General features: G+C 64.8%; 56 protein-coding genes and 2 pseudogenes (1 of these 58 only partly in view). 19 read left to right on the top strand and 39 right to left on the bottom strand.

Annotated elements, in window-relative coordinates; all coding sequences use genetic code 11:
• Positions 1 to 194, bottom strand: partial view of an ArsR/SmtB family transcription factor gene (locus tag ABIB56_RS12890; protein WP_354569620.1) — the 5' portion only. It extends 115 nt beyond the left edge of the window; 194 of the gene's 309 nt are visible here — the first part of the coding sequence; its start codon is at positions 192 to 194; its stop codon lies beyond the left edge, outside the window.
• 360 nt (positions 195 to 554) lie between these two features.
• Positions 555 to 1718: a cysteine desulfurase family protein gene (locus ABIB56_RS12885; RefSeq protein WP_354569619.1), complete on the bottom strand. Its 1164-nt coding sequence runs from the start codon at positions 1716 to 1718 to the stop codon at positions 555 to 557.
• A gap of 55 nt (positions 1719 to 1773) precedes the next feature.
• On the opposite strand from ABIB56_RS12885, the gene glgX reads away from it, so the two are divergent.
• On the top strand, positions 1774 to 3813 hold the full coding sequence (gene glgX, locus ABIB56_RS12880; RefSeq protein WP_354569618.1) for a glycogen debranching protein GlgX: 2040 nt from the start codon (positions 1774 to 1776) through the stop codon (positions 3811 to 3813).
• A gap of 49 nt (positions 3814 to 3862) precedes the next feature.
• On the opposite strand, the gene ABIB56_RS12875 is transcribed toward glgX, so the two are convergent.
• The 6 genes from ABIB56_RS12875 to glgP all read right to left on the bottom strand — a co-directional run bounded on the left by ABIB56_RS12875 (position 3863) and on the right by glgP (position 10859).
• A complete protein-coding gene (locus tag ABIB56_RS12875; protein WP_354569617.1) occupies positions 3863 to 4453 on the bottom strand; it encodes a signal peptidase I in 591 nt (196 codons plus the stop codon).
• Positions 4440 to 5141: an LAVTG motif-containing sortase-dependent surface protein gene (locus ABIB56_RS12870; protein WP_354569616.1), complete on the bottom strand. Its 702-nt coding sequence runs from the start codon at positions 5139 to 5141 to the stop codon at positions 4440 to 4442. Before ABIB56_RS12870 ends, ABIB56_RS12875 begins: the two co-directional genes overlap by 14 nt.
• On the bottom strand, positions 5138 to 6448 hold the full coding sequence (locus tag ABIB56_RS12865; protein ID WP_354569615.1) for an RICIN domain-containing protein: 1311 nt from the start codon (positions 6446 to 6448) through the stop codon (positions 5138 to 5140). The genes ABIB56_RS12870 and ABIB56_RS12865 overlap by 4 nt, the downstream gene beginning before the upstream one ends.
• Positions 6445 to 7041 carry a hypothetical protein gene (locus ABIB56_RS12860; protein ID WP_354569614.1) on the bottom strand — a complete coding sequence of 199 codons (597 nt, stop codon included), beginning with the start codon at positions 7039 to 7041 and terminating at the stop codon, positions 6445 to 6447. Before ABIB56_RS12860 ends, ABIB56_RS12865 begins: the two co-directional genes overlap by 4 nt.
• Positions 7042 to 7170: 129 nt before the next feature.
• Positions 7171 to 7743 (bottom strand): alternate-type signal peptide domain-containing protein, encoded by a 573-nt coding sequence (locus tag ABIB56_RS12855; protein WP_354569613.1) that lies wholly within the window; start codon positions 7741 to 7743, stop codon positions 7171 to 7173.
• 548 nt (positions 7744 to 8291) lie between these two features.
• Positions 8292 to 10859 (bottom strand): alpha-glucan family phosphorylase, encoded by a 2568-nt coding sequence (gene glgP, locus ABIB56_RS12850; protein ID WP_354569612.1) that lies wholly within the window; start codon positions 10857 to 10859, stop codon positions 8292 to 8294.
• A 138-nt stretch (positions 10860 to 10997) separates the two neighbouring features.
• Between glgP and ABIB56_RS12845 the strand changes: the two genes are divergently transcribed.
• Together ABIB56_RS12845 and glgB are read left to right on the top strand one after the other, a co-directional pair.
• Entirely contained in the window at positions 10998 to 12992 is a 1995-nt protein-coding gene (locus ABIB56_RS12845; RefSeq protein ID WP_354569611.1) for an alpha-1,4-glucan--maltose-1-phosphate maltosyltransferase, read from the top strand.
• A complete protein-coding gene (gene glgB, locus ABIB56_RS12840; RefSeq protein ID WP_354569610.1) occupies positions 12992 to 15196 on the top strand; it encodes a 1,4-alpha-glucan branching protein GlgB in 2205 nt (734 codons plus the stop codon). The genes ABIB56_RS12845 and glgB overlap by 1 nt, the downstream gene beginning before the upstream one ends.
• 12 nt (positions 15197 to 15208) lie before the next feature.
• On the opposite strand, the gene ABIB56_RS12835 is transcribed toward glgB, so the two are convergent.
• Both ABIB56_RS12835 and ABIB56_RS12830 read right to left on the bottom strand, forming a co-directional pair.
• Entirely contained in the window at positions 15209 to 16126 is a 918-nt protein-coding gene (locus ABIB56_RS12835) for a co-chaperone YbbN (protein ID WP_354569609.1), read from the bottom strand.
• On the bottom strand, positions 16123 to 17889 hold the full coding sequence (locus ABIB56_RS12830) for a DUF8094 domain-containing protein (protein WP_354569608.1): 1767 nt from the start codon (positions 17887 to 17889) through the stop codon (positions 16123 to 16125). The genes ABIB56_RS12835 and ABIB56_RS12830 overlap by 4 nt, the downstream gene beginning before the upstream one ends.
• Positions 17890 to 18210: 321 nt before the next feature.
• On the opposite strand from ABIB56_RS12830, the gene ABIB56_RS12825 reads away from it, so the two are divergent.
• Positions 18211 to 19932: a DivIVA domain-containing protein gene (locus ABIB56_RS12825; RefSeq protein WP_354569607.1), complete on the top strand. Its 1722-nt coding sequence runs from the start codon at positions 18211 to 18213 to the stop codon at positions 19930 to 19932.
• Positions 19933 to 19953: 21 nt separating this feature from the next.
• Positions 19954 to 21006, top strand: a complete 1053-nt coding sequence (locus ABIB56_RS12820) for an AI-2E family transporter (protein ID WP_354569606.1) — start codon at positions 19954 to 19956, stop codon at positions 21004 to 21006.
• Here ABIB56_RS12820 and ABIB56_RS12815 read toward each other — a convergent pair.
• The 9 genes from ABIB56_RS12815 to rpsB all read right to left on the bottom strand — a co-directional run bounded on the left by ABIB56_RS12815 (position 21003) and on the right by rpsB (position 27787).
• On the bottom strand, positions 21003 to 21713 hold the full coding sequence (locus tag ABIB56_RS12815) for an alpha/beta hydrolase (RefSeq protein WP_354569654.1): 711 nt from the start codon (positions 21711 to 21713) through the stop codon (positions 21003 to 21005). The two genes, ABIB56_RS12820 and ABIB56_RS12815, sit on opposite strands and share 4 nt — an antisense overlap.
• Positions 21714 to 21754: 41 nt before the next feature.
• A complete protein-coding gene (locus tag ABIB56_RS12810) occupies positions 21755 to 22054 on the bottom strand; it encodes an Rv1322 family protein (protein ID WP_354569605.1) in 300 nt (99 codons plus the stop codon).
• Positions 22055 to 22156: 102 nt separating this feature from the next.
• Positions 22157 to 22672, bottom strand: coding sequence for an aggregation-promoting factor C-terminal-like domain-containing protein (locus tag ABIB56_RS18510; protein ID WP_502917597.1), 516 nt, complete (start codon positions 22670 to 22672; stop codon positions 22157 to 22159).
• A 167-nt stretch (positions 22673 to 22839) separates the two neighbouring features.
• On the bottom strand, positions 22840 to 23391 hold the full coding sequence (locus ABIB56_RS12800) for a DivIVA domain-containing protein (protein WP_354569604.1): 552 nt from the start codon (positions 23389 to 23391) through the stop codon (positions 22840 to 22842).
• A 64-nt stretch (positions 23392 to 23455) separates the two neighbouring features.
• Positions 23456 to 24451, bottom strand: coding sequence for a phosphatidate cytidylyltransferase (locus ABIB56_RS12795; protein WP_354569603.1), 996 nt, complete (start codon positions 24449 to 24451; stop codon positions 23456 to 23458).
• Entirely contained in the window at positions 24452 to 25003 is a 552-nt protein-coding gene (gene frr, locus ABIB56_RS12790; RefSeq protein WP_354569602.1) for a ribosome recycling factor, read from the bottom strand.
• 42 nt (positions 25004 to 25045) lie between these two features.
• A complete protein-coding gene (gene pyrH / locus ABIB56_RS12785; protein WP_354569601.1) occupies positions 25046 to 25759 on the bottom strand; it encodes a UMP kinase in 714 nt (237 codons plus the stop codon).
• A 118-nt stretch (positions 25760 to 25877) separates the two neighbouring features.
• Positions 25878 to 26705 carry a translation elongation factor Ts gene (tsf, locus tag ABIB56_RS12780; protein ID WP_354569600.1) on the bottom strand — a complete coding sequence of 276 codons (828 nt, stop codon included), beginning with the start codon at positions 26703 to 26705 and terminating at the stop codon, positions 25878 to 25880.
• Between the two features lie 11 nt (positions 26706 to 26716).
• Positions 26717 to 27787: a 30S ribosomal protein S2 gene (gene rpsB, locus ABIB56_RS12775; RefSeq protein ID WP_354569599.1), complete on the bottom strand. Its 1071-nt coding sequence runs from the start codon at positions 27785 to 27787 to the stop codon at positions 26717 to 26719.
• 347 nt (positions 27788 to 28134) lie between these two features.
• Here rpsB and ABIB56_RS12770 point away from each other — a divergent pair, with 347 nt between their 5' ends.
• Positions 28135 to 28692 carry a M23 family metallopeptidase gene (locus ABIB56_RS12770; RefSeq protein ID WP_354569598.1) on the top strand — a complete coding sequence of 186 codons (558 nt, stop codon included), beginning with the start codon at positions 28135 to 28137 and terminating at the stop codon, positions 28690 to 28692.
• Here the strand turns inward: ABIB56_RS12770 and ABIB56_RS12765 are convergent, their stop codons facing one another.
• From ABIB56_RS12765 to ABIB56_RS12720, 10 genes are all read right to left on the bottom strand, one after another.
• Positions 28693 to 29604, bottom strand: a complete 912-nt coding sequence (locus ABIB56_RS12765; protein ID WP_354569597.1) for a tyrosine recombinase XerC — start codon at positions 29602 to 29604, stop codon at positions 28693 to 28695.
• A 175-nt stretch (positions 29605 to 29779) separates the two neighbouring features.
• Positions 29780 to 30718: a phosphodiesterase gene (locus ABIB56_RS12760; protein WP_354569596.1), complete on the bottom strand. Its 939-nt coding sequence runs from the start codon at positions 30716 to 30718 to the stop codon at positions 29780 to 29782.
• A gap of 34 nt (positions 30719 to 30752) precedes the next feature.
• The gene (gene dprA / locus ABIB56_RS12755) at positions 30753 to 31973 is read right to left on the bottom strand and encodes a DNA-processing protein DprA (RefSeq protein ID WP_354569595.1); all 1221 of its coding nucleotides are present in this window, start codon (positions 31971 to 31973) and stop codon (positions 30753 to 30755) included.
• A complete protein-coding gene (locus ABIB56_RS12750; protein WP_354569594.1) occupies positions 31970 to 33502 on the bottom strand; it encodes a YifB family Mg chelatase-like AAA ATPase in 1533 nt (510 codons plus the stop codon). The genes dprA and ABIB56_RS12750 overlap by 4 nt, the downstream gene beginning before the upstream one ends.
• Positions 33502 to 33858, bottom strand: a complete 357-nt coding sequence (locus ABIB56_RS12745; RefSeq protein WP_354569593.1) for a YraN family protein — start codon at positions 33856 to 33858, stop codon at positions 33502 to 33504. Before ABIB56_RS12745 ends, ABIB56_RS12750 begins: the two co-directional genes overlap by 1 nt.
• Positions 33859 to 33997: 139 nt before the next feature.
• Entirely contained in the window at positions 33998 to 34321 is a 324-nt protein-coding gene (locus ABIB56_RS12740) for a DUF2469 family protein (protein ID WP_147783863.1), read from the bottom strand.
• A 45-nt stretch (positions 34322 to 34366) separates the two neighbouring features.
• The gene (gene rnhB, locus ABIB56_RS12735) at positions 34367 to 35023 is read right to left on the bottom strand and encodes a ribonuclease HII (RefSeq protein WP_354569592.1); all 657 of its coding nucleotides are present in this window, start codon (positions 35021 to 35023) and stop codon (positions 34367 to 34369) included.
• A complete protein-coding gene (gene lepB / locus ABIB56_RS12730; protein ID WP_354569591.1) occupies positions 35024 to 35770 on the bottom strand; it encodes a signal peptidase I in 747 nt (248 codons plus the stop codon).
• A 70-nt stretch (positions 35771 to 35840) separates the two neighbouring features.
• The gene (rplS, locus tag ABIB56_RS12725; protein ID WP_354569590.1) at positions 35841 to 36191 is read right to left on the bottom strand and encodes a 50S ribosomal protein L19; all 351 of its coding nucleotides are present in this window, start codon (positions 36189 to 36191) and stop codon (positions 35841 to 35843) included.
• Positions 36192 to 36350: 159 nt separating this feature from the next.
• On the bottom strand, positions 36351 to 36908 hold the full coding sequence (locus tag ABIB56_RS12720) for a hypothetical protein (protein WP_354569589.1): 558 nt from the start codon (positions 36906 to 36908) through the stop codon (positions 36351 to 36353).
• Positions 36909 to 36964: 56 nt separating this feature from the next.
• On the opposite strand from ABIB56_RS12720, the gene map reads away from it, so the two are divergent.
• On the top strand, positions 36965 to 37732 hold the full coding sequence (map, locus tag ABIB56_RS12715) for a type I methionyl aminopeptidase (RefSeq protein ID WP_354569588.1): 768 nt from the start codon (positions 36965 to 36967) through the stop codon (positions 37730 to 37732).
• Positions 37733 to 37983: 251 nt separating this feature from the next.
• On the opposite strand, the gene trmD is transcribed toward map, so the two are convergent.
• The 7 genes from trmD to ffh form a co-directional block, all read right to left on the bottom strand.
• Positions 37984 to 38685, bottom strand: coding sequence for a tRNA (guanosine(37)-N1)-methyltransferase TrmD (gene trmD / locus ABIB56_RS12710; RefSeq protein WP_354569587.1), 702 nt, complete (start codon positions 38683 to 38685; stop codon positions 37984 to 37986).
• Positions 38686 to 38743: 58 nt separating this feature from the next.
• A complete protein-coding gene (rimM, locus tag ABIB56_RS12705; protein WP_354569586.1) occupies positions 38744 to 39391 on the bottom strand; it encodes a ribosome maturation factor RimM in 648 nt (215 codons plus the stop codon).
• Positions 39348 to 39584 (bottom strand): RNA-binding protein, encoded by a 237-nt coding sequence (locus ABIB56_RS12700; RefSeq protein ID WP_354569585.1) that lies wholly within the window; start codon positions 39582 to 39584, stop codon positions 39348 to 39350. The genes rimM and ABIB56_RS12700 overlap by 44 nt, the downstream gene beginning before the upstream one ends.
• Positions 39585 to 39587: 3 nt before the next feature.
• Positions 39588 to 40157, bottom strand: coding sequence for a 30S ribosomal protein S16 (gene rpsP, locus ABIB56_RS12695; RefSeq protein ID WP_354569584.1), 570 nt, complete (start codon positions 40155 to 40157; stop codon positions 39588 to 39590).
• 151 nt (positions 40158 to 40308) lie between these two features.
• Positions 40309 to 41232, bottom strand: coding sequence for a DMT family transporter (locus ABIB56_RS12690; protein WP_354569583.1), 924 nt, complete (start codon positions 41230 to 41232; stop codon positions 40309 to 40311).
• 88 nt (positions 41233 to 41320) lie between these two features.
• The gene (locus ABIB56_RS12685) at positions 41321 to 42109 is read right to left on the bottom strand and encodes an LLM class F420-dependent oxidoreductase (protein WP_354569582.1); all 789 of its coding nucleotides are present in this window, start codon (positions 42107 to 42109) and stop codon (positions 41321 to 41323) included.
• Between the two features lie 84 nt (positions 42110 to 42193).
• Positions 42194 to 43792 carry a signal recognition particle protein gene (ffh, locus tag ABIB56_RS12680; protein ID WP_354569581.1) on the bottom strand — a complete coding sequence of 533 codons (1599 nt, stop codon included), beginning with the start codon at positions 43790 to 43792 and terminating at the stop codon, positions 42194 to 42196.
• Positions 43793 to 43894: 102 nt separating this feature from the next.
• Here ffh and ABIB56_RS12675 point away from each other — a divergent pair, with 102 nt between their 5' ends.
• The 4 genes from ABIB56_RS12675 to ABIB56_RS12660 all read left to right on the top strand — a co-directional run bounded on the left by ABIB56_RS12675 (position 43895) and on the right by ABIB56_RS12660 (position 46100).
• Entirely contained in the window at positions 43895 to 44857 is a 963-nt protein-coding gene (locus tag ABIB56_RS12675; protein ID WP_354569580.1) for an aldo/keto reductase, read from the top strand.
• A gap of 95 nt (positions 44858 to 44952) precedes the next feature.
• A complete protein-coding gene (locus ABIB56_RS12670; RefSeq protein WP_354569579.1) occupies positions 44953 to 45192 on the top strand; it encodes a type II toxin-antitoxin system Phd/YefM family antitoxin in 240 nt (79 codons plus the stop codon).
• On the top strand, positions 45189 to 45569 hold the full coding sequence (locus tag ABIB56_RS12665; protein WP_354569578.1) for a type II toxin-antitoxin system VapC family toxin: 381 nt from the start codon (positions 45189 to 45191) through the stop codon (positions 45567 to 45569). Before ABIB56_RS12670 ends, ABIB56_RS12665 begins: the two co-directional genes overlap by 4 nt.
• 9 nt (positions 45570 to 45578) lie before the next feature.
• Positions 45579 to 46100 carry a gamma carbonic anhydrase family protein gene (locus ABIB56_RS12660; protein WP_354569577.1) on the top strand — a complete coding sequence of 174 codons (522 nt, stop codon included), beginning with the start codon at positions 45579 to 45581 and terminating at the stop codon, positions 46098 to 46100.
• On the opposite strand, the gene ABIB56_RS12655 is transcribed toward ABIB56_RS12660, so the two are convergent.
• Both ABIB56_RS12655 and ftsY read right to left on the bottom strand, forming a co-directional pair.
• The gene (locus tag ABIB56_RS12655; protein WP_354569576.1) at positions 46087 to 46404 is read right to left on the bottom strand and encodes a hypothetical protein; all 318 of its coding nucleotides are present in this window, start codon (positions 46402 to 46404) and stop codon (positions 46087 to 46089) included. The genes ABIB56_RS12660 and ABIB56_RS12655 overlap by 14 nt on opposite strands.
• Positions 46405 to 46424: 20 nt before the next feature.
• Positions 46425 to 47294 (bottom strand): signal recognition particle-docking protein FtsY, encoded by an 870-nt coding sequence (gene ftsY / locus ABIB56_RS12650; RefSeq protein WP_354569575.1) that lies wholly within the window; start codon positions 47292 to 47294, stop codon positions 46425 to 46427.
• A 152-nt stretch (positions 47295 to 47446) separates the two neighbouring features.
• Here ftsY and ABIB56_RS12645 point away from each other — a divergent pair, with 152 nt between their 5' ends.
• Both ABIB56_RS12645 and ABIB56_RS12640 read left to right on the top strand, forming a co-directional pair.
• Positions 47447 to 47863 (top strand): EVE domain-containing protein, encoded by a 417-nt coding sequence (locus tag ABIB56_RS12645; RefSeq protein WP_354569574.1) that lies wholly within the window; start codon positions 47447 to 47449, stop codon positions 47861 to 47863.
• Positions 47860 to 48315: a MarR family winged helix-turn-helix transcriptional regulator gene (locus ABIB56_RS12640; protein WP_354569573.1), complete on the top strand. Its 456-nt coding sequence runs from the start codon at positions 47860 to 47862 to the stop codon at positions 48313 to 48315. The genes ABIB56_RS12645 and ABIB56_RS12640 overlap by 4 nt, the downstream gene beginning before the upstream one ends.
• Here ABIB56_RS12640 and smc read toward each other — a convergent pair.
• Positions 48293 to 51880, bottom strand: a complete 3588-nt coding sequence (gene smc / locus ABIB56_RS12635; RefSeq protein WP_354569572.1) for a chromosome segregation protein SMC — start codon at positions 51878 to 51880, stop codon at positions 48293 to 48295. The genes ABIB56_RS12640 and smc overlap by 23 nt on opposite strands.
• A 301-nt stretch (positions 51881 to 52181) precedes the next feature.
• On the opposite strand from smc, the pseudogene ABIB56_RS18505 reads away from it, so the two are divergent.
• The 6 genes and pseudogenes from ABIB56_RS18505 to ABIB56_RS12610 form a co-directional block, all read left to right on the top strand.
• Positions 52182 to 52643, top strand: a pseudogene (locus ABIB56_RS18505) (ATP-binding cassette domain-containing protein); the annotation flags it as partial.
• An 84-nt stretch (positions 52644 to 52727) separates the two neighbouring features.
• Positions 52728 to 52835 (top strand): annotated as a pseudogene (locus ABIB56_RS18500) (ABC transporter ATP-binding protein); the annotation flags it as partial.
• Positions 52836 to 53116: 281 nt separating this feature from the next.
• The gene (locus ABIB56_RS12625) at positions 53117 to 53917 is read left to right on the top strand and encodes an ABC transporter permease (RefSeq protein ID WP_354569570.1); all 801 of its coding nucleotides are present in this window, start codon (positions 53117 to 53119) and stop codon (positions 53915 to 53917) included.
• A gap of 28 nt (positions 53918 to 53945) precedes the next feature.
• Positions 53946 to 55091: a sensor histidine kinase gene (locus ABIB56_RS12620; protein WP_354569569.1), complete on the top strand. Its 1146-nt coding sequence runs from the start codon at positions 53946 to 53948 to the stop codon at positions 55089 to 55091.
• Complete coding sequence (locus ABIB56_RS12615) at positions 55088 to 55708, top strand: response regulator (RefSeq protein WP_354569568.1); 621 nt, start codon at positions 55088 to 55090, stop codon at positions 55706 to 55708. The genes ABIB56_RS12620 and ABIB56_RS12615 overlap by 4 nt, the downstream gene beginning before the upstream one ends.
• A 97-nt stretch (positions 55709 to 55805) precedes the next feature.
• Positions 55806 to 56231, top strand: a complete 426-nt coding sequence (locus ABIB56_RS12610) for a GNAT family N-acetyltransferase (protein WP_354569567.1) — start codon at positions 55806 to 55808, stop codon at positions 56229 to 56231.
• Positions 56232 to 56313: the final 82 nt, after the last annotated feature.

Here is a 56313-nt window from a genome sequence, read left to right as displayed (position 1 = left end):
AGCTCGAGATGCCCCGCGACGAAGCCGGCCTCCTCGAGCTTCGTGAGATGCATGTAGAGCAGGGCGCGCGACATCTCCATGCGCCTGGCGAGTTCGCTCACGTGGAGCGTCTCGCCTGTAAGCAGGGCGATGATCCGCATGCGCTGCGGGCTCGCGATGGCGGCGAGTTTGCCGCTGAGTTCCGAAGCATCCATGTTCACCATCCCTTGCACCTGTCAGCAGAATATTACAGGTGCGGCGGCGGCGCAAGAGCGTCGAATATCACGGGTCCACGGCATCCCTCACCCCTCACCCCTCGTTGGAAATTCAGGACTTCCGTCATCGCACACCGGCAGATCGCCGTTTTCGCCCACCACGCTCGACCAAAGTCCTGAATTTCCACAAGAAGAACCGAAACCGGCGGCGACCACAGCTCGCCCATCTCGCCACCACCACCCTTGTCTGGCGCACCATTTGCCAGTTTGTGTGGTCTCAGCGCCCTCAGACCACGGAAAGTGGCAAGTGCTGGGATTCCGGGCACCTGGAGATACCGAAGGCAGTACGCCAGAGAGCGGTCAGCGGCCGATCGACACCGTGCGATCAGAGAGCCCTGCACGGCTGGCGCGAGCGACCGCATCCGGTAACGCGGCCAGAAAAGCGCCGACGTCGGCCTCCGTCGTCGTGTGTCCCACGGTGATCCGCAGTGCCCCGCGCGCCTCGCTATCGCTGAGTCCCATGGCGAGCAGCACGTGCGAGGCCTCGGGAATGCCGGCCTGGCAGGCCGATCCCGTCGAGACCGAAACGCCGGCGGCATCCAGCAAGAACAGCAGGGAGTCGCCCTCGCAGCCAGGAAAGGTGAAATGCGCGTTGTTGTCCAGCCGGTCGACGGGGTCGCCGCGCAGGATCGCGGACGGCACAGCCTCCTGTACCCCGGCGATCACCCGGTCGCGCAGGGCCGACAGCCGCGGGGCCGGATGCCGCGCCGCAACCCCGAACGAGATGGCGGCAGGCGCATCCTGGGTGCCTGACCGCACGTCGCGCTGTTGGCCTCCCCCGTGGATCAGCGGGACGATGGTCGCGCCGCGGGACAGCACGAGCGCACCGATGCCGAGCGGTCCACCGATCTTGTGGGCGGAGACGGAGAGCGCGGAGAGGCCGGAGGCGGCGAAATCGATGGGCAGGTGGCGGTAAGCCGAAACAGCGTCCGCGTGTACCGGGATACCGTGGGCCGCCGCCAGTTCGACAACCGAAGCGACCGGCTGGATGCTGCCCACCTCGTTGTTCGCCCAGAGAAGCGTGATCAGGGCGATGTCGTCGTGGGCCTGAATGAGCTCGGCCAGCGAGTCCGGGCGGATCCTGCCGAGGGAGTCGAGGGGAACCCATTCGAGGATCGCGCCCTCGTAGCGCTCCAGCCACTCGACGGTGTCGATGGTGGCGTGGTGTTCGCCCCGGGGGACCAGGATGCGGCGGCGCGGGGCATCCGTGTTCCGGGCCCAGTAGAGGCCCTTCACCGCGAGGTTCACCGATTCGGTTCCCCCGGAGGTGAACACGACCTCGATCGGATCGCAGCCGAGCGACAGCGCGACCTGTTCGCGGGCCTCCTCCAGCATCCGCTTGGCGTTCTGCCCCTGGCTGTGGATCGAAGACGGATTGCCGACGATCCCGAGGGCGGAGGTGTAGGCCTCGATCGCCTCGGGCAGCATCGGCGTGGTCGCCGCATGATCGAGGTAGATGGCCACCGTGCTCCTGACGCGTGTAACAAGCGTGACTCACGCACTGATTACTCTAGAACGCGTGCCTACGATCGACCCACTGACCAACCTCGGCGTCCGCGTCACAGCAACCGGCGGCGAGCTTCGAGTCTGGTCGGCGAATGCGACGGCAATCGAGCTCTGCATCTTCGGCGAGAAGGATCCGAACTGGGTGGCCGACAGCATCCAGCTGGTGAAGGATGCCGGCGGCGTCTGGTCGGGAAAATCCTCAGCCCTCGTCGCGGGAACCCGGTATTCACTGCGCGCAACCGGGCCGACAGGCCCCACGCACAGATTCGACTCGACGCTGCACCTGATCGACCCCTACTCGCGAGGCCTGGCCAGAACGGCATCCGGCGAGTGGCGCTCCTATGTTCAGGATGACGCTTTCGACTGGTCAGGCGTGACGAAACCGAACACGCCGCTCGATCACACAGTGCTCTACGAGGCGCACGCGAAAGGCATCTCCAAGCTCAACACCGCCGTTCCAGAGGAACTGCGCGGCACCTACGCCGGCCTCGCCAATGAGAGGGCGATCGACTACCTGAAGGATCTCGGCGTCACCGCGATCCAGCTGCTTCCGGTGCACCAGTTCGTCAGCGAGCAGCGCCTGGTGAAGCAGGGCCTGATGAACTACTGGGGCTACAACACCCTCAACTTCTTCACGCCGCACGCCGCTTACGCCTCGCGTCAGGCGCAGTTCGGGGGCGCCGGTGCCGTGCTGCGCGAGTTCAAGGGCATGGTGAAACTGCTGCACGAGGCCGGACTCGAGGTGATCCTCGACGTCGTCTTCAACCACACAGCCGAGGAGGGCGTCGATGGTCCGACCACCTCGCTGCGCGGCCTCGACAATGCCTCCTATTACCGGCAGGATGCCAAAGGCAACTACATCGATGTGACCGGATGCGGCAACACCGTCGATTTCTCCCAGCCCGCCGCCCAGCGCCTCGCGCTCGACTCCCTGCGTTACTGGGCCAACGAGGTGCAGGTCGACGGCTTCCGCTTCGATCTGGCCGCCACCCTCGGACGTGACGACCGGGTCGAGTTCGACCGGCATCATCCGCTCCTCGAGGCGATCGTCGGCGATCCCGCCCTCGCCGATGTCAAGATGATCGCCGAGCCGTGGGATGTCGGCATGGGCGGCTGGCAGGTCGGCAATTTTCCCGACGGCTGGTCAGAATGGAATGACGACTACCGCGACCGGGCTCGCGACTTCTGGCTCACCGACATCGGTTCCGCGCGGGCAAGCGGCGAGACACCTATTGGGATCGGGCAGCTGGCCGCGAAGCTCTCCGGCTCGGCGGGCGTGTTCTCACAGCAACGTGGGCCACTCGCGTCCGTCAACTTCGTCACCGCCCATGACGGATTCACCCTCGCCGACCTCACTGCCTACAACCAGAAGCACAATCTCGGCAACGGCGAGAACAACCGTGATGGCACCGACAACAACCACTCGTTCAACTATGGCGTCGAAGGTCCGAGCCATGACGCGACCATCCTGCGAGCGCGCGAGAAGGCGACCCGCAACCTGCTCGGGACGCTACTGCTCTCGGCCGGCCTGCCGATGATCACTGCCGGCGACGAGTTCGGACGCAGCCAGCGCGGCAACAACAACGCCTACTGTCACGACAGCGAGCTGACCTGGCTGCCGTGGGAACACGGGGACTGGCAGGACGACCTGCTGCTGGTCTCGCAGAAGCTACTGCGCCTGCGCCGCGAGAACCCGGCCCTGAGACCCGTGCGCTTCGGGATCTTCGGCGAGACGGTGCCCTCCGCCACCCAGATGGACTGGTTCAACAAGGAGGGCCTGTCGATGTCCATCACCGACTGGGACTCCCCCGCCGAGCGCACGCTGCAGTACCTCGCGGCCTCGACCCCCGAATTCGAGGAGTTCAACCGCATCCTGCTGATCGTGCATGGCCTCGAGGTCGAGGAGACCGTCTGCCTGCCGGAGCACGAGGGGGTTATCTCCTACGAGCTGCTGTGGAACAGCGCCGACGACCACGCGCCGAAGGAGATCCATGCGCCGACCACCGAGTTGAAGCTCGCGCCAGCGTCGATGCAGCTGTTCCGGGCGAACTGAGCGTGGCAGCACTCCCGCGACCGGCACACTGACGGCCTCGGCATCCGGTTCACCGCTCGTCGATCGTGCCAGGCTTCGCACGGCGTTTCCGACGTGACCCGACGATCGCACTCGCGACGGTGAATCCGGCGTAGACGAAAAGCAGTCCGGCCAGCACAGGCACGATCCAGTTGCGGCTCTCACCGTTGACGGCGTTATTGACGTAGCCGATAAACGGAAGCGAATACCAAACGGTGCCCTGGATCTGTTTCTCGATAACGTTGTCGACATCCGGCTGGCTGTTGTTGTCGCCCTTGAACTGGAAGGTACGCGACCCGTCGGAGGAGGAATGGATGGCGACGATTCGATGGGTGATGACGCCCGGCCTGCCCGACTCGATCTGGTAGGTCGCCACGTCACCGACCCTGAGATCCTTCGGGTCGACCGGCCGATCGACTAGGAGGGTTCCCGGCGGATAGTGCGGGATCATCGAACTGGTCAACACGGTGAGCGGGATGCCGCCGGCAACCTTGGGAATCACGATCACCAGTAGCGCCATAGCGATCACGAGCAGCAGCAGCGCGCCGCTGAGAGCCAGGCCGATGTAGTGCCACAGACCCTTCTCACGATCGCGTCGCGCCTGCGCCCTAGTGATGTCCATCGTCCGCCCGGCGACGTCGACGTCCGACGAGGAAGATCCCGACACCGAGCATCGGGCCTGCGGCGATGATCAGCGGCACTGGGAGCTCAGTACCGGTGTAGGCGATGGTTCCGAGCTGTTTGCTGTTCGAGGCGACGACCACCCCGTCATCATCGCACGCGGATGCGGCGAAGGGCCCGGCCTGGGCGTCGCGGAGCGCGACGAGCAGGTCGAGTCCCACACTGTCAGTCTGAGCGACGGTGCCCACCATGTCATCCATGGTGAAAGTGAGGGCAATCTGCATTACCGCCCCTGGTGCGAGCCGCGGAACTGACGTCAGCACATCACATCGCCGTACGTCAACGAGCGGCTCGGCGGACGCCTTCGCCGCGACCAGTGAACTCGCTGTGCTCAATGCGACCCCTGTCGCGAACGCCGGAGATGAGGCGTTCACCCCCTGCACACTGACTCGCACCGAAGCCGGCGCGGCCGTGGGATTCTTGATCCACAGTTCGGTGCTCACCGAATGACCGGGAATGAGCGCCGCTGCGCCGTCGAAGAGGCCGCCGCTCAGCGAAGTCGAATAGTGGATGCCGTCGCGACTGAGCAGCACGCTGTCGGTCGCCGCTGATGCCGGCGCAATACCCGCACCGAGCATCACGATCACGGCGAGCGTCACTGCGGCGATAGCCGCTCGACGCCGCCTCACGGCAGCTGCGTCATGAGGAAGGTCTGCGCGACTGTGCTGTTGCAGTCATACTGCTGCAACTGGGCGCCCGACGTGATGTTGGCGTTCGGAATGTCGAGACATTTGCCGCTGTTCAGGCTCAGGAAGTGCACTTTGCCGGTGCCGACGCCCTCGGAGACGGCCTGCCACTGCTGGTTGGCCCCTCCGCCGTAAGACCAGAGCTGGGCCTTCTGGTAATTGTTCTGGCCGAGACCGCCGCTGTTGTCCACCTCCCAGGCAAGCGTCGTCGAGGGGTTGGCCTGCACCTGGTAGTAGTTGGCCGTGGCAGCGGTGGCGAACTGCCAGGTCTGCACTCGACCGGTTGCACAGGCGACGATCGCGAGCGGCGTACCATCGCCGGCGGCACCGGCGGGTCCCGCGTCGATGCACAGGCCGCTGTTCGGCACGCTGATCTGGTAGCGGCCGCCGGCGGTCATTGTCGGCGTCGTGGTGGTCGCGGTGGTGGACGCAGCGGAGGAGTTGCCGGCCGCGTCGCGAGCGATCACGGTATAGCTGTAGGCCGTGTCGCGCGCGAGCCCCGTGTCCGTGTAGGTGGTGCCCGTGGTGGAGCCGATCTTGATCCCGTACCGGTAGACGTCGTAACCGGTGACCCCGACGTTATCGGTAGAGGCCGTCCAGCTGAGAGTGGTCTGCGAAGCGGTGGTGCCGGATGCCGCGACATTCGTCGGCGCACTGGGCGCGGTCGTATCGGCGGCCTGCACCTGCTGGCTGGCCGTCGTAGTCGAGTTCGAGTTCCAGTTTCCGACCGCGGAGGTGAGGATCACGGTGACAATGGCCGGGGCGACACTGTCGCTCTTGGCGGACTGCACAGAGGTTGTGATGCAGTAGAAAACTGAGGAACCGGCCGTGAGTTGCGCCCCGGAGAACGTGATCCCCGTGGTGAGGCTCGGTCCGGTGAGCACCGTCGCGCCGTTGGGTGGGGTCGGCGTGCAGGCGGCGGTGGAGACGACCGACCAGCCGGAGAGGGTGATCGCATTGGTCAGATTGTTGCCGTTGGATCCGGCGATGCGCAGGGTGAAAGTGTTGGCGATGGTCCCGCCGTTCTTCACGGTGATCGGCGCGACAGCGACAAGATCCGAGGGCGTGTAGGTCTTCGCGAGCGCCGAAGTTCCCGCCTGCGTGAAGGTCAACTTTCCCGCTGTGGCAGAACCCGTCACCGCTGTCGCGCTCGCGTTCCAGAGTGCTGACGCAACGCTCGTGCCGGCCAGCGTGAGGAATACGGCGAGGCCGATCGCGAGGGCTGCGCGCGGCATGCGACGGCGTGTCATGACTGAACCCCGGAGAGCGTGATGCGGAAGGTCGAGGCGGTCTGGCCCTGCGCGCCGGTCGCGACTGTCGAAGCGAGAGTGACCGACACACAAACGTAGAGCGGCGAGCCGCTGGTGGCGGTGAGAGGGAGAGTGCCGAATGCCGCGGTCGAGGCAGAGGCGAAGGTCGCCGTCGAACTGGGCGTGAAGCTGGCACAGGCTGCCGCCGTAGCGGCGGTGCCGAAGCCCAGGGTGAGCGCCTGCGAGAACGTGGTCGACGACGTTGGGCCGGAGAGCGTCGCGCTGAGCGCGAGCGGTACAGTGCCGGTGTTCGCGACCGCGGTGGAACCGTAGATAGTTCGACCGGGGGCGAGGGCGGATGTCGGCAGGGTGAGGGAGGAGACCGTGAGGTTCGCGGTCCCGGCCGTGATGGTGGCGGCGGGCGCGGCCTGCGCCGACTTGTTCCACAGCGCGTAGGTACCGCCGGTGGCTATCACGGCGATGCTGATCGCTGCGATGAGGGTGACAGCGGTGATGATCATCGAGCGAAGGGAGAAGAAGCGGAGGAAGCCGCGATTGGCAGCGTGCCGTCCGTGGCTAGCGTGTATCGACATCCGGGTCACCGCCTCTCGCGTCTGTGATCTGGTGGGTTGGGATCTGCTGGGTTGGGATCTGCTGGGGTTCATTGGGGCCGTGCCACACGGATGCCCGCCTTCGGGTAGCGGGCATCCGTGCGACGGTGACTAGTTTTGGGTAAGTGTCACCGTCAGGCCTGCGAGGCTCACTGAGCCTGACTTTGCAGCGTTCTCCGCACCGGCCGTCACACTCTTCGGGAAGGTGATGGTGGCGGTCACGACTACCGGCTGCGCGACGATGCCCGACGCACCGGCGGTCACCGTGTACGGGCCGGTACCCGTGATGGATGCACCGGATGCCGCGAGCACGGCGTTGGCGTTGAGGTAGTTGGCGAGCGCGACATCCGCCGCGTTGCCCGCAGCGGTCGGCGTGATCGACGCGGTGCCGAGGCCGAGAGTGGCGACCAGGCTGTCGCCGCTTGCCGTCACATTGACGGTCTTGGTGAACTTGAGCACGTCACCGGGGACGACCCTGTAGCTGCTGAGCGTGACGGGGGTGGTGCCGCCGTTGACGGTCCAGACGCCGGCCGGACCGGGATCGGCAACGACCAGGTTGCCGGCGACGATGGTTCCGCCGGCGACGCTTGCCGACGAGTTCCACAGTGCGAAGGTGCCCGCACCGCCGAGGAGAAGAGCGATACCGGCAGCGCCTGCGATTGCGCCTTTGACGAGCTTGTTCATGTTCTGTCCTTTCGCGACACCGCGATGTCGCTTGCAATGAGTCGCCGCACATGCGGCAGGAACGTCGCGATGGCGCGTCGTTCCGAGTTTGTGAGAGTGCCCCGCCGGATTTCCGGACGGGCAATCGTGCTCGCGTGGACCTCGCCTCTCGGCGGCGATCAGGCGACGAGCACCTTCCCCGATAAGAACTGTATGCGGGACAGACGACATTGTCTATCCTCCATGAACCCCCAGAAGAGGGCACAAGAAAATGGGCGTGAAAGTGATGATTTCCGCTGGTATATCGGTCTGAACTGCGAAATTCGTTGCTATCGCGCAGATTTTCTCATAAATCAGTGTTTTTTTACCTAAAACTGTCCCCCAGCGGGGTACAAGGATGCGTCGACGCCTGTCCCTCGAATGCGTCACACCCCCGCGCCCGAAAGCCCCGACGTACCCCACACGGAGTGACAGGTCACGTCAGCATCCGCGCGGTGTTCTGTTATCCGCGCGCACGTTGCAACCGCAGCGCGGATAACAGAACACCGCGCTGATGACCAGCAGCCTGCTCAGCTCGCGACGGCGATGAGCCCCAGTTCAGCGGGACTCGCCAGCAGCGGATGCCGCGGCACCACCCGCACGTTGTAGCCAAAGCTGCCCGCCCGAGAGAGCGTGACCGTCCCGGTGAACTGCACGGTGCCGGTCGCGTCGGTGGAGCCTGGCACTGCGGTGAGCTCCCGCCGCTCCACGTTCTCCAGTCGATCACCCTCGCGGGCACGACCGAAGACGACCTCGACAGCCACGTCATCGGGCGTCAGGCCGGCGAGGTTCACGTGGGCGCGAACGTGGAGTTCGTCACCGACCTGCGGAACGGCATCCACTCCCCCGGATTCGACGTGGGTCACCGAGACATGGGGCCACGCGGCCGTGACAGTGGTCTTCCAGGCGGCGAGCGTTCGCGCTGGCCCGTAGGAATCGGCGGCGATCGCCCGGGCTGCGGAGGCTGCGGGCAGGTAGAGACGCTCCACGTATTCGCGCACCATCCTGTCGGCGGAGAGTTCCGGCGACAGCGTCGAGAGCGTGTGACGAATCGACTCGACCCACCGCGCGGGAACCCCGTCGGAGTTCCGGTCGTAGAAACGGGGTGCGATCTGGTGCTCGATGAGATCGTACATCGAGTTAGCTTCGAGCTTGTCGCGCTCGGCAGAGTCGCCGGCGGAATCGGCGGAGGGGATCGCCCAGCCGTTCTCCTCGTCGTAGAACTCCGCCCACCATCCGTCGAGAATCGACAGGTTGAGCGATCCGTTGAGGGCAGCCTTCATGCCGGATGTGCCGCAGGCTTCGAGCGGACGCAGCGGGTTGTTCAGCCAGACATCCGTACCCGGATAAAGCAGCTGGGCCATGCCGATGTCGTAATTCGGCAGGAACACCATGCGCTTGCGGATGTCGGGCTCCTGCGAAAACTCCACCAGTTTCTGGATGAGGCGCTTGCCCTCATCGTCGGCGGGATGCGACTTGCCTGCGATCACGATCTGCACCGGGTGCTCCTCGGAGAGCAGGATCGCGCGCAGGCGTTCAGGGTCGTGCAGCATCAGCGTGAGTCGCTTGTAGGTCGGTACCCGTCGTGCGAAACCGATGGTGAGCACGTTGGGGTCGAGCATCTGGGAGAGCCAGACAGGGTCCCCGACGCCTGGGCTCTGCGCGGCCCACGCTGCGGAGACACGCTTGCGGGCATCCTCCACCAGCTGGGCGCGCATGCCGTTGCGCACGTTCCAGATGTCGCCATCGCTCACCGCCGGCGACTTCCAATCGGCCGTCGTCGTGTCGGAGTTGCCCAGGCGGTCGGAGGCCAGCGCGACGAGGGACGAATCGGTCCAGGTCGGAGCATGCACGCCATTCGTGACCGACGTGATCGGCACATCCGCGGTGTCGAAGCCGGGCCACAGTTCGCCGAACATGCCGCGACTGACCTCGCCGTGCAACTTCGAGACGCCGTTGGCACGCTGGCCGAGACGCAGCCCCATGACCGCCATATTGAAGGTGTTCGCGGTGCCGCCGACATAGTTCTCCGCGCCAAGGCTCAGCACATCGTCGACCTCCACACCGGGGAGAAGATCGGTGGAGAAGTATCGCTCGATGAGGCTGGCGTCGAAACGGTCGATGCCTGCAGGCACCGGCGTGTGGGTGGTGAAGACGGTTCCCGCACGCACCACCTGCAGCGCTTCGGTGAAGGAGAGTCCGTCGCCGATGAGATCGCTGATGCGTTCGAGGCCGAGGAACCCGGCGTGACCCTCGTTGGTGTGGAAGACCTCCGGTGTGTCGGCATCCGTCAGTTCGGTGAGTACCTTGATGGCGCGCACCCCGCCGATTCCGAGAAGCAGTTCCTGCAGCAGACGATGCTCTCCCCCACCGCCATAGAGCCGGTCGGTCACCGAATGCAGCGCCTCCTCGTTTTCCGGAATGTCGGTGTCGAGCAGCAGTAGGCGGATGCGGCCGACCGCGACCTGCCAGATGCGGGCGTAGAGGGCACGACCGTCAGGCAGCGCGAGAGCGACCTGGGCCGCGGTGCCGTCCGGGTGCCGCAGCACCGACAGCGGAAGGCCGTCCGGGTCGAGCACAGGGTACGACTCCTGCTGCCAGCCGTCGGGCGAGATCGACTGGGCGAAGTAACCGGAACGGTAGAACAGGCCGACACCGATGATCGGCACGCCCAGGTCGGAGGCACTCTTCAGGTGGTCGCCGGCCAGGATGCCGAGGCCGCCGGAATACTGCGGAAGGGCGGCGGCGATACCGAACTCGGGCGAGAAGTAGCCGATCGCCTGTGGCGCGGCATCCGTGCAGTTCTGCTGGTACCAGCGCGGCTCGGTCAGATAGTTGTGCAGGTCGTCGACGAGCGCTCTGGCACGGGCGACAAAGTCCGTGTCCGACGCGAGTTCACCCAGTCGCGGCGGCTCGATCTCGCCGAGAAGGCCGATCGGATCGTGCCCACTCGCCTCCCACAGCTCCGGCGAGATGTCCTCGAAGAGGCGCCTGGTCGGCAGGTGCCACGACCATCGGAGGTTCGTGGCGAGCTCCTCGAGAGGGCTCAGCGCTTCCGGTAGAACGGTGCGAACGGTAAATCGTCGAATAGCCTTCACTGTTCCAGCCTAGGCGAGCATGGTTACCCAACCATTACCTTCAGGCGTCCGAGGCGATCACCGACAGTTACGGACACACACGCCGCGAGTCAAGGGGAAGAGATTTCACGACCGAGAGGCTACGGTCGGAGGGTGGCTATGGCATACGAAACGAAGGTGGGACGCATCCCGATCAGGGACCTCTCGCCCCAACAACCCGAAAATATCTGGCCGGCGAAGGCCTATGTCGGCGAGGTGGTGCCCTTCCAGGCGACCGTCTTCAAGGAGGGCCACGAGGTTCTCGGCGTCGACCTGCTGCTCACCGATCCGAGCGGTCAGCAGACCAAGCACCGCATGCACGAGATCGGCGTCGGAATCGACCGCTGGGAGGTCCAACTCCTACTGGATGACTCGGGCACCTGGCTCTACAGCGTGCAGGCCTGGAACGACGACTGGGCCACCTGGCTGCACAATGCCGAGATCAAGATCCCGGCCGGCGTGGACGTGAAGCTCATGCTCCTCATGGGCACGCAACTGCTGGCGAAAGCAGCGAAAGCCGACCCCAACAACAGGGTGTTGAAGGATGCCGCCAAGGCCATCGCCAGCAAAACTCTTGCACCGGAGGCCAGGCTGCAGGTCGCGACAGATTCACGAGTCACCGCGGAGATCGAGAAGCAGCCGATCGCCAGCCTCGTCACCCTCAGCCTGCCGCTCGAGGTGCGGGTAGAGCGCTCCCGCGCCGGGGTCGGCAGCTGGTACGAGTTCTTCCCGCGGTCCGAGGGTGCGAAGAAGAACAAGAGCGGCAACTGGACCAGCGGCACCTTCCGCACCGCAGCCCGCCGCATACCTGCGGTGGCCGCCATGGGCTTCGACGTGCTCTACCTTCCGCCGATTCATCCGATCGGCACCAGCTTTCGCAAAGGGCCGAACAACACGCTCAACCCCGGCCCCAAGGATCCCGGCTCGCCGTGGGCCATCGGCGCGCCAGAGGGCGGCCACGACTACATTCATCCGGACCTCGGCACCGTCTCCGACTTCACCGCCTTCCTCGACACGGCGAAGAAGAGCGGACTCGAAGTCGCGATCGACCTGGCACTGCAGTGTTCACCCGACCATCCATGGGTAAAAGAGCACCCTGAGTGGTTCACGACGCTGCCCGACGGCTCGATCGCCTATGCCGAAAACCCGCCGAAGAAGTACCAGGACATCTACCCGATCAACTTCGACAACGATCCGGTCGGCATCCGCAACGAGGTGCTACGCGTCGTCAGGTACTGGATCGGGTTGGGGGTCATGATCTTCCGGGTCGACAACCCGCATACCAAGCCTTTGCAGTTCTGGGAGTGGCTGCTGCACCAGGTGAACACCGAATTCCCTGATGTCGTCTTCCTCGCCGAAGCCTTTACCCAGCCCGCGATGCTCTACTCGCTCGGCCAGGTCGGGTTCCAGCAGTCGTATACCTACTTCACCTGGCGCAACACCAAGGTGGAGCTCGAGGAGTTTCTCACCGAGATCTCCCACGAGCATGCGGCCTACCTGCGCCCGAATCTGTTCGTGAACACCCCGGACATCCTCACCGAGTACCTACAGTTCGGCGGACCGGCGGCCTACAAGGTCCGTGCGGCGATCGCCGCCACGGCGTCGCCGAGCTGGGGCGTCTACGCAGGCTACGAACTCTACGAGAATGTCGCGCGGCCGGGTTCCGAAGAGAACATCGAGAACGAGAAGTACGAGTACAAGTCTCGCGACTTCGCCGGAGCCGAGGCGGCAGGGCACTCGCTGGCGCCCTACCTCACGCTGCTCAACAAGATCCGGGCGGAGCATCCGTCCCTCCGACAGCTGCGCAATCTCGACGTGCACTGGAGCGACGACGACTCGATGCTCGTCTACAGCAAATACCTCGACGGAAAGTTCACCCGTTCCGGTCGAGGTGACGCGATCATCGTGGTCGCCAACGTCGATCCGCACTCGGTCAGGGAGACCACCGTCTACCTCGATCCGACCAGGTTCGGCATCGACGATGGAGAACCCTTCGAGGTCACCGACCTCATCACCAAGCAGAAATACATCTGGGGCCTGCAGAATTTCGTACGGCTCGATGCCTTCACCGAGCCGGTGCACATCCTGCGTGTCGAACTCCCGAGAGGCAAATGATGGCCAAGTCGAATTCGAAGAAGCCCACCGCAGCAGCGACCGAGGCACTGCTTCCGTTGCTGCATCCCGATCATGTTGCCGCGCTGGTCGAGGGCAGGCACCCGCAGCCACACGCCACGCTGGGGCAGCACGCCGTCGACGGCGGCTTCGTCATCCGTGTGGTGCGTCCGCTCGCCGAATCGGTGACCGCCATTCAGCCGAACGACACCCGGGTGCCGCTCACACATCTGGCAGACGGTCTGTGGCAGGGCTTCGCTCCCGGAGATGGGCAGTCCTACACGGTCGAGACGACCTACTCCAACGGCCCGGACTGGATCACGGATGACCCCTACCGCTTCGTGCCCTCAGTGGGCGACGTCGACCTCTACCTCTGGGGCCAGGGGCGTCATGAGCAGCTCTGGCAGGTGTTCGGATCACACTTTCGCCCGCACGAGGGAGTCGAGGGAACGAGTTTCTCGGTCTGGGCACCGCACGCCACCGCCGCGCGCGTGGTCGGCGACTTCAACGGCTGGTACGGCGTCGGTCACGCGATGCGTCGCCTCGACGACAACGGCGTCTGGGAGCTCTTCGTGCCACGCCTCATGCCAGGCACCACCTACAAGTTCGAGTTGCTTACGCCCGACGGCAACTGGGTCACGCGAGCGGATCCGATGGCCCGCTACACCGAGATCCCTCCGGCCACCGGCTCCAAGGTCGGCACAACCGCCTACGAGTGGGGCGACAAGGCCTGGTTGACAGCGCGATCCGAGCGAGACCCGCACAACTCCGCAATGAGCGTCTACGAGATGCACGTCGGCTCATGGCGCCCAGGACTCTCCTACCGAGAGCTCGCCGCGCAACTCATCGATTACGTGCACGAGACCGGGTTCACCCACGTCGAGTTCATGCCTCTCGCCGAGCATCCGTTCGGCGGGTCGTGGGGCTACCAGGTGACCGGATATTACGCGCCGACCAGCCGCTTCGGGCATCCCGACGACCTCCGCTATCTCATCGACCAGCTGCATCAGGCTGGCATCGGCGTGATTATGGACTGGGTCCCCGCACACTTTCCCAAGGACGAGTGGGCTCTCGCCAACTTCGACGGTCGGCCGCTTTACGAGCACTCCGATCCGCGCCGCGGCGAGCAGCCGGACTGGGGCACTCTCGTTTTCAACTTCGGCGACTCCCAGGTGCGCAACTTCCTGGTGGCCAACGCCCTCTACTGGCTCGAAGACTTTCACATCGACGGCCTGCGAGTGGATGCCGTCGCCTCGATGCTCTACCTCGACTACTCCCGCGAAGAGGGCCAGTGGTTGCCGAACGCGAATGGCGGGCGGGAGAACCTGGAGGCGATCAGCTTCTTGCAGGAGGTGAACGCCACCGCCTATAAGCGCAATCCAGGCATCGTGATGATCGCCGAAGAGTCGACAGCCTGGCCGGGCGTCACCAAGCCGACGGATGCGCCAGGCCTGGGTTTCGGTCTGAAATGGAACATGGGGTGGATGCACGACAGCCTGTCGTACTTCCAGGAAGACCCGATGTACCGCTCCCACCACCACAACGAGATCACCTTCAGCCTCGTCTACGCCTTCACTGAGAGTTTCCTGCTGCCAATCAGCCACGACGAGGTCGTGCACGGTAAAGGATCGCTGCTGCACAAGATGCCGGGCGACCAGTGGCAGAAACTCGCGAACCTACGTGCCTATCTCGCTTTCATGTGGGCGCATCCTGGTAAGCAGTTGCTCTTCATGGGCCAGGAATTCGGCCAGCCCTCAGAGTGGTCTGAGGAGCGCGGACTCGACTGGTGGATCCTCGACCAGCCCGTGCATCGCGGGCTTCTCACACTCGTCGGCCAGCTCAATCGCGTCTATCGCGACCAGCCCTCGCTGTGGTTGCGTGACAACGAGGACGGCGGATTCGAGTGGCTCGACGCGGGCGACGCTGAGCACAACGTCGTCTCGTTCCTGCGCTGGGACAACCACGGTAACCCGATCGCGGTGCTGATGAACTTCTCCGGCAACACGGTCGGCCCCTACCGGGTCGGCCTGCCCTTCGTCGGCACCTGGGAGGAGATCCTCAACACGGATGCCGCAGAATACGGTGGCTCCGGGGTGGGCAACTTCGGCGCCGTCACCGCCACCGACGACTCATGGGCCGGGCGTCCGGCATCCGCGGAGCTCACGCTCCCGCCGCTGGCAGGACTGTGGCTCCGGCCGCAGAAGTAGCCGGCCCGTCGGTCAGTACAGTAGGCCGGTGAGCCTGCGACGTGCGGCGGTGACCAGGGGTTCGTCGGCGCCGGCGATCTCGAAGTAGTCGAGAAGGCGAGTGCGTACCCGGTCCTTGGATGGCTGGTCGAGGGTCGGGAAGAGGTCGAGCAACCGCCCGAAAGCATCGTCCAGGTGACCGCCGGAGACATCGAGGTCGGCGACCGCGAGTTGTGCGTCTACGTCATCGGGAGCATCGGCGGCCGCCGAGCGGATGTCCGCGGCGGGCGTCGAACCGATACGAGCGAGCAGGGAGACCTGCGCGAGCCCTGCGACCGCGAGGTTGTCACGCGGATCCTGCGCGATCGCCGTCCTGTACTCGGCGATGGCCGTGTCGTAGTCGCCCACGGCGATGGCGTCGTAGGCCTCCTGATGATGCGGCGGCAGCGGCGCCTCAACCGGTTCGGCCGGAGTCTCCTCCGTCTCAGCCGGGGTGACAGTCCCTGTCACGTTGTTCTGCTTGGCCAGGGTAAGCACCTGCTCGAGCACCTGCTTCGCATCGGCTTCCGGTAGTTCACCCTCGTAGAGCGCAACGGGGCGCCCGCCGATGACGGCGGCGACGGTCGGCGCGGCAGTGGCCTGGAAGGCCTGCTGCAGCTGGGGGTTGGCCGTGGCATCCACCGTCGCCAGCACGAACTTGCCGGCATATTCGGTGATCAGGCGCACCAGCGTGCCGGATGGCGACCCGGCGTAGAGCTCGACAATCACCGGCACGGTCTGCGAGAGGTCGAGGATGCTGGTGAACGTGGCATCCGTACTCTCCACGACCAGTGCCTGCACCGAGGCTGCCGCAGGCTCGGGCGCGCCACCAACCGGAGCGGGCGGGCGCACCAGGGACGAGAGATCGACGGCTCCCCTGAGATTGGCTGATGACGGCGGGACGTTGGTCACGGAAGCTCCTTCGCAGATATGAGTCCTGTGGCGAAGCCGAGCAGAACGACTTTCTTGTTGCCTTTGCTACTGATCGGCGGTACGTAGAAGAGCAGCTGGTCGCCGTAGACGGCGGTAGTACCTTTCGTGGTGCCGGTGAGACCGGAGAGCGATTTGACCGCTCCCTCCGGATTGACTGCCGAACCAGCCTCAAGGGGTTTGGCGGTGATCGTCTCGTTGAGATACGTCGCCACAATGGCTCCGGAGTCGACGCTGCCGAGGGACAGGGTTTCGCCCGTTCCGACGGTGTTGGCGAAAGTCAATGTCGCCTTGGGATTCGCCTGCAGTTTCTTCCTCACCTCGAGGCCAATCAGGCCGATGAGGGCGTCTTTCGAGGTGTCGAATTCCTTGGAATGCGGGCTATCTGCCCCCTTCTCCAGGATGTCGCCGTAAGAGAGCGCCAGAGCGGACGGTGCCATCACCAGGAACGGGTTGTCCGGTGGCAGCTTGGTCGCCCCGACGTTGGCTGGAGCCATTCTGGGAGTCACTGTACTCGCCTCGAGCGCGGTCGCGTAGGCGACCTTGTAGTCGTCGCGCGGCGTCTCCTGCACCAGGTACAGGGCGAGAGGGGGAACCGTCTTGTCGCTGGGGGTGGTCAGCACGGTGAATACCGTGCGCGGCCACTTCGCGGTAGCCTGCGGGAGGCTCACCTCGATCTTCTCGGTCGGGATCGGAGCAACGGGTGCGTAAGTGCTGTCCACCTTGCGGATCGCGTAGTTCGCGGTTCGCAGTTCGAGCGCGGCACCGGTGAACCTGGTCTTCGCGAGTTCCGGATCGATCGCGGCATCCGCCTTGGCCGCTACGGCGGAAATGCGGGCGAGAATCTCCTTGAGTTGCGGTGCGGTCACAGCCGGCGGCTCGGCACCCGCGGCAGCCGGAACCTTGGAAGCGGTGGCGGTCGGCGACGGCGACGCGCTGCTGCCCGTCATGAACTCGGGCCAGAGTTCGGCAGAGCAGCCGCTCAGGGCGAGGGTGCTGACCAAGAGCACCGGAACTACGGCGATCATCCGGCGTCGTGAACGACGTCCGGCGGGTGCACTCGTCACCGCCTTCGGTTTGCGCACCTTGTATCTGCGCTGGCGCGGTACTTTCGGCATCTTGGCTGGGCTCTTACGGCGCGGTCCACGCGAACGGCGCAGGTGGATGAATGCCCAGAGGTACAGCGCGATGCCGATGAGAAGGAAGAGGAAGCCTCCGACGATCAGGGGACCGGACCATGGTGTGCGATTGTCGAGCGGCCAGCGAATAGAGACGTCGCTCGGGGCCGCTTTCTTGCCATCCGAGACCACCAGGATCGAGATGTCGTCCGGCACGTTGAGGGTGATGTTCAGGTCGCTGCCGCGCGAATACTCCTGCAGCCAGAGGTCCGAACCTTTCGGGTTGGGAACCTCGGTCTGGCTGCCCTTCACGAGCGTGTTGGTCAGTGCGGTCTTTGCCGCGCTGTACCCGATCTTGTTATAACTGGCCTTGCCCACCCAGCCGATCACATCTTCGCTTCGACCATACGCGGCGAAGATCTTGTCCGATCCGCTGATGTTCACGTCCTGGCGGCCGTCCAGCGACTTGAGGGTCTTGCTGTCGATGACGGTGACGGTGGCATCGGTCGTGAGCGCGACGGAAGCCGTCACATTGTCCGGTGCGGCAAAGACGGTGCGCTGGGCGATGCCGAACGCGATCAGACCGAAAGCGATGACAAAGCTCACGATGGCGGCGACAAATCGCACGGTGGTTGCTCCTCTCGTGTTGCCATGCACGACCGGCGGTCGGCTATCCCTGTGTCGCAGCGCTACCGGAACAGCTGCGACGGTTCGCGCTAGGGCGCGATGTCAGGGGTGTGGGGCCGGAGGCCCCCTGGTGGCAACAGCAAAGACATACCAGACTACCGCAACGACCCTGAGAGCCGCCTCCCCATTACCTGCGTGACCAGCACCTGCTGACCGCGACCGCGTGGAATCGACGCCCATTGCATACCCGACCGCAGGCTAAACTCGGATGGTTCGGCACTGCCGATGCACAAGCCGGCCGATGACTCACGAGGAGAAACCGTGGCCACTGACGACGAAACTTTCAGCACTGCCATGCGCGGTTACAACCGCGAAGAGGTCGATAGTGCGATCCAGGATCTCCGCCGCGAACTGATCAAAGCCAACCACGACAAGGCGGATGCGGCCAAAGATGTCAAGCGCCTCAGCGCCACCGTCCAAGACCTGCAGGCAGAGATCGAGGAGACCGGCAGCCCCACCTACAGCGGACTCGGCACCAAGCTCGAGAACACTCTGCGTGTAGCCGAGGAACAGTCCACCCGACTGATCAGCCAGGCCGACATCGATGCGGAGAAGCTGCGCAGCGGCGTCCAGGCGGAGGTCAATCGCCTGCGCGTGGAGTCGATGGAGAACGGCGAGCGCATCACAGCCGAGGCCAATGCCAGGGCGGAAGGCATCCTCGACACCGCGAACGTCGAGGCGGTTGAGCTAATCGAGCGCACCAGGGAACAGGCAGAGGTGATTACCCAGGACGCCCTGCGCGAGGCCGCCGCCATCCGTGGCGCGGTCGCCACCGAGGCGGCAGAGGCTCGCACCACAGCCAAGCGGGAGGCAGCGGCCGTTCGGGCCGAGGCCGAGCGCGAATCCGCGGAGGTCAGGGCCGTCGCAAGCCGTGAGGCGGGCGAAGCCCGCGACGCAGCGGCCGCGTTGGCGCGTGAGACCGAGCAGGGTCGTGCCGAGTTCACCAGTGAGAACGAGAAGCAGTGGGGCGATCTGGCGCGCGAAACAGAGCAGCAGCGCACCGACCTCGCTCGCGACATCGAGGAAGCCCGTACCGAGCTTGCGCAGAGCACGGAAGCCCAGCGCGCGGCTCTGGCCCGTGAGGTGGAGGAGACCCGCACCAGGCTCGACCACGAGACGTCAGAGGCACACGCCAGCCTCGAGGAGGAAGCCGCGACGACCCGTGCGACTCTCGAGGTCGAGGCCGCAGCCGAGCGTGCCGCTCTCGACCAGGAGATCACCGCCGCCCGCACCCAGCTTGAACAGGACACCGTCTCGTCACGCGCGCTTCTCGAGCAGGAGATGAAGTCAGCTAATGCCAAGCTGGCGCTCGACATGAAGCGTGCGCGCACCGAACTGGCCCAGGAAACCACAGAGGCCCGGTCCATCCTGGATGCCGAGATCACCTCCGCCCGCGCCAGCCTGGCCCACGACGTCGAGCAGCAGCGCACCAACCTCGCCCGCGAGATCGAACAGCGACAGGCGGAGGTCACCCGCGAATCCGAACAGAGGCTGTCCCAGCTTGCTCACGACGTCGCCGAGACCCGTACCCGCATCGGACTCGACGCCGAGCAGGCGCGCAACGACCTGGATGTGGAGCTGAAAGCCCGCCGCGACGAGGCAGAGAAGGAATTCCTCTCCAAGCACCAGGAGGCCGTCGCCCAGACGCAGAAATATCTGGACGAAGCTCAGGCCCAACTCGCCGAGACGACGCGCAATGCCAACGAGAAGCGCGCCGAGGCTGAAACCGTCGAAGGCGAAGCACGTATCGAGGCAAAGACGGCGCGGGAGAAGGCCGGCAAGGAGGCAGCCGAAATTCTCAAGACTGCCGAAGCGAGAGCCAAGGCACTGGTCAAGGACGGCGAGAAGCGCACGGCCAAGCTCGTGTCGGACGCCGAAGACCGGCTCTCCCAAATTAGGATTGAACGCGAGGCTGTGGCCGGTTACTTCGAAAGCCTTCGGACTGTACTGTCACAGGCAGAGAAGGTCACTACAGATAAGTAGCATCGGTATCCGGGAGTCGCAGTGAAGATCCAGAACGCTTTCCGACTCGGACTCCTCGGCGGGCTGGGTGTGCTGGTGGCGATCGCCATCGGCGGTGCGATCATCACCCTGCAGACGATCATCACCTACATCGGCGCAGCGCTTTTCATCGCGCTCGGCATCGACCCTGCGGTGTCATGGCTGGAGAAGCACAGATTCCCACGTTGGGCGGCCATTCTCACAGTCCTGGTCGGCATCCTCGCCGTGTTCGCGGGCCTGGTTTTCGCTGTCGTTCCGGTGATTGTCGACCAGGTAAACAATCTCATCTCCAGCCTGCCAGGATTCATCACGGTGATCAATCAATACACCTGGATCGCGGATACCCAGAAGAACCTTCCAGACTGGATAAACCTTCAGGAACTCATCACCAACTCCGGCAACTGGCTGAAGGACAACCTGGCGACGATCGGCGGCGGGATCTTCACCGTCGGCCTCGGTATCGCCAGCGGTGTGGCGGGGCTCGTCATCATCCTGATCCTCACCCTGTACTTCGTCGCATCACTCTCCACCATGAAGCGCGGTCTGTACCGCTTGGTACCAGCGTCGAAGCGCGCCAGGTTCTCCGACATCGCTGAGCAGGTGACAGCCTCGGTCGGCCGCTATGTGGTTGGGCAAGCGACCATCGCCCTGGCGAACGGCGTCTTCAGCCTGATCTTCCTGTCGATCATGACCAACTTCGGCGCGAAATATCCCGCACTGTTCGCCTTCATCGCCTTTCTCTTCGCGCTGGTGCCCCTGGTGGGAACCCTGTCCGGCAGCATACTGATCACACTGAGCACGCTGTTGCTCAGCGGCCCGGGCGTTGCCCTCTGGGTGGCCATCTACTACATCGTCTACATGCAGGTCGAGGCATACATCATCAACCCGCGGGTGATGACACGAGCGGTGAAGGTGCCGGGCGCGATCGTCGTGATCGCCGCTCTCGCCGGTGGTGCGCTGCTCGGCATCCTCGGTGCTCTCATCGCGATCCCGGTGGCGGCATCGGTGCTGCTCATCATCGACCAGGTGGTCGTACCGAGGCAGAACGAGCTCTAGCCCTCGAAGGTCTCCGGGAGCGGCAGGGCAGACGGGTTGAGCCGCAGCACGATCTCGCTCAGCACGCGACGTGTCTGGTTCTCCCCCACCCACAGATGCTTTCCGCCTTCGACGGCCACGAGCTCCGTCTCCGGCACGACGGCGAAGCGCTCAGCCGCTTCCGCCGGACGCAGATAGTCGTCGAACTCGGGAATGATGGCGACCAGGCGGTTGCCGCTTGCCGCCCAGGCCGCGAGTTCGGCATCCGTCGCCCGACGGAGCGGAGGAGAGAGCAGGATCGCGCCATCGATCGGATGCGTCAGCCCGAACTTGACGGCGACCTCGGTGCCGAACGACCAGCCGAGCAACCACGGATGTGGTAGCCCACGTTCGCCGACGAAGTCCATTGCAGCCGCGAGATCGTATTGCTCATCGACGCCTCCGCCGAAGGAGCCCTCCGACGTTCCTCGTGGCGAGGACACCCCGCGAAAGTTGAAGCGCAGGACCGCGATGTCCGCCAGAGCTGGCAGCCGCGCTGCGGCCTTGCGGATGATGTGTGAATCCATGAAACCGCCACTGGTTGGCAGCGGGTGCAATGCCACGATCGTCGCCACCGGCTCGTGGTCGACGGGCAGGGAGAGTTCCCCGACCAGGGTCAGCCCATCACTGGTGTGCAGCTCGATATCTTCGCGCCGAGCCGGAAGCTCCACGCCGCCCCTGATCTCCATCTGCCCTGTGGCCTCCATCTGCTTGCCTGCCTCCATCGGAACTAGGTGATCTTCCAGCAGTGTGAGTGCCAGTGTCGTCGCGCGGCGAGGTCTTCCGCTTCACCCATGAGGCCGTCAGCCCGCCACGCGACGAGGTGCGACGTGCCAGGGCTGATCTCGAGGCCGCATCCGGGACAGGTGTAGAACTTCGCTGCCGACACTGCCGAGACCGGTTGTACGTTCCACCGTCCGTTGCGCTTGGACTCGCTACGCAGGCTGCCGTAGAGCACTCGTGAGAGATCGAATTCCTCGTCATCGGGTTCACCGCCCGCCCGGCCGCGCGGACGATTCGATCTGGGCATCTGTTAACTCTAAGAGGTCGCGCCGAGAGATGATTCATTCCTCCGAAAACATCACCATTTCACGCGAACTCGGGGTTCCGCCTCTCCGGTTAAGGAGAGGTGTCAGTACCAACCCGACGACTGACTATGCCCCCAGGCACCACAGGGGGTCAGATAGCGACCCTGAATGTAGTTGAGACCCCAGGTGATCTGGGTGCGCGGGTTGGTCTGCCAGTCGGCGCCGACCGAAGCCATCTTGGAGCCGGGAAGCGCCTGAGGGATGCCGTAGGCACCGCTTGGATTGGCCGCATAGACGTTCCAGTGCGACTCTCGATTGAAGAGGGAGACGAGGCAGGCGAACTGGTCGTCGCCCCAACCCCTGGCATGGACTAGTTCGTAGCCGATGGCCTGGGCTGTGCCTGGGTCGGGGATGCCGACAGCGGCAGCGGTAACGATTCGAGGAGCAACGACAACGATGGGCTTCGGAGTTACCTTGTAGTCGTCGCGAACCACAGCGGTGCTGAATTCTCCGGCGACCTTGAGACTCTGGATGTCGCCCTTGACGACGCTCACCGGGGTAGAGGCCTTGGCAGTGAAGGCCTGGTACGGCGTGAACGCCAGCACGAACAGCGATGCCATAGCCGCCGTGAAAGCGAGTAGGGGAAGAACGCGACGACTACGAGTGCGGTGCTGGATCGGCCTGACCCCAACTCCGCTGATCGCGGCCTGGGGCGATAGATATCTCGCACGCCTGCCCATAGGAATAAAACTTTAGCCCAGATGGGATGAAAAAGCCCGTCGGGCGCTCAGCGAACAGCCAGCATGACGTTGACCACGGAGTCCAGGAGCAGGTCGACCTGTGCTTCGCGATAGCCGCCCTTCTTCGGACGGAACGCGACGGTTCGAACATCTTCGACGCTCATCGGCTGACCGTCCTGGAAGTACTTGACGAGACGATTCGCGAAGGCGTCGACGTCTTTACGGCGGTATCCGTTGCTGAGGCCGGTGACCCTATCGAAACGGTGGCCCTCCGGTCGCGCCAGACGGTCGAGGATCTCCTGGGCGATCGTGCGAGCCTCGGAGTACCAGGCCTCGTCGCCCCTGTCCTGGATCGCGCGTTCGCGCTCACGGGTGGCGAAAGCATCCTCGAGCCGCTCGAGGGCCGCGTCGACATGTACTGAGGAGTAACCGCCCTTCTGCATGGCGAACGCCATCTGGCGGATGCTGGCGGCGTTCACGACGGTCGGCGCGCCGGGGTCGGCGGAGTACGCGCGGCGTGCATCCTCGAGGAAGTCTTCGACCTGCTCGACGCTATAGCCCTTGCGCGAGTTTCGGGTGCGGGGAAACGTTGTGCTCACGCGTCTATTGTGCCCTACGCGCCCGTGGAGCACGCCGAGCACGCCGAGCACGCCGCGGCTCGGCCTAACTGAAGATCAGGAACAGGATGTAGGCGACTGCGGCACTCGGAAGGATCGAGTCGAGGCGATCGAGGAAGCCGCCGTGTCCAGGAAGCCAGGTGCTGATGTCTTTGATTCCGAGGTCGCGCTTGATGAGCGACTCCGTGAGGTCGCCGACGGTCGCGGTGAGCACCATCACGACGCCGAAGATGAGGCCGAACCACCAGGGTTCGTGCAGCAGGAAGATCGAGAGCACCACACCGGCGATGATGGCCACGACGACCGATCCGGCGAAACCCTCCCAGGTCTTCTTCGGGCTGATACGTGGTGCCATCGGGTGCTTACCGAGCGTAAGACCCGAGGCATAGGCGCCGATATCCACGAGCACGACGGTGACCAGGGAGGCCAGGGCCCACCACTCGCCGCCATCCTGGGCGGCGAGAAGCACGGCAAAGCTGCCGAGGAATGGCACATAGACCTGGATGAACGTGCCAGCCGCGATATCCGCCCACAGGTCGCGCGCCGAGGTACGGTGCCTCGGTCGTGCGATCTCCGCGACGCGCCAGAGGGTGACGAAGAGGATACCCGCGAGGGTCACCAGCCACTTGCCCTGGTCTCCGAGGAAGAACGCGGCGGGCACCGTCGCGATTCCCGCGATGACCGTCGGCCAGCGCGGAACGTCGCGTCCCGCGAAACGCAGGGCACTCGCCAGCTCGAATGCCGTGAAGCCGATCAGCACCGCGGCGAAGATCATGAAGATCGCCTTGACGAAGATCAGGCTGGCGATGAGTGCGAGGCCGAGCGCCAACCCGATAAGGATCGCAAGCGGCAGGTTGCGTCCCGTGCGCGCCTCGATCTTGACGTTGGTGGCGTCGATCTGAGCCCTGGTCGCGGCGACCTGCGCCCTGAAGTCCTCCTCGAAGGCATGCGTGCGTGCCTCGAACTCTTCGCGCTTCGCGCGAGTGAAAAGACCACGTCGCTTGGCGGCGACGGGAGGCGGACCCTCGGGAGCGTCAGTCATCTAGACCTCGAGCAGCTCGGCTTCCTTCTTCTTGAGAGCGTCGTCGATCGCATCAATGTGCGCCTTCGTCACTGCCTCGAGTTCTTTCTCCCCGCGGGCGATCTCATCGTCGCCGACCTCTGTGAGGGCGTCGAGGTCGTCTTTCGCCTTACGACGGATGTTGCGGATCGAGATCTTGGCATCCTCGCCCTTGGCGCGCACGATCTTCACGAACTCCTTACGGCGCTCCTCAGTCAACTCCGGCAGCGTGGCGCGGATGAGGATGCCGTCGTTGCCGACGTTCGCTCCGAGGTTCGGCGCGTTGACGATCGCGCGCTCGATCTCTTTGAGCGCACCCTTGTCGTAGGGAGTGATAACGAGCGTGCGGGCCTCTGGATTGTTCATGCCGGCAAGCTGGCCGAGAGGAGTCGGAGTGCCGTAGTAGTCGACCAGTATCTTCTGGAACAGTGCCGGGTTGGCCCGGCCTGTGCGCACGTTGCTGAACTCGTCTTTCGCCGCTTCAACTGATTTGTGCATCTTGTCTTTGGCCTCGGCCAGGACATCGGAAATCACGTGGGTCTCCTTCGAGAGAGTGGGACTACTTGAGTTTACTGATCAGTTCGAGACGAGAGTGCCGATGCGGTCGCCGCGAATGGCGGCCGTGACGTTGCCGCCCGGCTCCATACCGAAGACGACCATGGGCATCCCGTTGTCCATGCAGAGGCTGAAGGCCGTCGAGTCGACAACCTTCAAGCCCCGCACGAGAGCGTCCTGGTAGGTGAGGCGCTCGAGTTTCTGGGCTTGAGCGTTCTTGCGCGGGTCGTCATCGTAGACGCCGTCAACGCCGTTCTTCGCCAGTAGTACGACGTCCGCTCCGATCTCGAGAGCGCGCTGGGCTGCGACGGTATCTGTCGAGAAATACGGAAGGCCTGCGCCCGCACCGAAGATGACGACGCGACCCTTCTCGAGGTGACGCTCTGCGCGGCGAGGGATGTACGGCTCGGCCACCTGGGTCATAGAGATAGCGGACTGCACCCTGGTTGCCGCGCCTGCCTGCTCGAGGAAGTCCTGCAGCGCTAGGGCGTTCATGACGGTGCCGAGCATCCCCATGTAGTCCGCCCGCCCGCGGTCCATGCCGCGCTGGCTGAGCTCTGCCCCGCGGAAGAAGTTGCCACCGCCGACGACGATCGCGATTTCGACATCCTTCGCGGCGAGGGCGATCTCTTTGGCGAGCGCGCTGACTACGTCCGGATTAACGCCGAGCGAGCCTCCCCCGAAGGATTCACCGGAAAGCTTGAGCAGAACCCGTCTCTTGCGCGCGTCCGTCATGCTCTCTCCTTCTGTTGTGGCTCGTTATAGGGTACCGGTGGTTCTGAGACCCGACTGTACGAGGCAGGAAAATGGACCCGGACCGCCGAGGCGATTCGGGTCCATTCGCACTGGGTTGCTAGGCGCCGACCTTGAAACGGGCGAAGCCGTTCACGGTGAGGCCTGCATCCTTGAGCACCTTGGCGACCGACTGCTTGTTGTCGCGCGCATAGTCCTGCTCGGTGAGTACGACCTGCTTGAAGAAGGCGCCGACGCGACCTTCGATGATCTTCGGGAGCGCCGCTTCCGGCTTTCCTTCGTTGCGGCTGATCTCCTCGACGATGCGACGCTCGCTCTCGACCTGATCGGCCGGGACCTCGTCGCGGGAGAGGTACTGCGGGTCGGCGAAGGAGATGTGCTGCGCGATGCTGCGAGCAGTCTCTGCGTCATCACCCGAGTATCCAACCACGACGCCGACCTGCGGAGGCAGGTCTTTGTTGGTCTTGTGCAGGTACACAGCGAACTTCTCGCCGGAGATGACGGCAACGCGACGCAGCACGATCTTCTCGCCGAGGATGGCTGCCTCGTCGCTGATCAAGTCGGCGACGGTGCGGTCATCGACAGCGGCGGCCATTCCCTCTTCCGGAGTGGTCGCACCCGCGGCGGCTACGGCATTGAGAACCGTGTCGCCCAGCGAGACGAACCTCTCGCCCTTCGCCACGAAGTCGGTCTCGCAGTCGAGCTCGATGAGCGTGGTCGACGAGCCATTCTCTTTGGCTGCGACGAGACCCTCACTGGTGGAGCGGTCAGCGCGCTTCGCATTGCCCTTCGCGCCCTTGAGGCGCAGGAGTTCGGTGGCCTTCTCGAGGTCACCCCCGGCCTCGACGAGTGCGTTCTTCGTCTCGACCATGCCGGTGCCGAGGCGCTCGCGCAGGGTCTTGAGGTCTTCCAGGCTGAAATCTGCCATCGTGTGGTTCCTTACTTGGTTTCGGCAGCGGCAGCAGCCGCGGCGACCTTCGTCGCAGCGGGCTTCTTCGCAGCAGGCTTCTTCTCGGCGTCGGTAGCCTCTGCCTCGATCTTGGCCTCGGCCGCCTCGTCGGACTCGACGTGGTGCTCGGGGACGATGCTGGCGTCGGCGGTTGCCTCGTTCGCGGCGGCAACGGCATCCGCGTCGTTCTCTTCTGTCGGCACCTCGTCGGCGATGACAGCGGCCACAGCCTCGGTGTCGATCGTGGTCGACTCGGCGAGTCCGTCAGAGGCTTCGATCTTCTCGGCTTCGGTGTTCGGAGTCTCGGATGCGGCGAGAAGCTCGGCTTCCCACGCGGCGAGAGGCTCGACCTCTTTGCCCTCTTCCGGCTTCTGGTGACGCTGGATGAGGCCCTCGGCTGCGGCATCCGCGATGATGCGGGTGAGCAGGCCGACGGAACGGATGGCGTCGTCGTTACCCGGGATCGGGTACTGCACCTCGTCGGGGTCGCAGTTGGTGTCGAGGATCGCGATGACCGGGATGCCGAGCTTGTGCGCCTCGTCGATGGCGAGGTGCTCTTTCTTGGTGTCGACGATCCAGATCGCGGACGGCGTCTTCGTGAGGTTGCGAATACCCCCGAGCGAACGCTGCAGCTTCACGAGCTCGCGACGCTGGATGAGCAGCTCCTTCTTGGTGTAGCCGCGCGTCGTGTCGTCGAAGTCGATCTCTTCGAGTTCTTTCATGCGAGCAAGACGCTTGGAGACCGTCTGGAAGTTGGTGAGGAGGCCACCGAGCCAACGCTGGTTGACAAAGGGCTGGCCGACGCGCTGCGCCTGCTCCTGGATGGAACCCTGGGCCTGCTTCTTGGTACCGACGAAGAGGATGGTGCCGCCGTGGGCGACAGTCTCCTTGACGTAGTCATAGGTCTTGTCGATGTACTGCAGCGACTGCTGCAGGTCGATGATGTGGCTACCGCTTCGCTCGGTCAGGATGAAGCGCTTCATCTTCGGGTTCCAGCGACGGGTCTGGTGTCCGAAGTGGACGCCGCTGTCGAGCAGCTGGCGGATGGTAACTACGGCCATGGCCGATTCCTTGTCCGCGTCGGGTCACCATACTCTTTCGAACTGCTCGATTCGAGCAGGGCGTGCCGCGACGCTATTTCAGTTTGCTATGACCACCGGTCGGCAGCCAATCCTGGTGCCCGGCACGCATCCGCCCTGCTCGCCGTGGCGATCATGGGACTGAGTGGATGCGGTGGCCGCGTTTTACGGAATTATGCATTCCTGGCAACGCTGTGGGCACGCGTAGTCACCCCGCCTGAGCGGGGTGCTCCAAAAAGTGTAGCACCGCCAGCAGCGTTCTTCCTCTCCTCCACCGGGTCACCAGAGACGCAGCATCGAGCAGAAATCAGTCAGCGAAGGATTGGCGGATGACGCTGGGCCATGCTGTTCTCGTGTCGCCCCCGATCGCAACCGCCAGACCTCCCCGGCTTAGTGGCCTGGCGATCCTGTTCGCGTTGGTACTGATGCTGGTCTCCCCGGCATCACCCGCAACGCAACCCGCGTCGGGGGCGACCGCCAACTGGCAGTGGCCGGTGGCCGCACCGCACCCGATCGCGAAGCCTTTCATCGCACCGGAGACCAAATACTCGGCCGGACATCGCGGCATCGACATGTCGGCCCCGGATGGCGCGGTCGTCACGGCGCCGACGGACGGCGTGGTGAGCTTCGCCGGCTTCGTGGTGGATCGGCCTGTGCTCTCGATTCGACATTCGGGCGGACTTGTCTCCAGCTACGAACCTGTCGCCACGGAACTCGCCGAGGGAGCCGTCGTGACACGAGGCAGGCCAATCGGGGTGCTGGTCGCCGGACACTGCGCGGCATCCTGTCTCCATTTCGGCGTGCGCCTGGACGGCGAGTACGTGTCTCCTCTCAACTACCTCGGCGGGATCGAACGTTCGATCCTTCTGCCGACGCGGTCGCTGTGACTACGCTCGCGGGTGCGCCGCGCTGTAACTCTCCTTGAGCCGCTCGGTCGAAACGTGAGTGTAGATCTGGGTCGTACCGAGGCTCGCGTGCCCGAGGAGTTCCTGCACGGCGCGCAGATCGGCGCCGCCATCGAGCAGATGGGTGGCTGCCGTGTGGCGGAGGGTGTGGGGACCCGCAGGGCCACTACCCGGGACCGTTTCGAGCAGGGCGGATACCAGTGTGTAGATGCTGCGTGTTCCCAGCCGAGCGCTGCGCGGGCTCAGGAACAGAGCGCGTGTCTCCTCCCTGGCTTCTTCGACGAGGAGGGGCCTGGCCAGGTCGAGATAGCGCACGATCGCGTTCTTCGCCGGTACACCGAATGGAACGACGCGCTCTTTCGATCCCTTGCCGACGACTCGCACGGTCAGACGACCGAGGTCGACGCTCTCCAGGTCGAGCCCGGTGATCTCGCTCACCCGCAGCGCCGAGGCGTACAGCAGTTCGATCACGGCGAGGTCCCTGATCGAGCCAGGATCACCGGCCTCGGCGCGCGTGGTGAGGCCTGCCAGGATGCCGTCGATCTGGACACGGGTGAGTACTCGCGGGAGATGGTGGTCGGCCTTCGGTGCCTTGAGCCGCACGGCGGCGTCCGCCGGGACTGCCCCGGTGCGGGTCAACCAGGCCGTCAGGCCGCGGGAGGCCGCCGAACGGCGAGCGAGGGTCGACTTGGCGAGTCCCGCTTGCGATCCGTGCCAGAGCCAGTCGCGCAGCAGGTCGAGCGAGAGGTCTTCGGCACGGTCCACACCCTTGGTGTGGGCAAAATCGGCGAGCTGACCGAGGTCCGAGCGATACGAACGCACCGTATGCTCGCTGAAGCCGCGCTCCGCGGAGAGGTACCCCGCGAATTCGGCGACCGCGTTTTCGAGCTGCATGGGTCCATCGTCGCGCACTCCCGTGTGTTGCAGGCCAACGCAACGCGCACAACGCGGCCGCTTGTCGGCTCGCGCAACGTGGGTCTGCTGCGCTGCGGCTCGCGCAACGTGGGTCTGCTGCGCTGCGGCTCGCGCAACGTGGATCTGCTGCGCTGCGGCTCAGTTGCGTCGCGGTTCAGTCTGTCGCGCCCAACGCCTCGACCTGCTCGACGGTGAATGTCGAGGTCTTGCTCGAGAAGGCTTCGAGCCGCGCCTCGGGCGTCATCGATTCCAGGCCGCGAAGGAAGGCCTCGCTGAATCCGGTGGTCTCGACGAACTCTCCGATGGGGATCACCGAGTGCACGATCTGGTCCTCGTAGAGGTGTACGAGGTTGAAAGCCTGGCCGCCGTCGACGCCGGACAGTGTGTGAAGCGGCGCGCTGAGATCCATGGTGTAGCAGGTGGCTGCTGCCACAGAAACCGGCACCCCGGCGAAGAGGCTGTGCGTCGTGTAGTGCAGGTGGCCGGCCAGGATGCCGCGCACATCCGTGCCCCGAATGACCTCGGCGAGCCTGCTCTGCCCGCGCAGTTCGAGCAGCTCCATGACTTCGAGCGGTGTCGGGATGGGCGGATGATGCATGGCCAGCAGGGTGCCGTGCGGCGCGGGGGTGCTGAGCTCCTGCGCGAGCCAGGCGAGCTGGGCATCCGTCATATCGCCGTGGTGATAGCCGGGAACTGTGCTGTCGAAGGCGATGATCCGCAGCCCGTTGACGTCGTAGACGTGATCCTGCGGCTCGGTCGAGCCCGCTTCGTCGAGCATCTCGGTCGCGAACTGGAAGCGTTCGTCATGGTTGCCCATGACCCAGATCACCTGGGCGCCGATACGGGCGGCTGCCGGCTCGACGATGCCACGGAGGCGACGATAGGCGTCAGGTTCTGCAAGGTCAGCGAGGTCTCCGGTGAAGACGATGGCCTCCGGTCTGCTGGCCGACTTCTCGAGCAGCTCTATGGCGCGCAGCAGATTCTCGTGAGTTGCGAGCTTGCCATAGAGCGGTCGAGCACCGCCGAGGAAATGGGTGTCGCTGATATGCGCGATGCGGTGGGCCGGGGCCGGATGCTGTCCGAATTGGGTCACGGCAGCAGCCTAGACGCACCGTGCACGGGCATCCTCACTGTGTGATCGCCGTCCAGCCGCGTTCCCCCTCCCTGACCGCTCCCTCGAGTTCCAGTACACCCAGCACGGACCGCACGCCAGCCACCGAGAGGCCGGAGCGAGCCGCGATATCCGTTGACGAACGCGGCGAACGGACGCTGAGGGAATCGAGTACGCGGGTCATCTCCTGGGATACCTGGCTGCTCGGAGATGCAACCGATCTCGATGTCACCTCCTCGAGCGGCGCGAGTTCGGCCATCTCGTCGGCGTTGGTCACGCACACCGCGTCGAATTCGCGGATCAGCCGGTGGCACCCGGCCGACGCTGGCGACGTCACAGGACCGGGAACCGCACCGATTGGGCGCCCGAGCGATGCCGCGTGGCCCGCGGTGTTGAGCGAGCCCGACCGCCAACCCGCTTCGAGCACCACGGTCGCTCGACTCGATGCCGCAATCAACCTGTTGCGCTGCAGAAATCTCCATTTTGTCGGTGGGGAGCCACACGGCAGCTCAGATACCACAGCTCCCTTCTCGACGATTCGAGTGAGCAGAGCGTCGTGTCCACTGGGATAGAAACGGTCGACCCCGCCGGCGAGGAAGGCCACAGTCTTCCCTGCACTCGCGAGCGCAGCCCTGTGCGCCATCCCGTCGATCCCATATGCGGCACCGGACACGATTGTGTAGCCGCGGTCGACAAGGCCGGCGGATGCCTCCATCGTGACGTGTTCCCCATAACCGGTGGCCGCGCGGGCGCCCACGAGCGCGATTGAGCGATCGACGCTCACCAGGGTGGACTCGTTGCCACGCAACCACAGGGCCAGCGGAGCGTGCGGCCCAAGGTCGTCGACGGCGACCGGCCAGCCCGGATCACCCGGTACGAGAAGCCTGACCGAGAAGCGAGCAGCCTGCCGCAGGGCGGTCAGCGCGACCGCGGATCTCATTCTCGGCTGCCAGCGAGCCAGCGCAGCCTTGACGTCATCGCGAGTGACATCGGCCCCGGCGGCGGCGATGGATTCCCGAACTCGTTCGGAACTCCAGCCCTCGACCAGCGTCGCGAGCGCTCGTGCCGCACCCATTGCAACGACGAGCTCGCCCGCCAGGCGGTCGCCGGGCTCGGCGATGCCGGTCCAGCTGGCGCGCGCGAAACGGTCCTCGATCTGCTCGACCGCCACGTGCTCGCCGGCGATCGCCTGCACGAGTGGCACCACTGCCGCTTCATCCAGTCCGAACATCGTCATGAGAGTGCCTTCCTGAGGTAGAGCGCCCGCCCGAGATGGTCGGCCGTCGGGCGTGCGTCGCCGGCGAGGTCGGCGATCGACCACGCCAACCTCAGAACCCGGTCGTAACCACGCATAGTGAGCCCGCCGCGTTCGAGAGCCCTGTCGATGGACACGGTCGCGGAGGGTGAGAGTCGATTGGCCGCGTTACGCAGCCATGAGCCGGGAATCTGCGAGTTGAGAGACCACGGTGTGCCTGCTAGCCGTGCCGCTGTCGCCGACCTCGCCTCGATCACCCGTTCCCGCGCCTGCACCGTTGTGATCCGTGGTGCTTCGTCCGCCATCCGGAGCCGCACCGCGGTGACGCGGGATACCCGGAGCTGGATGTCGATGCGATCGAGCAGCGGACCGGAAAGCCTCGCGAGATATCGGCGTCGGGTATGCGGAGGACACATGCACTCCGAATCCCGCGCGCCGTACTGGCCGCACGGGCAGGGATTTGCAGCCAACACCAGTTGGAACCTCGCCGGAAAGTGCGCCACTGCGTTCGCCCGATGGATGCTGATGACACCCGACTCGAGCGGTTGTCGCAGTGCGTCAAGGGCCGCAGGCTGGAACTCGGGAGCCTCGTCGAGAAACAAGATCCCGTGCGAGGCTCGCGCGGCAGCCCCTGGCCGGATGACACTGCTCCCACCTCCCACGAGAGACGCCGCACTGGCGGTGTGGTGGGGCGACTCGATCGGCGGACGGCTGGCCAGTGTCGCACCGACCGGAAGCCCCGCCAGCGAGCGGATCGAACTCACCTCGAGGGCTGCCTGCGCATCGAGATCGGGCAACAGGCCCGGCAGCCTGGCCGCGAGCATCGTCTTGCCCGCGCCGGGCGGACCGAGCAGGAACATGTGATGCCCCCCGGCTGCTGCGACGATCATCGCCTCGATCGCATCGTCGTTGCCGACGATCTCCGACAGGTCGAGGCCATCATCGATTGGAATAGCGGGGCTCGGCGCGGTGAGCACTTCGACAGGAACCGGCTCGAACTCCGCGCCGTGCCAGATGGCCGCGTCGCGGAGGGATGCGACGCCGATCACCCGGATTCCCGGCACCAGGCTGGCTTCATCCACATTGCCGCTGGGCACCATCACAATCGCGGCCTCTGAGCGAGCTGCCGCGAGAACGGCGGGAAGGATGCCGGTAATCGGCCTCAACCGCCCGTCCAGTCCCAGTTCGCCGAGGTGCACCACCCTCGCTACCGACTCCGACCCCACGATGCCTGCTGCGGCAAGCGCGGCCATGGCGATCGCGAGGTCGAATCCGGAGCCGTGCTTGGGAAGGGCTGCCGGGGAAAGGTTCACCGTGATCTTGCGGTTCGGCAGGGCGCAGCCGGAGTTCACCGCCGCAGCCCTCACCCTGTCGCGAGCCTCACCGAGGGCAGCATCGGGCAGACCGATAAGCACGAAGGCGGGCAGGTTGCTCGAAATGTCTGCCTCCACCTCGACGAGGGCTCCGCTAAGCCCGAGCAGCGAGACGGCGGTAGTGCGTCCGATCGGCATCAGAACACCCGCCTCAGGTGTTCCACCTGTGGCTGACCGACGGCGGGCGCGATGATGGCCACGGCATCGATGCGGATGCGGTCATGGTTGCCAGGGTGAGCTTCACACCAGGCCGCCGCCAGACGCCTCAATCGCGCCAGTTTGCGAGCGGTGATCGCCTCGAGCGGATGCCCGAACGCCAGGCTCGACCGCGTCTTGACCTCGACGAACACCGTCTCGTCGCCGTCTACAGCCACGATGTCGATCTCACCCTGCGGGCAGCGCCAGTTGCGGTCCAGGATGAGATACCCCGCCGCTGTCAATGCGGCAGCAGCGACATCCTCACCCCGTCTGCCCAGTTCATCTTTCGCAGCCATGGCCACCTCCTGGAACGAGGATGCCGGTGCAAGGCGGTCAGTCGATCGAGCGGTGTGCCATCTGTCGAATCGTGCGGATCATGTGACGCGGGTGAGGAGAGGACAGACGCGACGGGGGCGGGGCAAGGGGATGCCGCCGCTACTCGTCGAGAGCGAGTTCCTTGGGGAGTTCCAGTTCCTTAGCGGAGAGCTCCTCGACGTTGACGTCTTTGAAGGTGAGCACCCGCACGGATTTCACGAAGCGGTCGGAGCGGTAGACATCCCAGACCCAGACATCGTTCATCGTCAGTTCGAAGTAGAAATCGTGCTCCGTGTCCTGGCGCACCAGTTCCACCTCGTTGGCCAGGTAGAAGCGCCGCTCGGTCTCCACCACGTAGCGAAACTGGGAAACGACATCCCGGTATTCGCGGTACAGCGCAAGCTCGACCTCACGGTCGTAGTCTTCGAACTCGTCTTCTTCCATGCTGAGACCGATTCTAGTTTGGTTTCGACACGGTCGCGGCGCCCGCTACCCGACGGGGGCGGGTAGCGCGTGGAGCCAGGTGTGACGGTGGTAGTCGGTGGCCCCGAACTCGGCGATGGCGGCGAAGTGACCGGCGCTGCCGTAGCCCTTGTTCGACGCCCAGCCGTAGTTCGGGTGGGTCTCGTGGGCACCGATCATCAGCCGATCCCTGTGCACCTTGGCGACCACGGATGCCGCAGCCACCGATGCGCAGTCGCGGTCGGCCTTCACGCGGGTCTGCAACCGCAGCGGCGATTGCAGCGCGGGGTTCAGCCAGTCGAAGCTTCCGTCCAGAAGGATCACCGAATCGGCGATCACCGCACCAGCCGCATGGAGGTCCATAAGCGCCCGCTTACCCGCCAGGCCGAGGGCGGCCATGATCCCGAGGGTGTCGACCTCCTCCGCGGAGGCCAGCCCGACAGCCGTATGGCGGCCCCAGCCGACGGCGAGCGGCGCGAGCTCTTCCCGGCGCTTCTCGCTCAACAGTTTGGAATCGCGCAGCCCGACCGGCATCGGCCCGACAGCGGTATCGACGACACAGAGGCCGACAGCGACGGGACCCGCGATCGCCCCGCGACCCACCTCGTCGCATCCGATGACGTATCGCGCTCCGCCGCCGTGGAGGAGCTTCTCGACTTCGAGGGTTGGGTCGACGGGAGCCACTTACTTGCTGTTGCCGTTCACGCCGCCGAAGACCTTCGGATAGTTGTCCAACCAGGTCCAATGGCTCGATGGCCAACTGATCACGAATGCGCGGCCGACAACATCGTCCATTGGCACGAAGCCCTTTGTAGGTGTGTCGGGATGATAGCGCGAGTCCCGGGAGTTGTAGCGGTTGTCGCCCATGACCCAGAGGCTGTTCTTGGGCACCGTGATGGAGAAATCATCAAAAGAGACTTTGGTGACCCCGTTGTCGAGCTTGAGGTATGGCTCGACGAGCGGGATGCCGTTGACGGTCATCTGGCCGAAGGCATTGCAGCAGGCGACCTTGTCCCCCGGCAGTCCGATCACACGCTTGATCAGGTGGTCGTTGCTGTCCGGCGCACTCAGTCCTACAACCGAGAGCACCCAGTCGACGCCGGCGGCGAAACCGTTCTGATTCAGGGGTGCGCTCGGCGGGAGCCATCCACCCGGATCCTTGAACACCACGACATCCCCGTGCTGCACAGGGACCACCTTGGGCACGAGCTCATTGACGATGATGCGGTCGTTGATCTGGAGGGTGTTCTCCATCGACCCGGATGGAATGTAGAACGAGCGGATCAGGAAGGCCTTGATGCCGACCGAGATGATGATAGCCGCGACGAAGATCAACACGATGTCGCGGATGAAAAGTTTGACGCCACGGTTCTTGCGGCGCAACGTTTCGGCTACGTCCGGTGTCGACGTAGCCGGATCGATTTCTGTCATTAAACCCCTGAGCTCCCCATCATTTTAGGTGATGGGGAGCTCAGAGAAAGCTGCGGATGGAGCGGCGCGTCTAGTGCGCTTCGCGCTTTTCCTTGATCTTCGCCTTCTTGCCGCGCAGGTTGCGCAGGTAGTAGAGCTTGGCGCGACGCACGTCGCCGCGGGTGACGACCTCGATGTGGTCGATGACCGGGGAGTGCACAGGGAAGGTGCGCTCCACCCCGACCTGGAAGCTGACCTTGCGAACACAGAAGGTCTCGCGCACGCCTTCACCCGAGCGGCCGATGACGACGCCCTGGAAGACCTGGATACGGGAGCGGGTGCCCTCGATGATGTTTACGTGAACCTTCACGTTATCTCCGGCGCGGAAGTCCGGGATGTCTGAGCGGAGTGATGCCGCGTCAACGGCGTCGAGAATATGCATGGTGGTTCGCTCTCTGCAACCGCCACAGGTCGATCACGATATCGATGAAACTAGAGAAGGAATGGTGCTCGAATCAAAGACGGCGCCCCCTGTGGCAGGGCCGTGCTGCGAGCACAAGGGGTAATTCTGCCATATCGCGGGCCCGCCGCGCTACCGGGGCTAGGTCGAGGCGGCTTGTGGTGGGGAATCCGTTGAGGGTAGTTCGATGCCGTCGCTGACCCAGCCCAGCTCGCTGTCCTCGAGACCGGTCAACGATTTGACCACGTGCGGCCTGGTTTCCACGAGATATTCGACCAGCACGACCCAGAAGGTGGTGAGGGCGATCACGATGATCACGCCGCCGGAGATGTCGGCGATGGTGAACGAGGCATCCCTGAACTGCTGCCCGAAAGCCTTGGTAGCGATGGACGTGCCTGGCTCCTCGCTGTGCACCGAGTCGACGACGAAGAAGCCATAGCAGAGAATGGCGAAGTACCAGAAGGAGAGCAGGATCGCGTCCATCCGCGACACCGCACCCGACCGACGTGTGCGTTTCCGCGCCCAGGTCAGCGTCGCGACGACGGCGAGGAAGACGAAGAGAAGTGGCGCGAGGAACAGCCCGATGGCGTAGTGCCAACCGAGAATGACGCCGAAGAACACCCGTCCGATCAGGAGCCAGAGCGGCAGGATGATGGTTGCGGCGAACTGCGAGTTGAAAACAGCCCTGCGATACCACATGCGGGAAAGCTTACGCTCGGTAGGAGGGAAGAATTGTTGCACGCGATAGGAGACGCATGATCGAGCTCAGGACCCCGGCCGAAATCGAGGAGATGAAAGCTGCCGGCGCATTCGTCGCGAGTGTTCTCAGCGGGTTGGAGGCGGCATCCGCTGTCGACGTGAACCTGCTGGAACTCGACGAGCTGGCAGCCGACATGATCCGCCAAGCCGGGGCGGTGAGCAGCTATGTGGATTACCACCCCTCCTTCGGCGCGATGCCGTTCGGCAAGGTGCTCTGCACCTCGGTCAACGATGCTGCGCTGCACGGCCTGCCCTTCGACTACCGGCTGAAGGACGGCGATGTGCTCAGCGTCGACTTCGCGGCATCCGTGAACGGTTGGGTGGCTGACTCGGCCCTCACCATCGTCGTCGGCACCCCTCGCCAGGAAGACCTGCGGATGATCGAAACCACCGAGCGGGCACTGGATGCGGCGATCGCAGCCTCCCAGCCCGGTGCGAGGATGGGCGACGTCTCGGCCGCCATCGGCGAGGTCTGCCACGCGGCGGGGTTCTCGATCAACCTGGATTTCGGCGGCCATGGCGTCGGCCGCACGATGCACGGCGATCCGCACGTGGCGAACGATGGGCGCCCCGGGCGCGGGTTTCCGCTTCGCGCCGGACTCGTCTTTGCCATCGAACCGTGGCTCATGCAGACCACGGATCGCATCTACACGGACCCGGACGGCTGGACACTACGCAGCCTCGACGGTTCTCGCGCCGCCCATTCTGAGCACACGATCGCTATCACGGATGACGGGCCAATCGTACTCACGGCGAGGGGTTAGTACGCGTCCCTTCCGTCCGGTCCAGTGCCATGCAGTCCAGTGCCATGCAGTCCAGTGCCATGCAGTCCAGTGCCAAATGAAGGCACCCATGGACCGCGGGTCCCGAGTTTCCGGGGCGGAGGATGCTGCAGATGGTGGGAACGCCTTCATTTGGCACTCATTTGGCACTGTCGACGGCGATTTGGCACTGGACGCTATCTGCGCGACCGGCGTTGGCGGAGCCGCGACCGAATGACGGGGCTGCGGCGGGCTTAGTCGGCCAGGAGGTCGGGTCGCACGATCCTGGTTCGCTCCAGCTGCTGCTCCCGCCGCCAGGCTGCGATAGCTCCGTGGTTGCCGCTCAGCAGCACCGGCGGCACCCCGAAACCTCGCCACTCTGCCGGTTTGGTGTAGCTCGGGTATTCGAGCAGGCCATCCGAGTGGGATTCCTCGACCAGGCTCTCCGGGTTGCCGACGACGCCGGGAATGAGTCGCCCGACCGCTTCGATCATCGCCATGGTCGCGACCTCGCCGCCGTTGAGCACGTAGTCCCCCATGCTCACGAGGCGCACGCGGGTGCGGGTGGCCGCGTAGTCGACGACGCGCTGGTCGATTCCCTCGTAACGACCGCATCCGAAGACCAGGTGCTGCTCCACCGCGAACTCCTGCGCCGTGGCCTGGGTGAAGACCTCGCCGGCTGGCGACGGGAAGATGATGACGGGGGCCGTCGACTGCTTCGCCTCACTCGCGTAGAGGATGCTGTCGAGCGCCTCTCCCCACGGTTCAGGCCGCATGACCATTCCCGCGCCGCCGCCGTAGGGGGTGTCGTCCACAGAGCGATGCCGGTCGAAGGTGTAGTCACGCAGGTCGTGCACGCCCAGATCGATGAGACCGCTCTGGCGCGCACGACCGAGCAGTGAGACATCGAGTACGGAGAAGAACTCCGGAAATATCGTGACGATGTCGATGCGCATCTGATGATCGTATGCGTTCCGCGCTGCGCACGATCCCTCGCAACCGCTCTGCGGCTAGCTACTCTGGCTTGGGCGAATCCTCGGTCGCCGACTCGTCGCCGGGCTCGTGGTCAGGCTCGTCGTCAGGCAGCTCCTCGAAGAGACCGGCCGGTGGCGTGACAGTGAGGATACCCGCAGCGATATCTACGGCGGGAACTATCGCCTTCACGAAGGGCACCAGCACCTCGCCGGTCTCCGTCGTTACATGCAGGAGATCCTGCGCGGGCAGGTGGTCCACGAGAGACACCGTGCCGACCTTGACGCCGTCGCGCATCACCGAGAGGCCGACGAGCTGGTGGTCGTACCAGGCGTCTTCTTCATCGGACTGCTCGGCGAGATCCTGGTCGACCCAGAGGATCGCCTTGATGAGGGTCTCGGCTACCGAACGGTCAGGGACGTCCTTGAAGAACGCCACCGGATGCGTGTTGTACCACTTGAGTTCGATGAGCTCGAGCGTCTTGCCGTGCCAGGACGAGCTCGTCGGCACCTGCAGGGAGAACACGGCGCCCGGAACGAAACGCCGCTCCGGGGCATCCGTATACAACTCGACCTTGATAGCGCCTTTGAGACCGTGTGCCTTGGTGAGGCGGCCTACCCGGAGCTGTTCGCTGGGGTTAACTTCTCTAGAAATCGGTGTCCACCACGTCGACGCGCACCTTATGACCATCGGCGATGGCCGAAACGAGGGTGCGGAGCGCCTTCGCGGTGCGACCAGCGCGACCGATCACGCGACCGAGGTCAGCGGGGTGCACGCGCACCTCGAGAACCTCTCCGCGTGGTGAATTCTTTGCTACAACCTGAACCTCGTCCGGGTTATCGACGATCCCCTTGACGAGGTGCTCGAGAGCGGCTGCGAGCATTGCCTAGGCCTTGTCGGCTTTGGCGTCTTCTGCCTCAGCCTCTTCGGTGGCGTCGGCCTTGGCCTCTGCCGCGTCAGACGTGGCCTCGACGACGGCTGCATCTTCTGCAACGACATCGGCGACGGCGGGAGCAATCTCAGCGTCGGCCTCAACAGCAGGAACCTCGACGCCCTCGGCAGTAGCGGCTTCGACAACCGGCTCCTCTGCCTTGGGAGCGGGTGCCTCAGCCTTGGGCTTGAGCACCGGCTTCTTCTTCTCGTCGGCGACGAAATCGGCCTTGGACTCCTTGGTCTTGACAGTGCTGACAGCATCCTTCTCGCCCTTGAAGGTTCCCCAATCACCGGTCAGCTTAAGCAACGCCGCGACCTGCTCGGTCGGCTGCGCGCCGACACTGAGCCAGTACTGCGCACGCTCGGAGTTGACCTCGATGAGCGAAGGCTCCTCGGTGGGGTGATACTTGCCGATCTCCTCGATGACGCGACCATCACGCTTGGTGCGCGCGTCGGCGACAACGATTCTGTAGTAAGGAGCGCGGATCTTGCCCATGCGCTTCAAACGAATTTTTACAGCCACAATTCTCCGTAGATTATTTTTGGGGCGAACTGCTTGCCGTGAGCGTGGGGTGCACACTCGGCAGAAAAGCTCTGATGGGAGTCGATCGCGTCTGATTAGAGGGTCGGACGGCAAAAGACTCGACTGATCATTCTTGCAGATAACTCGGGGTTCAGGAACCAATCTGTTCTGCGATCACCCGCGAGCGGCGGCGAGAGACCGCGACACCCGCAAGACAGACAATTCCACCCAGGATCGCGAGCGACGCTGGCACCTCGTGGAAGAACAGCAGACTCAGCACGATCGTGATCGCGGGAACGACGTAGGTCGTCACCCCGAGCTGGCCCGCGGGCATCCGGGAGAGCGCGTAGGCCCAGGTGCTGAAAGCGAGCGCGGTGGGCACAGCGCCGAGATATATGGCCCCGAGGATGCTCGAAGCCGGGGCTGTCTGCAGGTCACCGATGAGCTGCGGCAGGAACGGTGTACATGCGAGCATGCCGATCGCGCAGCCGAGGAAGGTGACCTGGGCGGCAGGCAGGCGGCGCAGCACCCGCTTCTGGCTCAGCACGCCGATCGCGTAAGTGACCGCCGCCAACAGTGCCCACAACACACCGGTGCCGTCACCGAAACCGGAGACTGCCGTGCTGATTCCGATCAGGACGACACCGACGAACGCGACACCCGCGCCGATCGCGAGCCACTTCGGGATGCCCTCGCCGAGGAACACCCCGGCACCGAGTGCGATGAGTATCGGCCCGATGTTGACCAGCATCGAGGTCGTTCCGGCATCCAGGCTGTGCTCTGCGGTATTGAGCGCCGCGTTGTAGGCGCCGAACCATGCGATGCCGAAGAGCAGAATGAGCAGCCATTCACGCAGGGTCGGCCTGACCCATTTGCGACCGATTACCATGGTCGAGAGCAGCACGACTCCCACCGTGAGCCGACCGAGAGCCAGGGCTCCCCCGCCGAAATGCGGCGCCACTCCCCTGATCACCACGAAGGCGCTCGCCCAGGCGAGAACCGTGACGCAAATGGCGATCAATACGCGGCCGGACAGGCGCGAGGACGGCGCGAGGACGTCCTGGGGAGTAGTCATTTCCTCACACTATCGACGGCCACCATCATCGATCCGGCGCGATTCGGACCTGTCTGTTTTTAGCCGAACGATGTCAGGAATGACCGCCTCAACCGGCGTTCTTCGAGTCGCGCCAGGCCAACCACTCGGTGACCTTGGTGAAGTCGTGCTCCGCGTCGGACATCCCCACGGTGAACAGGCGCGTTCCGAGACCGTAGAGCTCGTCGGCATCCGCTGTGGTACGACCCCTCAACTCTGTAGATATCTCGATGTCGTCGATGTCGCGGCCCACCTCGGTGCACCAGTCGCCGAGGATGCCCAGCTTGCGCGTGAGGGTCTCCGGATCGGAGAAGCTGTGCCAGATATCAGCATGCTTCGCCACGATCTTGAGCGTCTTCTTCTCGCCACCACCGCCGATGAGCACGGGGATCTTACGCACCGGAGCCGGATTGAGCTTCGCCCACCGGGCCTCGATGCGGGGAAGATCTTCGGCGAGTGCGTCGAGCCGCTGGCCTGTAGTACCGAAGGCGTAGCCGTACTCGGTGTAGTCGCGCTCGAACCAGCCGGAACCGGTGCCGAAGATGAAGCGGCCGCCGCTGATATGATCGATCGTGCGGGCCATGTCGGCCTGCAGGTCGGGGTTGCGATAGCTGTTGCAGTTGACGAGTGGCCCGAGTTCGATGCGGGATGTCTGCTCAGCCCAGGCCGCGAGAATCGTCCAGGACTCGAAATGCAGCCCGTCCGGTTCGCCGGAGAGCGGGTAGAAGTGATCCCAGTTGAACAGCACGTCGGCGCCCAGATCCTCGATCTTCGCGGCGGCGTCACGCAGCTCGGCGTAGGTGGAATGCTGCGGCGCGAGTTGCACGCCGATACGGACCGGATTCTTCAGATTGACCATGGTCAAAGCCTATGGGACTCACGAGTCGGCGATGCAAGTCCGGTCCGGTCTAGTTCAGTCGACAGGAGATCTGGATGCTGGCGCCTAGCGGCCGAGCAACTTCTGCAGGCTGGCGAGTTCTTCTTCGGTCGGCCCCTCTTTCGAAGCGCCGCCACCGAAACCGAATCCGGAGCCCGCAGCAGCTGTCGCGGGCTTATTGCCCGCGGCGAGCGCGGCGTTCTCCGCCGCACGCTTCGCCGGGTTGCCCGACTTCGAGCTCTTCTTCGGCTGCTGCTTTCGCGCTCCGCCGTAGCTGGCGCCAGGGATCGGACCCATACCGGGCATCTGGGGCATTCCGCCCTTGGCCACGGTCTTCATCATCTTGGCCGCCTGCTCGAAGCGGTTGACCAGGGCATTGACCTCGGTCACCGTCGTGCCGGAACCCCGTGCGATGCGTACGCGGCGCGATCCGTTGAGAACTCGCGGCTGGCGACGTTCGGTGAGGGTCATCGACTGGATGATGGCCTCGGTTCTGGTGATCTCCGACTCGTCGAAGTTGTCGAGCTGCTGGCGCATGCCCTTGGCTCCTGGCAGCATCCCGAGCATGTTCTTGATGGAACCCATGTTCTTGAGCTGCTGCATCTGGCTGAGGAAGTCTTCGAGCGTGAAGCTGTCGGTGGCGAATTTCTCTGCGACCTTGCGCTGCTCATCTTCGTCAAAGGTCTTCTGTGCCTGCTCGATGAGGGTGAGGATGTCACCGAGGTCGAGAATTCGGCTGGCCATGCGGTCGGGATAGAACGGCTCGAAATCGTCGAGACCCTCACCGGTGGAGGCGAAGATGATCGGGCGCCCGGTGACGGATGCCACGGACAGCGCCGCACCACCGCGAGCATCCCCATCGAGCTTGGTGAGTACCACTGCGGTGAAATCGACACCGTCCTGGAAGGCCTTCGCCGTAGCGACGGCGTCCTGGCCGATCATGGCGTCGATCACGAAGAAGACCTCGTCGGGATCGATCGCCTTACGAATGTCCGCCGCCTGCTTCATGAGCTCGGCATCGACGCCGAGACGGCCGGCCGTGTCGACGATCACAACGTCGTAGAGCTTGTCTTTCGCGAACTTGATCGCGTCTTTGGCTACCTTGACCGGGTTACCCCCGCCCCCACCGAAGAAGGTCTTCGGAGCGGCATCCTCAGCCCCGACATTGCCGGGTTCTGGCGCGAAGACGGGAACGCCGGCCTGTTCGCCGACGACCTTCAACTGCGTGACCGCGTTGGGTCGCTGGAGGTCGGCAGCGACGAGCAGCGGTGTGTGATTCTGACCGGCCAGCCATTTGGCGAGCTTTCCGGCAAGGGTCGTCTTACCGGCACCCTGGAGGCCGGCGAGCATGATCACCGTCGGCGGGTTCTTCGCGAACTCGATGCGACGAGCCTCGCCACCGAGGATCGTGACCAGCTCGTCGTTGACGATCTGCACCACCTGCTGGGCGGGGTTAAGGGCCTTATTGACCTCGTCGCCGAGGGCACGCTCGCGCACGCGACCGGTGAACTCCTTCACGACCTCAAGGGCGACGTCGGCGTCGAGCAGGGCTCGACGGATCTCGCGGACGGTGCCGTCGATATCCGCAGCAGTGAGCTTGCCCTTGCCGCGTAGGTTTTTGAAGGTCTCAACGAGACGGTCGGTGAGGTTTCCAAAGGTGGCCATAGTGCATCCATCTTAAACGACGGATGCCGTGCTTTTTCGGCAAGTGCGCTGCGGGCGAAGCTTCGGCCATTTTCGGCGGCACTCTCGGCTTAGGCTGCAGGAATGAAACAGCTCGAGTTGGGCGCAACCGGGCTCATGGTCAGCGAGTTCTTTTTCGGCGCCGGATCGATCGGCGGCGTCGGTTCCTCGATCGCGACTCGCGGGCTCGGCATGGCGACCGATGAGGCCCTCGAGCGACTCGATGAAGGCTACGAGATCGGCATCCGGGTCATCGACACCGCCAACAGCTACGCCGGTGGCGAGAGCGAGCGCGTCGTCGGACGATGGCGCGAGGAACGCGAACGGGGGGACGTGCTCGTCGCCACGAAGGTCGGCAACGTCGTCGAACCCGGCCAGGACGGCATCTCGCTCCGTGGAGACCACATCGCCCGCCAGCTCGCTCTCAGCCGCTCCCGGCTCGGTCACGTCGACCTCTACCTCTCGCACGCACCGGATGATTCCACGCCCCTCGAAGAGACACTCACCGCTTTCGCCGTAGCCCTCGACGCCGGCCAGATCAAGGCTTTCGGATGCTCGAATGTCGACGTTCGCCAGCTCGAGACCCTGCTGAACGCGGCCGATCGCGCGGGACTCCCGCGGCCAGGCTGGGTGCAGAACGAGTTCAGTCTCGTCGCCCGTCACGACGAGCGGGACCTGCTGCCCCTCGCATCGGGGGAAGGTGTCGGATACACCGGCTATTCGCCGTTGGCCGGCGGCCTGCTCTCGGATCGCTACCTCGGTGAGGACGAACCGGAGGAGGGCAGCCGACTCGCGATCGCCCCGGCGATGTATGCGGGCTCCTTCACCGAGGAGAACCGGGTGCGGGTCGGTCGGCTCGCCGCCCTGGCGAAGGAACACGACACCAGCGTCTCCGGACTCGCGCTGGCCTGGCTGCGCTGGCATCCGTCGGTTACAGCGTCGATCGTCTCTCCGCGGCGCACCTCGCAGTGGGATGCGGTCACGGCGGCATTGGCTCTCGACCTCGACGACGAGTTCGCCGAGCAGATCGGCGCGCTCTTCGCCTGAGCGACTTCTCCTACACATTTCTTCTTATGCGACCCTTCTCACGGATGGCGGGCGCGAAAAAATCTAGCTAATCTAGCTAGATGATAATTGCGAACGTGCATGACTCTAAAAGCCAGCTTTCCAAGCTCCTGGATGCCGCTGAACGAGGCGAAGACGTCTTCATCACTCGCCGTGGCAGTGGTGTCACCCGCTTTCGCATCAGTCCAGCACCGGCGATCGCCAGAAGCGCGCTGTTCGGGATGCTGGCCAGCGAGGTCCCCTCAGACATCGACTTCGACGCCGCGGATCGCGCGCTCTCTGAATCCCTGCAGGCAAGCCTTGAACGCGACCTATGAGAGCGCTCCTCGATACGAATGCGCTCTATTGGTTGATGATGGGCTCGCCGCACCTCGGCCCATCGGCGCGTAAAGCCATCGAAAATGCTGCGGTGATTGTGGTCTCGGAGGTGAGCCTGCTCGAGATCGCCATCAAAGTCTCGATCGGAAAGCTTCCTGCCATGCCGAGCCTTTACCGCGTAATCCAGGAGGCGGGTTTTCAGCGGACCGGCATCTCCGACGACTACCTGCACACCCTCGAGACGCTTCCACTCCACCACCGGGACCCATTCGACCGGCTGTTGATCGCACAGTCGCTCACCGACGACCTGACGGTCATCACCGCTGACCTCGTCTTCGGTGAGTACGGCGTGCCGATGATCGACGCACGGGCGTAAATTGGGCGAATGCCACTGATACTCGCTTTCGAAGGACACACACCCGTGATCGACGACACCGCGTGGGTCGCCCAGAACGCGACAGTCATCGGCCAGGTGACGCTTGGGGAGAAATCGAGCGTCTTCTTCGGTTCTGTACTGCGAGCGGACTCGGATGCGATCGCGATCGGCGAGAGCAGCAACATCCAGGACAACGTCTCCGTGCACTGCGACAGCGGACTCCCCACCACCGTCGGCGCTCGAGTGAGTGTCGGTCATTCCGCCGTGTTGCACGGCTGCACAGTTGAAGACGACTGCCTGATCGGCATGGGCGCGACAGTGCTGAACGGTGCTGTCATCGGTGCGGGGTCACTGGTCGCCGCGGGAGCCGTGGTGCTCGAGGGCACCGTCGTGCCGCCCGGATCGCTCGTTGCAGGCGTTCCGGCGAAAGTGCGCAGGGAACTGAGCGACAAGGAACGCGAACAGATGACGGCGAACGCCGAACACTACGTCGCGCTCAGCCGCCAGTACGCAGCCTTCACCGGCGGTTGAAGAGAGCGCCGACGATCAGCGCGGCGATGGGAAGCAGTCCGATCACGAGGGCCACCGTCGGCAGCGCCTTGCGGCTCGACAGCACGAGGCCGATTATCGCCAGCACGACCGCGGCAACGCTGAGTCCCGCCCCCACGAAGAATACGATGATGCTCGGCCCCGGCCCGCCGGACCCTGTGAGCGCATAGTCGATGCCGCTCACGAAACCCCAGTAGCCGGTTGCCGCACCGACGACCGCGAGCAGGAGAGCGGTGATCGCGATGCCCTTGTGCACGGGGCGAAGAGGTGGTGCGGTACTGGTCATCAAGGGCTCCCCTACCGTGCTCAGCCGATCAGACTCTGCACGAAGACGTGCGGCGTGAAACCGGTGAGGTCGTTGATGCCCTCACCCTGCCCGATGAGCTTGATCGGAATCCCGGTCTTCTCCTGCACAGCGAGCACAAAGCCGCCCTTCGCCGATCCGTCGAGTTTCGTCAGCACGAGTCCGGTGACACCGGCATGCTCGATGAATGCCTCAGCCTGCGCGAGCCCGTTCTGCCCCGTCGTGGCGTCGAGCACCAGGAGCACCTCGGCGATGTCGGTCTGCTTCTCAATCACCCGACGCACCTTGGCGAGCTCGTCCATCAGACCGCTCTTGGTCTGCAGCCGACCCGCGGTGTCGATGATGGCGATGTCGATGCTCTCGTTGCGCGCCCGCTCGACGGTCTGGAAGGCGACGGATGCCGGATCCTGCCCGTGCTGCTGAGGACGCTGGATCGACGCGCCGCCCCGCTCAGCCCAGGTCGCGAGCTGCTCGACCGCTGCGGCACGGAAGGTGTCTGCAGCGCCGACAATTACGGTGCGGCCGTAGCCGGTGAGGAACTTGGCGAACTTGCCGATAGTGGTGGTCTTGCCGACGCCGTTGACCCCGACGACGAGGATCACGGCTGGACGGGCGGTGAGAGTGAGGGTGGGGTTGAGCCTGGCGAGGCGTTCCTCGAGGGTCTCGCGCAGCATCCGCCTCAGGTCGGTGGGATCCGTGGTGTTGTACTTACGAACGTTGGTGCGAAGCTCGTCGACGACCGCGTCGGTGAGGTCGGATCCGAAGTCGGCGGTGATGAGGGCGTCTTCGAGATCGCCCCAGGTTTCGTCGTCGATAGTCTTACGGGAGAACATCCCCTTGAGCGCACCCGACAGGGACCAGGGAGAAGCCATGTGACAAATGTACCCGGCGAAGCATGCCCGACGGTGGATGCCCTTTCCACCATGCGGCATAACAACACAGAATTACCTCTTGACATCGATTTAGTATGCGCGCATAGTTTCTCCATGACTTCGATAATTACTTCACTTTCGGCAGGAACCCGATGAGCGCCTGGCTGGGAGTCGTATCGCGCAGTCACGTTCTGCGCGCCGTGGGGCTCGGCATCGCCCAGGCCAACCACGGCAAGCGACCGCCCCTCGCGCGCATGCAGGCCGGAGACGGGATCGTCCACTACTCGCCGCGAACCGACTACCCGGATGGCGCGCCGCTGCAGGCATTTACCGCGATCGGGCGTATCGCGGATGACGAACTCTGGCAGGCGCACGAGGAGGGCTTCCAGCCTTGGCGGCGTCACGTCACCTGGAACCCAGACGCCCGGGAAACCCCTATCAAGCCCCTGGTGGGACAACTCGAATTCACCAGGGGACAGAACTGGGGCTACACCCTGCGCCGCGGCCTGATCAGCCTGAGCGAGGCAGACTTCGACATGATCCGCTCCGAGATGACGAGCACCCCATGACACGGCTGGCCAGCGGCTTCGACCAGGCCGCTGAGAGCACCGGACTGCTGCTGTGGCAGGTGACGAATCGCTGGCAGGCTGCGCAGCGCGCCGTGCTGAAGCCCTTCGAGCTCACCCACGTGCAGTTCGTGTTGCTCGCCTCGCTCACATGGTATGCCGAGGAGGGTGCGGTGACTCAGCGCGCCCTCGCCGATCGCGTCGCTACCGATCCCATGATGACCTCGCAGGTGTTGCGTGCGCTGGAGGCGGGGGGCCTGGTGACTCGGCTCCCGCATCCGGATGACGGACGGGCCATCACCGTGACCGTCACCGACGCGGGCATCGCGCTGGTCAACCGCGCGATCGGCGCCGTCGAACGCTGCGACGCCGAGTTCTTCGGCGCCCTCGGCTCGCTTCGGGGCAGCTTCCAGGCAGGACTGGAAACGCTAGTTAGCTCGCCTGGTCCTTCTTGACGCGCTGACCGACGACGGCACTCACGCCGTCCTGCCGCATCGAGACGCCGTAGAGGGCATCCGCGATCTCCATGGTGCGTTTCTGGTGGGTGATCACGATGAGCTGCGAGCTCTTGCGGAGGTCTTCGAAGATGGTGAGCAGCCGACCGAGGTTGGCGTCGTCGAGGGCGGCCTCGACCTCGTCCATGATGTAGAACGGGCTAGGGCGCGCCTTGAAGATCGCGATGAGCAGCGCGACGGCCGCGAGGGATCGCTCACCACCGCTCAGCAGGGAGAGCCGCTCGATCTTCTTGCCGGCTGGCTTGACGCTGACCTCGATGCCCGTCGTGAGCAGGTTCTCCGGATCGGTGAGATGGATGCTGCCCGTACCGCCAGGGAACAGGATCGGGAAGACCGTGTTGAAGGCCGCACGGGTGTCTTCGAAGGCGCTGGAGAAGATGTCCTGCATTTTCTCGTCGATCTCTTCGATGATCGTGAGCAGGTCTTTGCGAGTACCGGTGAGGTCGGTGAGCTGTTCCGTGAGAAACCTGTGACGCTGCTCGAGCGCGGCGAACTCCTCGAGTGCGAGCGGGTTCACCCTCCCGAGCTGGCCGAGCTTGCGATCCGCCCTGGCGAGGCGCACCTCCTGCTCGGCGCGCACGAAGGGAATACCCTCGGCGACTTCCGAAAACGCAGGAGATCGGCCGAGATCCGCGTCATCCGGGCTGTTTTCGGAAGGTTCGGCAGGGATCTCCTGCGTTTTCGGTGCGAGGTCGAGCGGCACCAGTTGCTCCGGCCCATACTCCGCGACCAGCACGTCTTCCACCAGGCCGAGCTCCTCACCCGCGCGCTCGAGCAGCGTCGACAGGTGCAACTTCTTCTCGTAGACCTGCATCTCCAGGCCGTGCACGCTCTCGCTGATGGCAGTGAGGCGCTCACGCAGGCCGCTCTCGCCGCGGCGGAGTTCCGCAAGCTCGTCGTTCTGGGCTGAGCGCTCCGATTCGCGAGCGGCGAGTTCCACCCGCGCCCGCGACACTGACCGATCGGCGGAGTCCAGAACGGCGGGCAGGGTGTCAATCACCGTCTGGGCGGATGCAACCTGTCGACGACGGATGACTGCGCGTCGCGCAGCCTCCTCGGCCGCAGCCCGGTCGGCCTCGAACTGCTTCGCCAGCTGCGCCGCATGCAACTGTTCTGCGCGCACCCGCTCCCTGGCCGTCTCCACCTGCAGCCGAGCCTCGACCTCGCGCTCCCGCGCCACCTCCAGTTCGGCGAGCACGCCATCGCGCGCCGCCACGTCGAGCATGGGCCGTGGCCTGGATGATGCCGTCTCGAGTTCTTGCTTCGCCCTCTCGGCTGCGGCAGCGGCATCCGCCACGGCATCCGTCGCGAGACCGAGACCACGATCGAGACGTTCGGCCTCGGCCTGGGCTGCTTCGACCTGCACCCGTACTCGATTGAGCTTCTCGGTCTGGGCTGCCAGTTGCGCATCGAACTGGCGAAGGGCCGTGAGTGCGCGAGTGGACTGCTCTTTGGCGACCTCGAGTCGCCCGCGCTGTTCGGCGAGGGCGAAGCGTGCACGGTCGATGAGCGAGGTGACCTCCTGCAGACGATCCTGCGCAGCATCCCTGTCGGCGACGAGCTCGAGACGTGAGCGCTTGGCGCCAGATCCACCACGCAGCACGTACTCGGAGAGCACGTCGCCGGACTTCGTGATGACGGTGGTGAATCCGTCGGGCAAGTGCTTCGACGCGCGTCTCGCCGCCTCGAGGTCTTCGGCAATCACCACGGATTCGAGCAGCGCAAGGATTCCATCGGGAGCTGTGACCACGCTCGACGCGGTCACCAGATACTCCTTGTTCATCGAACGCACGGTCGCGCTCCGACTCTTGGCCACGACGATCTCCACCCGCCCGAAGTCTTTATCTGCCGAGTGTTCGATGGCGTCGAACGCCGCGTTGCGCGTTTCGGCGAGTACGGCGTCGGCCAGCGATCCGAGTGCTGCGGCAATGGCTGCTTCGAAGCCGGGCTGCACCTCCACGTGTTCCGCAACGAGACCCCGGATGCCGTCGAGCCTCGCCCCGACGAGTGCGCTCGATCCGTCCTTCTGGTCAAGCGCTGAGGAGAGAGCGCTGGTCCGTGCGGCGAGTGCGTCACGCTCCCGCTCGTGGCCGTGCAGCTGCTCGCGCAGTCGCTCGATCTCGGCTTCCGCGTCGACCACTTCGGCCTGGGCGGTCTCGTAGGCCGCATCGAGGTCGGTTTCGCCGGAGTCGGTGATCGCGGCATCCGTCTCCAGCTGGGCGAATTCGGCCTGGGCCTGTTCGCGACGCACCTGCGCCGCGTCGAGTGCGTTCTGCTGTCGCAGCACCTCGCCACGTACGGCGGCGAGTCGGGATGCTGCGGTATCGACCTGGCCGGTGAGCTTCGAAATCTCGAGATCGTGGCGGGAGATGAGCGACGACTGGTAGGCGATCTGCTCGTCGAGGCCGTCGAGGTTGGCTCGCGCGGCCGCGGTCGCCTGCTGGGCTTCCTGCCATGCCGCCTCGGTTTCGGCCACAGTCTCGACGAGACGCTCGGCCTCATCTTTCGCGTCGGCGACCATCTGCCTGGTCACGCCCTGCCCGGCCTCCGGGGTGTCGTTCTGCTGGCCGAGGAGCGCGAGGCGCTGGTTGGCGAGCGTGTACAGGCTGCGCAGTCGCTCCTGCACCGACTCGAGGCCGAAGGCCGTGCGACGCGCGAGGTCGACGGCGTCACCCTCCTGCGCCTGTTCGATGTGCTGCCCGCGCAATTTGTTCTGGTCGAGTTGCTCCTGCAGCACGATGCGCTCCGTCTTGCGTTCGCTCTCACTGCGACTCGACGCGGTGATGGTGGCGCGCAGCTCGACGACCTCGTCGGCGAGGAGCCTGGCGCGCGCATCGCGCACGATAGCCGCGATCGACTGCGCCTCCTTGGCGATCTCGGCCTGGTGCCCGAGCGGCTTGAGCTGGCGACGGATCTCCCCCGCCAGGTCGCTCAGCCGGGTGAGGTTGGCCTGCATGGCATCGAGCTTGCGGATCGTCTTCTCTTTGCGACGACGGTGCTTGAGGATGCCGGCGGCCTCCTCGATGAAGCCGCGGCGGTCTTCGGGGCTGGCGTGCAGCACGGCATCGAGCTGCCCCTGGCCGACGATCACGTGCATCTCGCGCCCGAGACCGGAGTCGCTGAGCAGCTCCTGAACGTCCAGCAGGCGGCAGGTGTCCCCGTTGATCGCGTACTCGCTGCCGCCGTTACGGAACAGGGTGCGGCTGATCGTGACCTCTGCGTAGTCGATCGGCAGCGCGCCATCCGCATTGTCGATGGTGAGCACGACCTCGGCTCGACCGAGCGGCCCCTTGGTGGCCGTGCCCGCGAAGATGACGTCTTCCATTTTGCCGCCGCGGAGCGTCTTGGCGCCCTGCTCACCCATCACCCAGGCGAGGGCGTCGACGACGTTCGACTTTCCAGAACCGTTCGGCCCGACCACGCAGGTCACACCCTGCTCGAAGGCGAAGGTGGTCGGCTGTGCGAAGGACTTGAACCCTTTGAGGGTCAGGCTCTTGAGATACAAGCTGCCGCCCTTTCTGTGGTCCGGATGCCTGCGTCTACGGTACCGGAGTGCGACACCCTCGCCCGGCAGGCTCGGCTGTGCTTCTGTCGCACACTCCGCCAGGTCGCCCATCCCCGCGACCGCTGTCGTGGGGGGGGGGGGGGGGGGGGGGGGCGGGGGCGCGCCCCGCCCCCCCCCCCCCCCCCCCACACGACAGCGCAAGGCGAGATGAGGGTGTTCAGTTCCTCACGCTGACAATTGTCACGACCGAACCGTGATCGGCGTCGTGGCGGGCTTTCGATCAACCCTTGAGGCTGGATGTATGACAACACACGCCATCGAACTGACAGGCATCTCCAAGAGCTTCGGCAGCCTGAAAGCCGTCGATGGTATCGACCTGACCATCAAACGCGGCGAGGTGGTGGCGCTGCTCGGCCCCAATGGCGCCGGCAAGTCGACCACCATTGATCTCGCTCTCGGCCTGTCCCACCCCACCGGTGGCAGCGCGACGCTCTTCGGCAGCGAACCGCGTGCAGCGATCGTCGATGGCAGGGTCGGGGCGATGCTCCAGGGGGGCGCCCTGCTGCCCGGAATGACCGTCGCCCAGAGCATCGCGCTCGTCGCGAGTGCCCACCACAACCCACTCTCGGTCGCGGAGGCGATGGCCAAGGCCGGAATCTCCGAGCTGGCTACACAGCGGGTAAGTAAGCTCTCCGGCGGACAGCTGCAGCGAGCGCGGTTTGCCGTCGCCGTGGTCTCCAACCCCGACCTGCTGATCCTCGACGAGCCAACAGCGGCGATGGACGTCGAATCCCGCCGGGACTTCTGGCTCTCCATGCGCGAGTTCACCGACCAGGGGCGCACCGTGGTCTTCGCCACCCACTACCTCGACGAGGCCGACGCCTTCGCCGACCGGATCGTGATCCTCAACGCCGGCCGGATCGTGGCCGACGGAACGCCGACCGAGGTCAAAGCGGTCGTCTCCGGTCGCATCATCCGTTTCGCCGTCGACGACGACATCGCGGATGCCTCGGCCGACGCAGTGCAGAACCTTCAGGGTGTGCGCTCACTCGAGCGACGCGGCGCGAGTTTCGCGCTGGTCTGCGACGATTCCGACGCCGCACTACGGGAACTGCTCTCCGCCGTCCCTTCTGCACGCGATATCGAGATCACCTCCCACAACATGGACGATGCGTTCCTCGCGCTGACCTCCGAAACCCGCGAGCCGGTGGGCTCCAGCACAGAAGGGCAGTGACAATGAGCACCACGACCGCCAGCACCAGAAGCAGCGCCAGAACCGTGCGGATCACCACCGTGCCGATCAAATACGTGGCCCTCGAATCCCTGCGGCAGTTGCGCAACCTGCCGTCGCTGATCTTCACCTTCGTTGTACCCCTGGTGATGCTGCTGCTCTTCGGCTCGCTCTACGGCTCGTCAGGGCAAACGGAACCCACCACCGGGCTGCCGTGGATCATCGTGACGACGGTGCAGATGGCGGCCTACGGCGGCATGATGGCCGCCCTCTCCCAGGCCTTCGCGATCACCACCGAGCGCTCGACCGGCTGGAACCGGCAGCTGCGGGTGACTCCGCTCTCCAGCACCGGATACCTCGTGTCGAAGATCGTGGCCGCCTCGATGATCGCGCTCGCGACGATCGTGCTACTGATCCTCGTGGCGATCATCGTGCTCGGCGCGCGGCTCGACCCGCTGCACTGGGTACTGGCCGGTCTCGGGATCTGGATCGGCGTGATCCCGTTCACCCTGATTGCGGTGGCAATCGGCCAGTTCGCGAAGCCTGAGTTCGCACAGCCCCTGTTCATGATCGTCTTCCTTGGCATGGCGATCCTCGGCGGACTGTGGCTGCCGCTCGCGATCCTGCCGGGATGGGTGAGCAACGTCGCCCAGATCGTTCCGTCCTTCTGGCTCAACCGTCTCGGCCAGATGGGCGCCAGCGGCAGCGGAGGTGTGATGATCCCGATCATCGTGCTGGTGGCCTGGACGGTCGCCCTCGCCGCGCTCATCACCTGGCGCTACCGCCGCGACGCCGCCAGAGCTTGAGAGACGGGCCTCGATTACAGTGACTAGCGTGCAGGATGAGGCGATCGACACGGCGACGGATGGCCGCCCGAGCCTGCGCGAGCGTCTCACCACCCGCGGCGCTCACCAGTGGTACATCGGTGGAGGATCAGGCTTGCTCTGGCAGAGCATCCTGGTGATCACTGTGGTTACCGGGCCGCTCCCGACCGTCTCGAAGGTCGTCGGCCTCGCCTTCATGGCCGTGCTGTACGCGATGTTCATGCTGCTCGGTCCGATCATCTGGATCGAGCCGGCGCGCAGCAAGGTCCTGATCATCGTCGGCTACTGGGCCCTGACCTGCCTGCTCTTCCCGCTGATCGGTGCCGATACCATCTGGGTCTGGCTTCTCGTCGTCTCGACGGCCGCCTTCACCGGTCTGCGCATCCGCTATGCACTCGTGATCTCGGTGCTCGTGGTGGCGGTACAGCTGCTGATCGCCGCGTCGCACGGCTTCGGATTCGGCCTGCTCTTCGCACCGATCGCCACCGGCGTCGGCGCTGTCGCCTTCATCGCCCTCGGTTTCATCTCCACGTCGAACCAGAGCCTCAAAGTCGCGCACGAGGAGATCGCCAGGCTCGCCGTCGTCGAAGAGCGCGCACGCTTCGGTCGCGACCTGCACGACGTGCTCGGCCACTCGCTCACCGTGGTGACGGTGAAATCCGACCTGGCCAGGCGGCTGGTGAAGATCGATCCCGACAGGGCGGAGGCCGAGATCGCCGACATCGAGAAGTTGGCGAGAAGCGCCCTCTCCGACCTCCGACTCGCAGTCTCGAACTACCGCGAGATCTCGCTCGACTCCGAGTTGGTCGCCGCGAGCACCGCGCTGTCGGCCGCCGGTATCGAGGCTAACCTGCCGGTCATGGTCGATCCTGTCGATCCGCGACTGCAGGGTGTGTTCGCCTGGGTGCTTCGCGAGGGCGTGACCAACGTCATCCGCCATTCCGGCGCCGTCGCCTGCTGGGTCACCATCGACAGGGAGCAGCTCACCATCGCCGACAACGGACACGGACCGGATGACGCGGCAATCGTAGTCCGCGTCGATCACGGCAACGGCCTGCGCGGCCTGCGCGAACGCACCGGCGAGGTCGGGGCCGAATTGCTCATCGGTCGCAGCATTCACGGCGGCTTCGAGTTGACGGCACGGAGAGCGGCGTGACCGAACAGATCAGGATCGTGATCGCCGACGACCAGGCCCTGGTGCGCGGCGCACTGGCCTCGCTGCTCTCGCTCGAACCCGATTTCCAGGTGGTGGGGCAGGCCGGACGCGGCGACGAGGTGCTCGACCTGGTCATCTCGACAAACGCGGCAGTTGCCATGCTCGATGTGGAGATGCCGGGCCTCGACGGCCTGTCCGTCGCCCGCCAACTGCGGGACTCCACCACCGGGTGCCGCTCGCTCATCGTGACGACCTTCGGCAGGCCTGGCTATCTGCGCCGCGCACTCGAGTCCGGGGCATCCGGTTTCGTGGTGAAGGACACGCCATCTGATCAGCTCGCGGATGCTGTGCGTCGCGTGGCCGCAGGTCTCAGGGTGATCGACCCGTCGCTGGCCACCGAGTCCCTGGTCACCGGAAACTCGCCGCTGAGCAGGCGCGAGACCGACGTGCTGCTCTCACTCCGCTCCGAGGGGAGCATCGCCGATGTCGCGCGTGTCCTGCATCTCTCCGAGGGCACCGTACGCAATCACCTCTCGTCCGCCATCGGCAAGACCCGCGCACGCAATGGCGGTGAGGCCGTGCGTATCGCGGCAGACAACGGCTGGCTCATCGCCTGAGCGCTGAATGCAACGCTTGGGTTTCGATCCGTTTCGGAGTGAGGCCGCCGTTGTATTCTGGTCGGCTGCCCGAAAGGGCAAGCAGAGAGGCGCCCCCGTGACAGAGTTCATGATCGACGAGATCACCATTCCTGCGACCCTCCAGTCACCGGAAGCAGCGGATTTCATCGCTACGGTCGACGTGCGCAACGTCGTCGAAGCCGACGGTTATGGCAGCGATGAGCTCTCGTTCTCGGCCGATGAGCTGCTGCCGGGCTGGCTCGACCAGGAGTTCGAACCGAAGCGCCTCTTCGCGGTGCGCGTCGACGGACGAGTGGTGGGGCGCGCGACCTATGAGACTCAAACGGCGGGGGACGCCGAAGTGGTGTGGCTCGGCGTGCAGGTTCTGCCGGAATTCCGGCGCCGCGGAATCGGCACCGCGCTGGCCGATCACCTCGAAGCCATCGCGGATTCGGAGCGTCGCGGCAAGCGCATCGTCTGTGCCGTGTCGAAGGATGCCGCGGGCGAACGACTAGATGAGTGAGTCCTAATGGTCGTAGGCGATGAGAGATCGTTTGTGGTGGGCTCCGATGAGCCAGTTGTGCCAGATTCCGGCGGCGAGAGCA

Origin of the sequence: Glaciihabitans sp. UYNi722 (assembly GCF_040549465.1) — a bacterium.
Taxonomy (GTDB): Bacteria; Actinomycetota; Actinomycetes; order Actinomycetales; family Microbacteriaceae; genus Lacisediminihabitans.
The sequence above is the reverse complement of the archived record's forward strand: the minus strand, read 5'-3'. Positions and strand labels throughout refer to the sequence as shown.

Excerpts from the sequence above, each read along its gene's own strand:
- ABIB56_RS12875 (WP_354569617.1), bottom strand. The coding sequence starts at position 4,453 with ATGGACATCACTAGGGCGCAGGCGCGACGCGATCGTGAGAAGGGTCTG.
- ABIB56_RS12740 (WP_147783863.1), bottom strand. The coding sequence starts at position 34,321 with ATGGAAGAAGACGAGTTCGAAGACTACGACCGTGAGGTCGAGCTTGCG.
- rpsB (WP_354569599.1), bottom strand. The coding sequence starts at position 27,787 with ATGGCCGTAGTTACCATCCGCCAGCTGCTCGACAGCGGCGTCCACTTC.
- ABIB56_RS12625 (WP_354569570.1), top strand. The coding sequence starts at position 53,117 with ATGAGCACCACGACCGCCAGCACCAGAAGCAGCGCCAGAACCGTGCGG.
- dprA (WP_354569595.1), bottom strand. The coding sequence starts at position 31,973 with ATGACGATGTTCGGACTGGATGAAGCGGCAGTGGTGCCACTCGTGCAG.
- ABIB56_RS12745 (WP_354569593.1), bottom strand. The coding sequence starts at position 33,858 with ATGGCTGCGAAAGATGAACTGGGCAGACGGGGTGAGGATGTCGCTGCT.
- ABIB56_RS12700 (WP_354569585.1), bottom strand. The coding sequence starts at position 39,584 with ATGCTCGCAGCCGCTCTCGAGCACCTCGTCAAGGGGATCGTCGATAAC.
- tsf (WP_354569600.1), bottom strand. The coding sequence starts at position 26,705 with ATGGCAGATTTCAGCCTGGAAGACCTCAAGACCCTGCGCGAGCGCCTC.
- ABIB56_RS12765 (WP_354569597.1), bottom strand. The coding sequence starts at position 29,604 with ATGCAGCTCGAAAACGCGGTCGCCGAATTCGCGGGGTACCTCTCCGCG.
- ABIB56_RS12845 (WP_354569611.1), top strand. The coding sequence starts at position 10,998 with ATGGCATACGAAACGAAGGTGGGACGCATCCCGATCAGGGACCTCTCG.
- ABIB56_RS12720 (WP_354569589.1), bottom strand. The coding sequence starts at position 36,908 with ATGTGGTATCGCAGGGCTGTTTTCAACTCGCAGTTCGCCGCAACCATC.
- rimM (WP_354569586.1), bottom strand. The coding sequence starts at position 39,391 with ATGGTCATAAGGTGCGCGTCGACGTGGTGGACACCGATTTCTAGAGAA.
- ABIB56_RS12865 (WP_354569615.1), bottom strand. The coding sequence starts at position 6,448 with ATGACACGCCGTCGCATGCCGCGCGCAGCCCTCGCGATCGGCCTCGCC.
- map (WP_354569588.1), top strand. The coding sequence starts at position 36,965 with ATGATCGAGCTCAGGACCCCGGCCGAAATCGAGGAGATGAAAGCTGCC.
- pyrH (WP_354569601.1), bottom strand. The coding sequence starts at position 25,759 with ATGACGGACGCGCGCAAGAGACGGGTTCTGCTCAAGCTTTCCGGTGAA.
- ABIB56_RS12640 (WP_354569573.1), top strand. The coding sequence starts at position 47,860 with ATGACACGGCTGGCCAGCGGCTTCGACCAGGCCGCTGAGAGCACCGGA.
- ftsY (WP_354569575.1), bottom strand. The coding sequence starts at position 47,294 with ATGGCTTCTCCCTGGTCCCTGTCGGGTGCGCTCAAGGGGATGTTCTCC.
- ABIB56_RS12810 (WP_354569605.1), bottom strand. The coding sequence starts at position 22,054 with ATGCCCAGATCGAATCGTCCGCGCGGCCGGGCGGGCGGTGAACCCGAT.
- ABIB56_RS12675 (WP_354569580.1), top strand. The coding sequence starts at position 43,895 with ATGAAACAGCTCGAGTTGGGCGCAACCGGGCTCATGGTCAGCGAGTTC.
- lepB (WP_354569591.1), bottom strand. The coding sequence starts at position 35,770 with ATGACAGAAATCGATCCGGCTACGTCGACACCGGACGTAGCCGAAACG.
- glgB (WP_354569610.1), top strand. The coding sequence starts at position 12,992 with ATGGCCAAGTCGAATTCGAAGAAGCCCACCGCAGCAGCGACCGAGGCA.
- ABIB56_RS12815 (WP_354569654.1), bottom strand. The coding sequence starts at position 21,713 with ATGGAGATCAGGGGCGGCGTGGAGCTTCCGGCTCGGCGCGAAGATATC.
- rplS (WP_354569590.1), bottom strand. The coding sequence starts at position 36,191 with ATGCATATTCTCGACGCCGTTGACGCGGCATCACTCCGCTCAGACATC.
- ABIB56_RS12655 (WP_354569576.1), bottom strand. The coding sequence starts at position 46,404 with ATGACCAGTACCGCACCACCTCTTCGCCCCGTGCACAAGGGCATCGCG.
- ABIB56_RS12770 (WP_354569598.1), top strand. The coding sequence starts at position 28,135 with ATGACGCTGGGCCATGCTGTTCTCGTGTCGCCCCCGATCGCAACCGCC.
- ABIB56_RS12860 (WP_354569614.1), bottom strand. The coding sequence starts at position 7,041 with ATGTCGATACACGCTAGCCACGGACGGCACGCTGCCAATCGCGGCTTC.
- ABIB56_RS12750 (WP_354569594.1), bottom strand. The coding sequence starts at position 33,502 with ATGCCGATCGGACGCACTACCGCCGTCTCGCTGCTCGGGCTTAGCGGA.
- ABIB56_RS12660 (WP_354569577.1), top strand. The coding sequence starts at position 45,579 with ATGCCACTGATACTCGCTTTCGAAGGACACACACCCGTGATCGACGAC.
- ABIB56_RS12685 (WP_354569582.1), bottom strand. The coding sequence starts at position 42,109 with ATGGTCAATCTGAAGAATCCGGTCCGTATCGGCGTGCAACTCGCGCCG.
- ABIB56_RS12855 (WP_354569613.1), bottom strand. The coding sequence starts at position 7,743 with ATGAACAAGCTCGTCAAAGGCGCAATCGCAGGCGCTGCCGGTATCGCT.
- ffh (WP_354569581.1), bottom strand. The coding sequence starts at position 43,792 with ATGGCCACCTTTGGAAACCTCACCGACCGTCTCGTTGAGACCTTCAAA.
- ABIB56_RS12645 (WP_354569574.1), top strand. The coding sequence starts at position 47,447 with ATGAGCGCCTGGCTGGGAGTCGTATCGCGCAGTCACGTTCTGCGCGCC.
- trmD (WP_354569587.1), bottom strand. The coding sequence starts at position 38,685 with ATGCGCATCGACATCGTCACGATATTTCCGGAGTTCTTCTCCGTACTC.
- ABIB56_RS12795 (WP_354569603.1), bottom strand. The coding sequence starts at position 24,451 with ATGACTGACGCTCCCGAGGGTCCGCCTCCCGTCGCCGCCAAGCGACGT.
- ABIB56_RS18510 (WP_502917597.1), bottom strand. The coding sequence starts at position 22,672 with ATGGCATCGCTGTTCGTGCTGGCGTTCACGCCGTACCAGGCCTTCACT.
- ABIB56_RS12690 (WP_354569583.1), bottom strand. The coding sequence starts at position 41,232 with ATGACTACTCCCCAGGACGTCCTCGCGCCGTCCTCGCGCCTGTCCGGC.
- ABIB56_RS12665 (WP_354569578.1), top strand. The coding sequence starts at position 45,189 with ATGAGAGCGCTCCTCGATACGAATGCGCTCTATTGGTTGATGATGGGC.